Annotated in this window: 48 protein-coding genes; 34 read left to right on the top strand and 14 right to left on the bottom strand. The window is 58.7% G+C overall.

The genetic code is table 11. The features are described from left to right. Positions 1-132: 132 nt before the first annotated feature. Together mtr and ABRP98_RS07065 are read right to left on the bottom strand one after the other, a co-directional pair. Positions 133-1,533 carry a mycothione reductase gene (gene mtr, locus ABRP98_RS07070; protein WP_349858308.1) on the bottom strand — a complete coding sequence of 467 codons (1,401 nt, stop codon included), beginning with the start codon at positions 1,531-1,533 and terminating at the stop codon, positions 133-135. Between the two features lie 35 nt (positions 1,534-1,568). After that, complete coding sequence (locus tag ABRP98_RS07065) at positions 1,569-2,606, bottom strand: alpha/beta hydrolase (protein WP_349858307.1); 1,038 nt, start codon at positions 2,604-2,606, stop codon at positions 1,569-1,571. A gap of 285 nt (positions 2,607-2,891) precedes the next feature. Between ABRP98_RS07065 and mqo the strand changes: the two genes are divergently transcribed. Beyond that, positions 2,892-4,388 (top strand): malate dehydrogenase (quinone), encoded by a 1,497-nt coding sequence (mqo, locus tag ABRP98_RS07060; RefSeq protein WP_349858305.1) that lies wholly within the window; start codon positions 2,892-2,894, stop codon positions 4,386-4,388. Positions 4,389-4,498: 110 nt separating this feature from the next. On the opposite strand, the gene ABRP98_RS07055 is transcribed toward mqo, so the two are convergent. Both ABRP98_RS07055 and ABRP98_RS07050 read right to left on the bottom strand, forming a co-directional pair. Next, on the bottom strand, positions 4,499-5,854 hold the full coding sequence (locus ABRP98_RS07055) for a protein adenylyltransferase SelO (RefSeq protein ID WP_349858302.1): 1,356 nt from the start codon (positions 5,852-5,854) through the stop codon (positions 4,499-4,501). Position 5,855: 1 nt separating this feature from the next. Continuing rightward, complete coding sequence (locus tag ABRP98_RS07050; protein WP_284796021.1) at positions 5,856-6,680, bottom strand: PhzF family phenazine biosynthesis protein; 825 nt, start codon at positions 6,678-6,680, stop codon at positions 5,856-5,858. A 66-nt stretch (positions 6,681-6,746) separates the two neighbouring features. Here ABRP98_RS07050 and ABRP98_RS07045 point away from each other — a divergent pair, with 66 nt between their 5' ends. From ABRP98_RS07045 to ABRP98_RS07030, 4 genes are read left to right on the top strand one after another with little or no spacing between them, the layout of a single operon-like run. Continuing rightward, a complete protein-coding gene (locus ABRP98_RS07045; protein ID WP_349858300.1) occupies positions 6,747-7,928 on the top strand; it encodes a sensor histidine kinase in 1,182 nt (393 codons plus the stop codon). Further along, a complete protein-coding gene (locus tag ABRP98_RS07040; protein WP_349858298.1) occupies positions 7,921-8,682 on the top strand; it encodes a response regulator in 762 nt (253 codons plus the stop codon). The genes ABRP98_RS07045 and ABRP98_RS07040 overlap by 8 nt, the downstream gene beginning before the upstream one ends. A 59-nt stretch (positions 8,683-8,741) precedes the next feature. Next, on the top strand, positions 8,742-9,641 hold the full coding sequence (locus ABRP98_RS07035; protein WP_349858297.1) for an ABC transporter ATP-binding protein: 900 nt from the start codon (positions 8,742-8,744) through the stop codon (positions 9,639-9,641). Positions 9,642-9,669: 28 nt separating this feature from the next. Next, a complete protein-coding gene (locus ABRP98_RS07030) occupies positions 9,670-10,407 on the top strand; it encodes an ABC transporter permease (RefSeq protein ID WP_349858295.1) in 738 nt (245 codons plus the stop codon). A gap of 22 nt (positions 10,408-10,429) precedes the next feature. On the opposite strand, the gene yaaA is transcribed toward ABRP98_RS07030, so the two are convergent. Further along, a complete protein-coding gene (gene yaaA, locus ABRP98_RS07025; protein WP_349858293.1) occupies positions 10,430-11,152 on the bottom strand; it encodes a peroxide stress protein YaaA in 723 nt (240 codons plus the stop codon). A gap of 30 nt (positions 11,153-11,182) precedes the next feature. Between yaaA and ABRP98_RS07020 the strand changes: the two genes are divergently transcribed. Together ABRP98_RS07020 and ABRP98_RS07015 are read left to right on the top strand one after the other, a co-directional pair. Beyond that, positions 11,183-12,952: a proline--tRNA ligase gene (locus ABRP98_RS07020; RefSeq protein WP_284782252.1), complete on the top strand. Its 1,770-nt coding sequence runs from the start codon at positions 11,183-11,185 to the stop codon at positions 12,950-12,952. Between the two features lie 60 nt (positions 12,953-13,012). Then, positions 13,013-13,375: a DoxX family protein gene (locus tag ABRP98_RS07015; RefSeq protein WP_349858291.1), complete on the top strand. Its 363-nt coding sequence runs from the start codon at positions 13,013-13,015 to the stop codon at positions 13,373-13,375. 129 nt (positions 13,376-13,504) lie between these two features. Here the strand turns inward: ABRP98_RS07015 and ABRP98_RS07010 are convergent, their stop codons facing one another. Beyond that, entirely contained in the window at positions 13,505-13,834 is a 330-nt protein-coding gene (locus ABRP98_RS07010) for a transglycosylase family protein (protein WP_502878788.1), read from the bottom strand. A 181-nt stretch (positions 13,835-14,015) separates the two neighbouring features. Beyond that, on the bottom strand, positions 14,016-14,864 hold the full coding sequence (locus ABRP98_RS07005; protein WP_349858288.1) for a DUF4439 domain-containing protein: 849 nt from the start codon (positions 14,862-14,864) through the stop codon (positions 14,016-14,018). Between the two features lie 38 nt (positions 14,865-14,902). Here ABRP98_RS07005 and rimP point away from each other — a divergent pair, with 38 nt between their 5' ends. The 9 genes from rimP (at position 14,903) to ABRP98_RS06960 (ending at position 24,384) form a co-directional block, all read left to right on the top strand. Further along, a complete protein-coding gene (gene rimP / locus ABRP98_RS07000; RefSeq protein ID WP_349858286.1) occupies positions 14,903-15,442 on the top strand; it encodes a ribosome maturation factor RimP in 540 nt (179 codons plus the stop codon). Between the two features lie 23 nt (positions 15,443-15,465). Then, positions 15,466-16,482 (top strand): transcription termination factor NusA, encoded by a 1,017-nt coding sequence (nusA, locus tag ABRP98_RS06995; protein WP_349858285.1) that lies wholly within the window; start codon positions 15,466-15,468, stop codon positions 16,480-16,482. An 84-nt stretch (positions 16,483-16,566) separates the two neighbouring features. After that, positions 16,567-16,929, top strand: coding sequence for a YlxR family protein (locus tag ABRP98_RS06990; RefSeq protein ID WP_349858283.1), 363 nt, complete (start codon positions 16,567-16,569; stop codon positions 16,927-16,929). A 107-nt stretch (positions 16,930-17,036) separates the two neighbouring features. Continuing rightward, positions 17,037-19,868 carry a translation initiation factor IF-2 gene (gene infB / locus ABRP98_RS06985; RefSeq protein ID WP_349858281.1) on the top strand — a complete coding sequence of 944 codons (2,832 nt, stop codon included), beginning with the start codon at positions 17,037-17,039 and terminating at the stop codon, positions 19,866-19,868. A 221-nt stretch (positions 19,869-20,089) separates the two neighbouring features. Further along, positions 20,090-20,533 (top strand): 30S ribosome-binding factor RbfA, encoded by a 444-nt coding sequence (gene rbfA / locus ABRP98_RS06980; RefSeq protein WP_284784312.1) that lies wholly within the window; start codon positions 20,090-20,092, stop codon positions 20,531-20,533. Next, the gene (locus ABRP98_RS06975; RefSeq protein WP_349858278.1) at positions 20,534-21,502 is read left to right on the top strand and encodes a DHH family phosphoesterase; all 969 of its coding nucleotides are present in this window, start codon (positions 20,534-20,536) and stop codon (positions 21,500-21,502) included. Then, on the top strand, positions 21,492-22,802 hold the full coding sequence (locus ABRP98_RS06970) for an MATE family efflux transporter (protein WP_284851998.1): 1,311 nt from the start codon (positions 21,492-21,494) through the stop codon (positions 22,800-22,802). The genes ABRP98_RS06975 and ABRP98_RS06970 overlap by 11 nt, the downstream gene beginning before the upstream one ends. A 101-nt stretch (positions 22,803-22,903) precedes the next feature. Then, positions 22,904-23,710 carry a metallophosphoesterase family protein gene (locus ABRP98_RS06965; protein ID WP_284851999.1) on the top strand — a complete coding sequence of 269 codons (807 nt, stop codon included), beginning with the start codon at positions 22,904-22,906 and terminating at the stop codon, positions 23,708-23,710. Beyond that, positions 23,710-24,384, top strand: coding sequence for a 4'-phosphopantetheinyl transferase family protein (locus tag ABRP98_RS06960; protein WP_349858276.1), 675 nt, complete (start codon positions 23,710-23,712; stop codon positions 24,382-24,384). Before ABRP98_RS06965 ends, ABRP98_RS06960 begins: the two co-directional genes overlap by 1 nt. A 47-nt stretch (positions 24,385-24,431) precedes the next feature. Here the strand turns inward: ABRP98_RS06960 and truB are convergent, their stop codons facing one another. After that, the gene (gene truB, locus ABRP98_RS06955) at positions 24,432-25,325 is read right to left on the bottom strand and encodes a tRNA pseudouridine(55) synthase TruB (protein ID WP_349858274.1); all 894 of its coding nucleotides are present in this window, start codon (positions 25,323-25,325) and stop codon (positions 24,432-24,434) included. A gap of 23 nt (positions 25,326-25,348) precedes the next feature. Between truB and ABRP98_RS06950 the strand changes: the two genes are divergently transcribed. The 4 genes from ABRP98_RS06950 to ABRP98_RS06935 all read left to right on the top strand — a co-directional run bounded on the left by ABRP98_RS06950 (position 25,349) and on the right by ABRP98_RS06935 (position 30,192). After that, positions 25,349-26,371: a bifunctional riboflavin kinase/FAD synthetase gene (locus ABRP98_RS06950; RefSeq protein WP_349858271.1), complete on the top strand. Its 1,023-nt coding sequence runs from the start codon at positions 25,349-25,351 to the stop codon at positions 26,369-26,371. Next, a complete protein-coding gene (locus ABRP98_RS06945; protein WP_349858268.1) occupies positions 26,372-27,313 on the top strand; it encodes a nucleoside hydrolase in 942 nt (313 codons plus the stop codon). A 149-nt stretch (positions 27,314-27,462) separates the two neighbouring features. Next, positions 27,463-27,732, top strand: a complete 270-nt coding sequence (gene rpsO, locus ABRP98_RS06940) for a 30S ribosomal protein S15 (protein ID WP_005278802.1) — start codon at positions 27,463-27,465, stop codon at positions 27,730-27,732. A gap of 213 nt (positions 27,733-27,945) precedes the next feature. Continuing rightward, the gene (locus ABRP98_RS06935; RefSeq protein ID WP_349858266.1) at positions 27,946-30,192 is read left to right on the top strand and encodes a polyribonucleotide nucleotidyltransferase; all 2,247 of its coding nucleotides are present in this window, start codon (positions 27,946-27,948) and stop codon (positions 30,190-30,192) included. An 85-nt stretch (positions 30,193-30,277) separates the two neighbouring features. On the opposite strand, the gene ABRP98_RS06930 is transcribed toward ABRP98_RS06935, so the two are convergent. Next, a complete protein-coding gene (locus ABRP98_RS06930; RefSeq protein WP_349858263.1) occupies positions 30,278-31,009 on the bottom strand; it encodes an AMIN-like domain-containing (lipo)protein in 732 nt (243 codons plus the stop codon). 117 nt (positions 31,010-31,126) lie between these two features. Beyond that, complete coding sequence (locus ABRP98_RS06925; protein WP_005278808.1) at positions 31,127-31,516, bottom strand: VOC family protein; 390 nt, start codon at positions 31,514-31,516, stop codon at positions 31,127-31,129. Positions 31,517-31,641: 125 nt separating this feature from the next. On the opposite strand from ABRP98_RS06925, the gene dapB reads away from it, so the two are divergent. The 7 genes from dapB (at position 31,642) to ABRP98_RS06890 (ending at position 41,768) form a co-directional block, all read left to right on the top strand. Beyond that, positions 31,642-32,388 carry a 4-hydroxy-tetrahydrodipicolinate reductase gene (dapB, locus tag ABRP98_RS06920; protein ID WP_284782137.1) on the top strand — a complete coding sequence of 249 codons (747 nt, stop codon included), beginning with the start codon at positions 31,642-31,644 and terminating at the stop codon, positions 32,386-32,388. A 4-nt stretch (positions 32,389-32,392) separates the two neighbouring features. Further along, complete coding sequence (gene thyX, locus ABRP98_RS06915) at positions 32,393-33,139, top strand: FAD-dependent thymidylate synthase (RefSeq protein ID WP_349858260.1); 747 nt, start codon at positions 32,393-32,395, stop codon at positions 33,137-33,139. 54 nt (positions 33,140-33,193) lie between these two features. Further along, positions 33,194-34,102, top strand: a complete 909-nt coding sequence (gene dapA, locus ABRP98_RS06910; protein ID WP_349858257.1) for a 4-hydroxy-tetrahydrodipicolinate synthase — start codon at positions 33,194-33,196, stop codon at positions 34,100-34,102. Between the two features lie 2 nt (positions 34,103-34,104). Then, a complete protein-coding gene (locus ABRP98_RS06905) occupies positions 34,105-36,258 on the top strand; it encodes a ribonuclease J (RefSeq protein WP_349858255.1) in 2,154 nt (717 codons plus the stop codon). A gap of 65 nt (positions 36,259-36,323) precedes the next feature. After that, complete coding sequence (locus ABRP98_RS06900; RefSeq protein ID WP_349858313.1) at positions 36,324-36,962, top strand: TIGR03085 family metal-binding protein; 639 nt, start codon at positions 36,324-36,326, stop codon at positions 36,960-36,962. Between the two features lie 272 nt (positions 36,963-37,234). After that, the gene (locus tag ABRP98_RS06895) at positions 37,235-40,477 is read left to right on the top strand and encodes an FtsK/SpoIIIE family DNA translocase (RefSeq protein WP_502878789.1); all 3,243 of its coding nucleotides are present in this window, start codon (positions 37,235-37,237) and stop codon (positions 40,475-40,477) included. A 169-nt stretch (positions 40,478-40,646) separates the two neighbouring features. Continuing rightward, on the top strand, positions 40,647-41,768 hold the full coding sequence (locus ABRP98_RS06890) for a TerC/Alx family metal homeostasis membrane protein (RefSeq protein WP_349858252.1): 1,122 nt from the start codon (positions 40,647-40,649) through the stop codon (positions 41,766-41,768). Between the two features lie 4 nt (positions 41,769-41,772). Here ABRP98_RS06890 and ABRP98_RS06885 read toward each other — a convergent pair whose 3' ends face one another. Beyond that, positions 41,773-42,063: a YciI family protein gene (locus ABRP98_RS06885; RefSeq protein WP_284849967.1), complete on the bottom strand. Its 291-nt coding sequence runs from the start codon at positions 42,061-42,063 to the stop codon at positions 41,773-41,775. A 59-nt stretch (positions 42,064-42,122) separates the two neighbouring features. Here ABRP98_RS06885 and pgsA point away from each other — a divergent pair, with 59 nt between their 5' ends. From pgsA to ABRP98_RS06865, 4 genes are all read left to right on the top strand, one after another. Next, entirely contained in the window at positions 42,123-42,707 is a 585-nt protein-coding gene (gene pgsA / locus ABRP98_RS06880) for a CDP-diacylglycerol--glycerol-3-phosphate 3-phosphatidyltransferase (RefSeq protein ID WP_284769638.1), read from the top strand. A 5-nt stretch (positions 42,708-42,712) separates the two neighbouring features. Further along, positions 42,713-43,228 carry a CinA family protein gene (locus ABRP98_RS06875; RefSeq protein WP_349858249.1) on the top strand — a complete coding sequence of 172 codons (516 nt, stop codon included), beginning with the start codon at positions 42,713-42,715 and terminating at the stop codon, positions 43,226-43,228. An 8-nt stretch (positions 43,229-43,236) separates the two neighbouring features. Beyond that, positions 43,237-43,614, top strand: a complete 378-nt coding sequence (locus ABRP98_RS06870) for a helix-turn-helix domain-containing protein (protein WP_005278839.1) — start codon at positions 43,237-43,239, stop codon at positions 43,612-43,614. Positions 43,615-43,747: 133 nt separating this feature from the next. Then, positions 43,748-44,605 carry a PspA/IM30 family protein gene (locus ABRP98_RS06865; protein WP_284769640.1) on the top strand — a complete coding sequence of 286 codons (858 nt, stop codon included), beginning with the start codon at positions 43,748-43,750 and terminating at the stop codon, positions 44,603-44,605. Between the two features lie 124 nt (positions 44,606-44,729). On the opposite strand, the gene ABRP98_RS06860 is transcribed toward ABRP98_RS06865, so the two are convergent. Genes ABRP98_RS06860 through ABRP98_RS06850 form a run of 3 tightly spaced genes read right to left on the bottom strand, consistent with a single transcriptional unit; the run spans position 44,730 to position 46,623 of the window. Beyond that, positions 44,730-45,353, bottom strand: coding sequence for an energy-coupling factor transporter transmembrane component T family protein (locus tag ABRP98_RS06860; RefSeq protein WP_349858247.1), 624 nt, complete (start codon positions 45,351-45,353; stop codon positions 44,730-44,732). Positions 45,354-45,367: 14 nt separating this feature from the next. Continuing rightward, the gene (locus ABRP98_RS06855) at positions 45,368-46,060 is read right to left on the bottom strand and encodes an energy-coupling factor ABC transporter ATP-binding protein (protein ID WP_349858245.1); all 693 of its coding nucleotides are present in this window, start codon (positions 46,058-46,060) and stop codon (positions 45,368-45,370) included. Further along, positions 46,060-46,623, bottom strand: coding sequence for a biotin transporter BioY (locus tag ABRP98_RS06850; RefSeq protein WP_284782130.1), 564 nt, complete (start codon positions 46,621-46,623; stop codon positions 46,060-46,062). Before ABRP98_RS06850 ends, ABRP98_RS06855 begins: the two co-directional genes overlap by 1 nt. Positions 46,624-46,753: 130 nt before the next feature. Between ABRP98_RS06850 and ABRP98_RS06845 the strand changes: the two genes are divergently transcribed. The 3 genes from ABRP98_RS06845 to recX all read left to right on the top strand — a co-directional run bounded on the left by ABRP98_RS06845 (position 46,754) and on the right by recX (position 48,925). Then, entirely contained in the window at positions 46,754-46,969 is a 216-nt protein-coding gene (locus ABRP98_RS06845; protein WP_284769643.1) for a DUF3046 domain-containing protein, read from the top strand. A 180-nt stretch (positions 46,970-47,149) separates the two neighbouring features. After that, complete coding sequence (recA, locus tag ABRP98_RS06840; protein ID WP_005283473.1) at positions 47,150-48,286, top strand: recombinase RecA; 1,137 nt, start codon at positions 47,150-47,152, stop codon at positions 48,284-48,286. 39 nt (positions 48,287-48,325) lie between these two features. Beyond that, positions 48,326-48,925: a recombination regulator RecX gene (recX, locus tag ABRP98_RS06835; RefSeq protein ID WP_284853257.1), complete on the top strand. Its 600-nt coding sequence runs from the start codon at positions 48,326-48,328 to the stop codon at positions 48,923-48,925. Positions 48,926-49,019: the final 94 nt, after the last annotated feature.

Here is a 49,019-nt window from a genome sequence, read left to right as displayed (position 1 = left end):
TAAACCCCTACCCCCACCAACACAAAATGTCGTTTAACTCGACACGCCGAAAAACAACACGTTTTGTCGTTTAACCCGTGAATTACTGCGCGAGGGTCGGGGAGGCGGCTTTAGCTATGGGGCCTTTGGGGCCTAGTCCCACTCGAGACCCAAGATGGCGTTTTCTACGACCTCAGGAAGAGCTGGGTGGATCCAGTACTGCTTGCGGGCAAAGTCTCGCAGGTCGATCTCGTAGGTCATTACGGTAATCAGCTGCTGGATCAGGGTGGAGGACTGCGGGCCCATCAAGTGGGCACCGAGGAGCTGGCCCGTCTTGCGGTCCGCAATCAGCTTGCAAATACCCGTGGTATCTTCCATGGCCCAGCCGTAGGCCACGTCGCCGAAGTTCTGAATCTTCACGGTGACATCGAAGCCCTGCTCCCGAGCTTCTTCTTCCTTCAAGCCCACAGTAGCGATCTGTGGGTGGGTGAAGATGGCGGCAGGAACGTTGTCGTGCGGAAGCTCCTGCAGATCCTCTGGGTGGAGCAGGTTGTGCTGGATGGTGCGGGCTTCGGCATTGGCAACGTGCTTGAGCATGTAGGGCGAAGAGACATCGCCAAGCGCCCATACGCCCTCTGCATCCGTGAGGCCATGAGCATCGGTGGAAATGCGGCCATTGTCCAGTAGCTTGATGCCGGCGTTGTCCACATCCATGAGATCGCCGTTCGGCTTGCGGCCAGTGGCGACCAGGATCGCATCTGCCTCGAGGGTATCGCCATTATCGAGCTCGAGCTTCACACCCTTGTCGGTTTCTTCCAGCTTGGTGCCATTAGCAATCCGCACATCAAAACGCTCGCGGGCAAGCTCGTTGAAGCGCGAAGAGATATCGGAGTCGAGGTGGCGCAGCAGAGTCTCACTGCGGTTGACCACGGTGACCTTGGTGCCGAGGCCATCGAAGACGTGGGCAAACTCCATGGCGATATAGCCGCCGCCTACGATGATCAGGCTTTCTGGTTGGCGGTCCATCCGCATGATGTCTTCGTTGGTGTAGTACTTCACGCCGGAATTGGCGTAGACCTCAGGGATTACCGGGCGGGAGCCAGTAGCGACGACGATCTGGTCGGCGCTGATGACGTGATCGCCGGTCTGGATGGTCTTAGGGCCAACGAAGCGAGCGTGCTCATCGTAGACGGTGATATTTGGGGTCTTGTCACCGCGGCGGTAGTCCTCGCCGCTTTGGGCGATCTGGTCAATGCGGTTGTGGAAGACGCGCTCCACGATGGAGCTCCACTCCACGTTGTTGACCTGGGCATCAATACCGAGGCGCTCGCCTTCGCGGGCGGCGAGGGCGACATCGGCGGCGTAGACGTACATCTTGGTGGGGATGCAGCCGACGTTCAAGCAGGTGCCACCGAAACGGCCCTTTTCGATGATGGCAATCTTCTTATCGTGAAAGTCGCGGTTAGCAATGGAGTTGCCGGAACCGGTGCCGATGATGATGAGGTCGAAGTGTTCCTCTGCGGCAGGAGTATTTGCTGTATCAATTGTGGTCATATTTGTACCTTAATTCATGTGTCCAATTCGGGTATTTATGCTGGTGTAGGGGCTTCCACGATGGTGGGAAGCCACGCATCGCACGCTGCGAAGGCCTCTTCTAGGGGGTGGGGGAGGGATAAAAAGACATCGTGGCGCGCGCCTTCGATGGAATGCAGCGTGTAGTGCGCGTCGAGCTCTTTTGCCCACCGCCGGGTCTGGGCGACATCGATGATGCAATCCGCATGATTGACCGCATCGCAGTACGGAGTTCCCAATAGGGAGCGGGTAGATTGCAGCGTCAATACGGGGACTCCGGTGTTAATACGGCCGCTGTGAATGGCATCGAAACCGTGGAATACGGCGGCCAACCATCCGATATATTTTTTATGCCCAGCTAGGGGTTTCATGCTGAGGTCATAGTCCCACTCGCCGTAGTAATCACTGTGCACCGATTCGCCGTAGGCAGTGAGGCTGTCCCCAAACAAGGCGGTCTTGGGTGCAATTTTGGCGGTGGAATATATGACAGGCTTCAGCGCGGAGACTGCCCAACCGGGAACGCCCATCATGTCGAGCCAAGGGCTATTGAGAATCAGCCCCTTAAGGCGGGAGAACCGCTCCGGATCATGGCGGCGTAAAAAGTCCATCCATAGCGGCGCAATCAGGCCACCGGTGGAGTGGGCCATAATGATTACCTTGTCATTCGCAATGGCATCGAGGGCCGCGGAAAGATCCGCGTTATATAAGGACAAATCTGAAACGTAGTGCCAGGACTGGCCAGGCCTATGCGAGCGGCCGCATTTGCGCAGATCGACCGCATAGAAGTCATAGCCTTGCGCCGCAAAGTGTTCTGCAACGTGTGAGTGAAAGAAGTAGTCAGTCATCCCGTGCAGCCACACCAAGGCCGGGCGGGAAGGCGATGAAGAATCGGCAGAGCCCGCCGCCCCGGAGCCTTCGCTTGATCCTGGTGCGTAATGGACGAGGGTGGTGACAACGTCCCCCTCGCCATCGGGATCGGGGCCAAGGTCGAGGGTGGCTGATTGAAAATCGGGGCCGAGGATATCGGGCCCCCATGACGGAGTTGCTGTAGCCATGACACGAGTCTAGTCAACTCTAGGGGTTCGCTACGGTAGCTGCGTGACCTGCCATTACTTCCACTCAATGTGAAGTGTATTACACGGCGTCCTATAATGTGGCGGCCAGGGTGGGGGAGAAAAACCAATCGAGTGGAGAAAAGCGTAAGGTAAGGCGTTAATGCGTGACACATCGGCAGGTTGTCTGTGCAAAACAGTCGCGGTGTGGGGCGCAAAGCGCTTAAAATATATGGTGCAGAATGCGCCGATGTATATAAATTTTCAATCCGAAGAGGTTATAACACAGTGTCCTCAGCAAAGAAGACAGCACAAGTTGTAGATGAGGTTGATGTCGCACTGGTCGGTGCCGGCATCATGAGCGCCACCCTGGGCGCTATGCTCCGCGAGCTGGAGCCGAGCTGGACCCAGATGATCTTTGAGCGCCTTGATGGCCCCGCCCTGGAATCCTCCTCTCCGTGGAATAACGCCGGTACCGGTCACTCTGCTCTGTGCGAGCTCAACTACACGCCAGAGAAGAACGGCCGCATCGATATCTCTAAGGCCATTGCCACCAACGAGAAGTTCCAGAAGTCGCGCCAGTTCTGGTCCCACCAGCTCAACAACGGCATCCTGACTGAACCTAGCGAGTTCATCAACCCAGTCCCACACGTGTCCTTCGCTCAAGGTGAAATCCAGGCGGACTACCTGAAGCGCCGCTACGAGGTGCTGAGTGAAAAGCACATGTTCCCCGGCATGCAGTTCTCTGATGATGAATCCACCTTTGCGGAGAAGCTGCCGCTTATGGCGGACGGCCGCGACTTTTCCAATAAAGTCGCTATCTCTTGGACCGAAGTCGGAACCGATGTGAACTTCGGCGCCCTAGCCAAACAGTTTCTGACCGCTGCGCGCGCATCTGGAACGGAGATCCGTTACGGCCACGAGGTCTTCGATATCGACCGCGATGGAAATGACTGGAAGGTCTATTCCAAGAACAAGCACACCGGCGATATCACCGTGGTGAAGGCGAAGTTCGTCTTCGTCGGTGCCGGTGGCTACGCACTGGATCTGCTGCGCAAGGCAAAGGTGAAAGAAGTAGCAGGCTACGCCGGATTTCCCATTTCCGGCCTGTGGCTGCGCGCCAAGAACCCGGAGCTTATTGAGCAGCACCAGGCCAAGGTCTACGGTAAGGCAGCAGTCGGTGCTCCTCCGATGTCCGTGCCGCACCTGGATACCCGCGTTATCGACGGCGAGAAGGGCCTGCTGTTTGGCCCGTACGGCGGTTGGAGCCCGAAGTTCTTGAAGAAGGGATCCTACCTGGACCTTTTCAAGTCTATCCGCCCGGATAACATCACCTCCTACCTGGGTGTTGCGGTACAGGAATTCGGCCTGACCAAGTACCTCATTGATGAGGTGCGCAAGGACTTCTCTGACCGCGTCGAATCCCTGCGTGAATACGTCCCGAATGCGAAGGAAAGCGACTGGGAGACCGTGATTGCCGGTCAGCGCGTACAGGTCATTAAGCCTGCAGGCGCCCCGCGTTTCGGTTCCCTCGAGTTCGGAACCGCATTGGTCAATAACCAGGAAGGCAATATTGCCGGCCTGCTCGGCGCTTCCCCGGGTGCTTCCATTGCCCCAGCCGTCATGCTGGAGCTGCTCGAGCGTTGCTTTGGCGAGCGCATGATTGACTGGAGCGATAAGATTCGCGAGATGGTCCCGTCCTACGGCATGAAGCTGGCCAATGATGAGGACTTCTACAACGAGATGTGGGAATACACCCAGAAGACGCTGAAGCTGGAGCGCTAAACACCCACCCTTCGGCTTTGGGCTAATTCCTGGCCCCTGCCCTCCGTGCAAAACCTATTGCGCGGAGGGCTTTGTGATGCCCAACCCCTGAATTCGGAGTTGTTAGAAAATTAGGTACCGCAGTAGGTAAGAAAACCTGCAAGCCCATCCGGATCGGGTTGTTCGTAAGACGGATTCGGCTGCCACGGATGGGTCGCGGCGTGGAGCAGATCAGTAAAGGGCTGCATATCGCCTGCCTCAGCGGCGCGCAGTGCGGCTTCGACGGCCATATTGCGGGGAATGACCCGGGGCATTGCAGCATCCACGGCATCCGGGGAGGGGTGAGTGGCTAGGTAGCTATCCACGAAGTCCGATTCCTTAAATAGTTCTTGGGCAGGAAGGGTGCGGCCGCGGGCGGCATCGGCAAGCGCACGGTGCGCCAGCGTGATATCCGGCCGGTAAAGCTGCATGGCAGTAAAGTAGGCCGAGGCTACCTCGGTGGAGGTATCGAGGGCGCTTGCCAGATCGCTGCGGCGCTGGGAGGCGAATTTCTCCTGAAACCCATTGATGGTCTCTTGCGCGAATTCGACCCCGGCATTGATATCGGCATCGAATAGCGGCACCAGCGATTCCGCGAGCCGGGCGAGGTTCCAGCCCAAGATCGCTGGTTGATTGCCAAAGGCATAGCGTCCCTGCTGGTCAATGCTGGAAAATACCGTATCGGGCGAGTAGGACTCCATAAAGGCACACGGGCCGTAATCAATGGTTTCGCCGGAGATGGTGGTGTTATCCGTATTCATCACCCCGTGGATAAAGCCCAAGCGCATCCACGAAGACACGGTGGCAATCTGGCGGTCCATGACGCCTTGGAAAAACTCCCGGTAATCTGCCCCAGGGCAGTGGCGCGCTATGGCATAGTCCGCGAGGTCTTGGAGGCGGCCAGACTGCGCGGCATAGTGAAAAGTTCCGACCCGGATATGGCTTGCCGCCACGCGGACCAGGACGCCAGCCGGCTGCACGTGGCCGCGCTGGATGGGACGGCCGGTAGAAATCACAGCAAGCGAGCGGGTGGTGGGTACGCCGAGGGCGTGCATGGCCTCAGAAACCAAGTACTCGCGCAGCATGGACGAGAGGGTGCCGCGGCCATCGGCACCCAACCGCGAATAGGGGGTAAGCCCCGTGCCCTTGGCGTGGAGATCCCACAGTTTTCCGTCTTTGTCCACCTCGCCCAAGAGCATGGCCCGGCCATCGCCCATCTGTGGGTTGAAAGAGCCGAATTGGAAGCCGGAATAGGCCATGGCATGCCCACTGTCGCGGCCTAAAAGGAAATCCAGGCCGTCTGCAGAGCGCAGCCAGTCAGTATCCAGGCCCAGCTGCACTGCCAGCTCTTCATTGAGGACTACGAGCTTAGGATCCGGTTGTTCTTCGCCGTGGGTTGCCGCCACAAATTCCGGCAGGTGATCGGCATAGTCGTGGTGTAGGTGCATTTTAGACCTCCAATTGTCCTTGCACGCGGATGTGGACGCGGCCACCGACCCAAATATCGGTGCCGTCATCGTGGATAAAGACCTCGCCGTTTCTTCCCAGCTGGCTGCCCTGGCAGGCGGTGTAGCGGGCGGGAACCAGCCCGCGCGAGCGCATGAATTGCGCGGCCCCGCCGTTGAAAGAGCCGGTGACGGGATCCTCGAATTCTGCGGTAAACGCGCGCACTTCATAGGCAGCGGAGCCCGCGTCTGCGGCGCTATCACGCATTCCCACCACGCCCACCTTGGGACGAGTGGCAGCGGGCTGAACCGCGCGCACGGCCGCGGCATCGCGCAGCTGTATAAGCCGCCAGCCGGGCCCATTATCCACCCAGGCGGAATCAAGGACGTCTGCTTCCGAGATATTCAATCCCGCGCAGGCCTCTGCAAGTTCAGCATTGCTCAGGGGACCGCCAGCGCGCAGGGGTGGGGTGGCAAAAGAATAAACTGCCTCGCGCTCGCGCACGGAGACCAACCCTACCCCGCATTCCTGCACAATGGTGCCTTCCTTTTGAGGTTCATTGCCGAGCGCCCGCCAGACGGCGGCGCTACCCAAGGTGGGGTGGCCGGCGAAATCAAATTCCTCGTGCGGGGTAAAAATGCGCACGCGATAGTCCGCCGCGGGATCGGTGGGCTCAAGCAAAAACGTGGTTTCAGAAAAATTGGTCCAGTGCGCGATGGCCTGCATCTGTTGCGTCGAGAGCCCATCGGCATGGGCCACGACGGCGAGCGGGTTACCGGAAAACGCCGAGGTGGCAAAGACATCGACTTCAAAGAACTGGAGTTGCATGCCAGCCAGTCTAGTCAGCCCTGAGGATGAGGCCGGCGGGTTAGCTTCTGCGCTAGCCTTGCCCTTATGTCTAAGCTTTGGCCGGATCGTCTGCGCGACTGGATTGGCCCGCCGTGGCGAATCCTCATCCCTGTGTTCTTCGGCGTGCTTTTGCCCAACGCCGCGAACTTTTTGCACACCGATTCACCCTTCCAGGCCATCGTGGCGGTCTTGTACACCGTCGGCATTCCGCTTGCGCTGTGGCTGCATCCCAAGCTGCAAGAAAAGTCCATTTTCTTCATCGCCGGCACGATGACGTTGTGCATTTTTACGCCCTTGGCCTCCCTGGCGAACTTCCACGCCCCGATTTTCGCCTACACGGCTTTTCTCATTGGCACGCACTCGCGCAAGCGCTTGCGCTATATCTGGCTTGCATGGATTGCCCTGGGCTCCCTGGCGGGAACCACCGCAAGCCTGTTTGGTGAAAAGGTCTTCGCAGGCAGCGATATCGGCTTAGGCGATGCGACCATGAGCCCGCTGCTTGCCTATGCCGGCACGATCTTGCTCGGCTGGCCGGTCCTCGGCTTTTTCTACTTGCTCGGCACCAATAACCGGAAGCGCCGGGAGGGTCAACAGCTGCTCATTGAGCGCGCGGAGATGGCCGGCGCCGTGGAGCGCAACCGCATCGCCCGCGAGATGCACGATATCGTCGCCCACAACCTCGCCGGGGTCATTGCGCTTGCCGATGGCGCCCGGTTCGCCGCTGCAAAAGACCCCAAGGTAGCCACGGAGGCGCTCGATACCATCGCCTCCACCTCCCGCGAATCCTTAAGACAGATGCGTAGCCTGCTATCCGTCTTGCGCGAAGAAGACGCGCGCGGGGAAACCAAAGCCCCAGGCACCTCAGACATCGCAGGCCTATTTTCAGAGGCCCGGCGCGCTGGCTTCGATATCACCGTTTACGGCATGGAAAAGTTACCCGCCGATAGCGACGAGCTTTATCAATTCACCATATACCGCATCGTGCAGGAGATACTGACGAATATGCTCAAATACTCCAACCAGAACAGGGGAACTCTGCGCTTTCGCAGCGATAAGTCGGCGCTTGTTATCGAGGGGCACAACCCCATGGCGCAGCCGGACGAGGATCACAGTCCCGGCTATGGGCTCATCGGGATGAAAGAGCGTGTGAAGGCCTATGGTGGCAGTGTGTCCACCAAGGCCGAGGATGAAACGTTTGCAATCACTGTGGAGGTACCGCATGTCTAATCCGGAACAGGAACCTGAGCCCATTCGCATTGCGCTTGTCGATGACCAACCGCTCCTGCGCGCCGGGTTCGCCATGCTGATTGGCTCGCAGGAGGATATGAGCGTGGTCTGGCAGGCCTCCGACGGCGATGAGGTACTGGACCTGGCGCGGCAAGAGCCCGTCGATATCATCCTCATGGACGTGCAGATGGCGCGGGTCAATGGCATTGCGGCCACGGAGGAAGTGCTCCCTGAATTCCCAGATACCAAGGTCATCATGCTGACCACCTTTGATGATCACAACTTTGTCCACGGCGCAATCTCTGCCGGGGCATCCGGATTCTTGCTCAAAGACGTCGAACCCGAGGAGCTGCTCTCAGCCATTCGCACCGTGCACTCAGGCGAGGCCGTGCTCTCACCGCGCATTACAGCTCAGGTGCTCCAACAAGTCCGCAGCGAGGAGGGTGGGGACAGCAGGAAGGCGCACTCGGCTGCGCACACCGCTGCGGCTGCACAGCCAGGCACCACCACCGCGACGGCTCCGCCGTCCGCGGAACTTACCCCGCGCGAGATGGATATTTTAAGGCTTATGGCGCTGGGATATTCGAATACCGAAATCTCTGAAGAGGAATTTGTCTCCATGGCAACGGTCAAGACCCACGTGCGCCACGTGCTGACCAAGACTGGGTCCCGCGACCGCGTCCAGGCCGTGCTGTATGCCTATACCCATGGGGTGGTCACCGTGGAAGAGCTGCTCTCTCATCCCCAGGGATGAACCGCTAAATCCGCTTCGAGGATGGTTACATCGCGCCGGGAAAACGACACGATAAAACCATGCTCACAGTCACACAGCTTTCTAAGAAATTCGGTTCCTTTACAGCAGTAGACAACCTCTCCTTTGAGGTTCCCGATGGCCAAGTCACCGGGTTCTTGGGGCCCAATGGCTCCGGCAAATCCACCACGATGCGCATGTGCGTGGGGCTAGAAAATCCCACCTCCGGCACCGCCACATTCGATGGAACACCGTTCCGCGAACTACCCGATCCCGCCTCCACGGTGGGCACCTTGCTTGATGCCAATTGGTTCCATCCCGGCCGCAGCGCCCGCGCGCACCTACGTTATATGGCGGCGCTGCAGGGGGTATCGATGGATCACGTCGATGACACCCTGGAGCGTGTTGGGCTCGGAAAGGTGGCGAAAAAGCGCATCGGGGGTTATTCGCTTGGCATGAAGCAGCGCCTCGGCCTTGCCTGCGCCATGATGGGAGAACCTAAGCACTTGCTTCTCGATGAACCCGTCAACGGCCTCGACCCTGAGGGCGTGCACTGGATGCGCGACCGCATCCGTGAATTCGCCGCTGGGGGATGCTCCGTGCTGGTTTCTTCCCACCTGTTGTCAGAAATGCAGCTGACGGCGGACCGCCTAGTGGTCATCGGCAAGGGCAAGCTCGTTGGCGAAGGAACGGTAGAAGAATTCGTCAATGCCTCCGGTGCCGCCACCGTGGAGGTCGTGGTGGACCAACCAGAAGAACTGGCCCGCTTGCTGCACGGTTCGCAGGCACAAACCTCCTTCGATGGGGAAGTGCTGCGCATTACCGGCCTAGACCGCGATGAGGTCGGCCAATTGTGCTTTGACCACCGCATCCGCATCAGCAGCCTTGAGGTCAAGCACCCCTCCTTAGAAGACGCCTTCCTTGGCGCTACCGCAGATCACCTGGATTACCGCTCCGCATAACTCGCTTAAGAAAGGCAGATGACGAGCCATGAGTACCATCGTTTCCGAATCCCGCAAGATATTTTCCCTGCGCTCTACGTGGGTCTACCTCGCTATCATCACCGTTGGGCTAACAGCCGCCAACGTGCTGATGGGAGCTCTCCGCACTGACGACAGCGCCCTCCAATCCTCCGATCTAGCCATCGGCGCCATCTTCGCCGTGGTCATCATGATCTTTTCCTCGGCCACGCTAGTCGGCGGAGACCTACAAAAAGGCACCGTAGCCTGGAGCTACCTATCTACCAATCGGCGCCTGCAGGTGCTTTCGAGCCAAATCCTCGTCATCACCGTGGCCAACGTCGCCGCCGCGGGCCTGGCCGGCGTCCTCGGAATGTTGTTTAACGCTGCGCTCGGCAGCTCGTATGACTTCTCCAGCTTCGTGCACTACCCGGATAACGCCGTGTTTCTGTTTACCTTTATGGAATACATCGTCTATACCCTGCTGGCCACTAGCCTGGCTTATATCCTGCGCAGCGGCACCTTTGCGGCCATGCTGCTCATTATCGAATACTTCGTCATCGAAAGCGTGCTGACCTCGATGGACATGGGCTGGGCCAAAATCATCCTGCAGATTTTGCCCGATGCCAACCTGCGCACCTTCTTTCAAGGCCAAGACACCTTCGGGCTCATGGCCCCGCAATGGGCATCCGGAGTCATCGTCTTGGCCATGGTGGTAGCGGTCCTCGGCGGGGCCGCGGCCGTCCAGCGACGCCGCGCCGTGGTCTAGGCTCCCCGCGGGCACTCACACCTTATGGGGATACGACGAGGGTAAGCTCCCTTGAGCCGTGCGGTGGTTCTTCTACCGTCATGCCGGCAGCGCGCGCAATAGCGGCGACATCGGCGGCGCTGAAGGCATCGGCAGGCGAAAGCGCCAGCTCCCGGGCCAACAGGCCTTTATAGTGCTTATTAAAGTGGCTGACCACCTTGCGCGAGCCATCCGGCTGCACGCTTTCTACCCGCACCGTCACGGCCGAAGGCAGCCGGCCCAGTTGCTGGTAGGTGCCCGAGCGCAGATCCACCACCAGCTCGTCGATGTTTTCTAACGCCTGCGTTACCTGCTTGCCCCAATAAGACTTCATGGTGCGACCGCCCAGCTTGGAACCGCCCGATAAGCGGTAATGGGGGATAGGGTCGTCCGCGCGCAGGAGCCCGAAGAGGGCATCGCCAATAGCAAGGCGTTGCCATGAGGGAAGGGTGGATGCAGAAAGTGCATCAAAAAGCACGCCAGTATAGCGCTCGAGTGCCGGCATGGTGGGGGTGGTAAAAAGCTGATTGTTCGATTCAGCCTCACCGCGTAGCTTCTCCGAGAGCTTGAGCACAACCATCGCCTCATCAATAGGAAGAGACTGCAGCTCAGCGGCGATTTCGCGCCGGGTATCGCTTAGTTCGGGAAAAGATAGGTTGGCAAAATCAAGCGGCTTTCCCGTGCCGCCATGAGCCTTGGTTTCTGAAGGAGGGAGGACAATGAGCATATAGATAGGGTAGCGATGTATATTTTGACCATGATTACCCGCCTTTCTGAACTATTTCTCCGCACCCTTCGTGAGGACCCAGCCGATGCCGAGGTCCCCAGCCACAAGCTGCTGGTGCGTGCCGGTTATGTGCGCCGCGTCGCGCCGGGCATTTATACCTGGCTGCCGTTGGGGCTGCGCACCCTGCGCAAGATTGAAGACGTAGTACGCCAAGAAATGGACGCCATAGGCGGGCAAGAGATGCTGTTCCCGGCGCTGCTACCGCGCGAGCCCTATGAAAAGACCAACCGTTGGGTGGAATACGGTCCCAACCTATTCCGGCTGCAGGACCGCAAGAACGCGGACTTGCTGCTGGGCCCCACGCACGAGGAAATGTTTGCCAATGCCGTTAAGGACATGTATTCCTCGTACAAGGACTTCCCGGTCACCTTGTATCAAATTCAGACCAAGTACCGCGACGAGGAACGCCCCCGCGCCGGGGTGCTGCGCGGGCGCGAGTTCGTGATGAAGGATTCCTACTCCTTCGATATGAACGATGAGGGCCTCGATTCCTCCTACGCCCGCCACCGCAAGGCGTATCAAAATGTTTTTGACCGCTTGGAAATCGATTACGCCATTTGTAAGGCCACTTCTGGGGCGATGGGCGGATCCGCCTCCGAGGAGTTCTTGGCAGTTTCTGAGGTGGGCGAAGACCTTTTTGTTCGCTCTACCGAGGGCGATTATGCAGCCAATGTAGAGGCGGTCGTGACCCAAGCGCCCCCAGAAAAGGACATCGCGGGCCAGCCGGCGGCAAAGGAATACCGGACCCCGGATGCCGCCACCATTGAAGCGCTTGTGCACTGGGCGAAGACCGAGGACATTGCGGTCGACGGCCATGAGGTTCGGGCCACAGATATCCTCAAGTGCGTCATGGTGGAGGTAACCCACCCGGCGCTAGAGGATTCTGAAGAGAAGAAGGAACTGGCGGCCGTGCTGATTCCGGGCGACCGCGAACTAGATCCCAAGCGCCTTGAAGCGGCCTTGGAACCGGCCGAGTTCAGCCTGGCAAGCGATAAGATTTACGCGCAATACGATTTCTTGGAGCAGGGCTTTGTGGGCCCTCGCGTGCTGAATTCCAATGGCGTGAAGGTCTTTGCCGATCCCCGCGTGGTCAAGGGATCTTCCTGGATCACCGGCGCCGATGCACAAAGCTGCTACGTCGTGGGCTGCGTGGCAGGCCGCGATTTCCACGTCGATGAGTTTGTGGAAGCGGCCGAGGTTAAAGAGGGCGATCCCGCACCAGATAACCAGGGCACCTTGGCTTTGCAGCGCGGCATCGAGCTGGGCCACATCTTCCAGTTGGGCCGGAAGTACACCGAGGCTTTTGACGTGCAGATTCTTGATGAAAACGGGAAGCGCGCTATTCCCACGATGGGCTCTTATGGCATCGGCATCTCCCGCATGCTGGCCGTGCTGGCAGAGCAGCGCCACGATGATAAGGGCCTGAATTGGCCGGTTGCGGTGGCGCCGTACCAGGTGCACGTGGCGGTGGCGAATAAGGATGCAGCGGCCATGGAGGCCGGCGATAAGTTGGTAGAAGAGCTGTCCCAGGCGGGCCTTGAGGTGCTTTTTGATGACCGCCCGAAGGTCTCTCCAGGCGTGAAGTTCAAGGATGCAGAGCTGCTCGGCATGCCGTTTGTGGCCATCTTGGGACGCGCCTTCAAAGATGGCATCATCGAGCTGCGCATCCGCGGGCAGGAAACGCTGGAGGTCCCAGCGGAGAAAATAGTGGATAAACTCCTCGAGTTGGTGCGGGCTTAGCTCAAAGCACCGCGCCAAGGCCCAGCGCTCATAAGCAGCGGCAAGGTATCGTGGGGAAGCATGAGACTTAATAAGAAGGTGCTTCCCACGGCTCTTATCACCATGGGAGCGTTGCATTTCCTACGCGCGAAGAATTTCGAATCCATTGTGCCGCCGCAGCTGCCGGGCTCGCCACGGTTGTATAACTTTGCCTCCGGCGCCTGGGAAATAGCTACTGGCTGTTTGCTTACTGATCGCGCCACCCGCGAATCCGGTGGCGCCTCAGCCGCGGCGCTATTTCTTGCCGTGTGGCCGGCGAATATGTACCACGCCTGGATCGAGCGCGATGCGGGATGGCCGAAGAAGCTTTATCACATCATTCGGCTGCCGCTGCAGATTCCGTTGATTCGCTACGCATGGAAGGTTGCGCAGGGTAGGGCATAAAACCAAAAAGAACCGACTCCCCTGTTTTCCCGGGCAATAGGGCCCGAGAAGAATACCGGGGGGGAGTCGGTTGTCTGCGTGATGCCGCGCTGGCGGCGGCATCACGCTACCGCTGTGGGAGGAAGCCGATTAGCCAGCCACGGGGCCGCCGCAATTAGGCCATGCGCCAGCACCCTGGGTGGCAAGAACGTTTTCAGCGATTTCGATCTGCTGTTGCTTGGTGGCTTGATCAGCGGTAGGCGCGTACTGGGTGCCGCCGCTACCGGCCCAGGTTTGCTGCGAGAACTGCAGACCGCCGTGGTAGCCATTGCCCGTGTTGATGTGCCAGTCACCGCCGGACTCGCACGCGGCGACCTGGTCCCACGCGCTTTCGGGGGCGGCGTTGGCAGCTGGTGCGGCAATGCCGACGATGCCCAACGTAGCTGCGGCCATGGTGAGCAAGGTCTTCTTAGTACGCATTGAGAAAGCACTCCTTCTCATTGTGTTTTGGGGCTTGTGGTATCTCCACCAAGCACGTAATCCACCAAATTACGTAAGGGCCGAACGAATTATCAATGAATATCGGCCTATAACTCGCTGACTTTTCTCTGCCCGCCGGACAGTGAATGTTCAGGTAGACACGGTGGGTCAATACTCGAAGCTATGCGGCCTTGGCTTCGGCGGCGATGCCGATTAACCAGTTCAGCCACTCCTGGTTTGGGCTTTCTTGTTGTGCGGCAGCCACCGCAGCCGCGTGCCACTTGTCTGCGTCTAGTTCAACCAAGGTATCGAGGAAGGCTGCAGCGGAGTCCGCATCGCTGGGAAGCGTGGCTGCGCCGGAAGAATAGGCAGGCTCCGGCTGGGGAGCCCCGCCATTCTGGCTAAGCGCCTCTTGCAGTTGGTCGATGCGGCGGTGATGGAGGCTTAAGAGCTTATCGATGCGCCCCTCGGCAGCAGGATCGCTATAAGCCCGGGCGAAATCCAGGCCAAAGACCTGCTCGTATTCCCACTGCAACAAATCAGCCGCGCTCTCGCGGTGTGGCTGGGAGAGCGTGGGAATATCGGGGACATCGCCAGGCAGCCAGGCATTAAGCGTGATGGCCTGTTGCGTGACTATGGGCCGCGACTCAGAACTGACCTCATCGGCGGCTTCCGTTGTGGCAGAGGCGGCTTCTTCTAGCAGCTGGGAGGAATCTGTGGCAGGTGGTGCCTGCGTCGGGCGTTCCACCTCACAGCTGTGTGGGACGTTTCCTTGGTCATCGGTGCCGCAGAGGCGCGCAATCTCCTCATACAGCGCATCGGCCTGCGAGCTGCGCATATCCGCGGCCACATCATCAACCCCCTGGAGGGCGAGGCTATCGCTCGCGGCGGCCACGGCGAGGCGCTCGAGCGCGTCTTCTGGGCGCGGGCCAAAATAGTCGACGACGGAATCGACTGCGGAACAGCCCGCGAGGGCGGGCAGGGCGGCAGTCGAGGCTACACAGGTTAAAGCAATACGTCGGCGGTTCACCCAAAAGACTGTACCTCGAAGGACGTAGGCTAGTGGGCATGGCTTTCCCAGATGCACAACAATTAACTGATTTGCTCCAACCTCGCCTAGAAGCCCGCGGGCTGGACGTGGAGGATATTAAAACCACCAAGGCGGGAAAGAAATCACAGGTCATCATCCGCATCGATGGCGATAGGCGGCCCAGCTCTGACGTATTGGAGGAAGTCTCCGACGATATTTCGGCCTTCTTCGATGAAAAAGAGGCTGCGGGCGAGCTGAATTTTGGCGCCGGATATACCTTGGAGGTCTCTACCCCCGGTGTGGATTTGCCGCTGACCGCACCGCGCCACTGGCGCCGCAACAAGGGACGGAAGGTGACCTTTAATCGCGGCGACGACACGAGCCACACCGCGCGCATCGGCGCGCTCAACGCGGACGAAAATGCCGTTGTCCTTATCACCTCTGAGAAAAACGAGGTGCATACAGAAGTGGAGCGATTGGAAAACATTGCCCACGCAGTGGTAGAAATTGAGTTTGCACAGCCATCACAGCGTGAGTTGGACGCCGTGCACCAGCCATTTGCAGAAGCCGAGAGCTAACCGGCAATCGAGAGGATAGACAAGTGAATATTGATCTTGAGGCACTTCGTACCATCGAATCCGAACGGCAGGTCCCCGTCAATGACCTGTTGGAGTCGATCGCAAGTGCCTTGTTGTATTCCTACCTGGATTACCGCGAATCCACCGCGGAGGGCAAGGCCGAAGGCACCAAGTCCCGAGTAGACATCGATACCACCACCGGTGCCGTCAGTGTCATCGTTACCGAGCGCGACTCCGAAACCGGGGAGGTAACCAGCGAGTACGATGACACCCCGGATAACTTTGGCCGCGTGGGTGCACGCGCCGTGCGCGAAGCCATCTTGCGCAAGCTGCGCGAGGCCGAAGCCGAGCGCACTTTTGATTCCTATTCGGAGCTTAGCGGGCGCGTTGTCAGTGGCATCGTCCAGCGCGATGCGCGTGCCAATGCCCGCGGCATCGTTGTGGTCCAGCTCGGTTCCGAGTTGGAATCGCAGGACGGAATCTTGCTTCCCGCAGAACAAATCCCCGGAGAGAAGCTGCAGCACGGTGACCGCATCAAAGCGTATGTGGTGGGCGTAAACCGCAATGGCGCCAATGTGCAGATCAACTTGTCCAGGACCCACCCGGAGCTAGTGCGCGGGCTTTTCGAACTGGAAGTTCCGGAAGTTGCAGATGGCAGCGTGGAAATGATCGCCATTGCCCGCGAAGCTGGGCACCGCTCCAAGGTCGCTGTTATTGGCCACGCTAAAGGCCTCAACGCCAAGGGCGCGTGCATTGGCCCGCGCGGTCAGCGGGTGAATAACATCATGCGCCAGCTCGGTGGGGAAAAGATCGACATCATTGATTACAGCGAGGATCCCACCGTATATGTGGGCAATGCTTTGGCCCCCTCCAAGGTGATCAAGGTGACCGTGCTCGATAGCGAAGAGCAGGTGGCGCGAGTTATCGTCCCTGACTACCAGCTGTCCCTTGCCATTGGTAAGGAAGGCCAGAACGCGCGCCTAGCCGCCCGTTTGACCGGCTGGAAGATCGATATTCATTCAGACGCGGACGCGAATTAAGGAAATGCGGATAAATAGCGTAGGCTAGTAAACGGCCCAGATGCAGAAAGGGACATGCAGACGCAGCGAAAGTTAAGGAGTTCGATGTCGCAGACTCAACGGCTTCGTACTTGCATCGCTACGCGTCGCCGCATGCCCGATACGGAGCTGCTGCGGGTGGTCATTGATGCCAATGATCCTCAAGGCAGCCGCGCGGTGGTGGATCCATTCCGGCGGCTTCCCGGCCGCGGCGCATGGATTAGCCCCACGCTTTCTGCACTCGAGCTAGCTGAGCGCAAACATGCTTTCAAGCGCGCGCTCCGCACGTCCGCATCCGTGGACACAGGTCAGGTACGTAGGTACTTGGAAGCACAGTGCGAAAATGTACAGGGCGAAAAAGTACCGTGTGCGGAACAAGCTGCACAAGATTCGTACACACCAGAGTTAAAAAGGAAGACCGAACACTGATGAGCGCACAACGATGAAGCATCAGCGATGAAAGTCCAGAACGTTTAACTAGGAGTCAGGCCAGTTTTTCGCGGCCTTGGCTCCTAGGCGATACCAAGAGGAGACAAGTGCCCGGAAAGCTACGTGTTCACGAGTTGGCAAAACAGCTCGGAGTAACCAGCAAGGAACTGCTCGCCACCCTGAAAGAACAAGGCGAGTTCGTGAAAACCGCATCCTCGACCATCGAACCACCGGTGGTCAAGAAGATGCGTGCTCACTATGAAGCACAGTCCGGTGGCGATGCCACCGAAGCTAAGGCAGATAAGGCTGAGAAAGCTGCTAAGTCCGCTAAGCCCGGTCAAGGCAGCGCCAAGAAGCAGGCATCGCCTGCGCCAAAGCCAGGCGCTGGCGCACAGGGCGGAGCGAAATCCGCTGCCCCTAAGCCCGGCGCACCGAAGCCAGGCGCAGGGTCCGCTAAGGCTGCCCCCAAGCCTGGTAAGGCAGCACCAAAGCCGGGCGCTGCCGCTGGCAAGCCAGCACCGAAGCCCGGCCAAGGTGCACCGAAGCCAGGTCAAAACGCAGGCCAAGGCGATGCCAAGAAGTCGGGCGAGCGTCCGACCCCTGGCAACGCCATTCCGCGACCGATGCCTAAGCCCGGCGGATCCCGCCGCGTAGCCAATAACCCATTTTCCACGGGTGGCGGCGACAATCGACCAGGCCCACGCCCCGGTGGCTCCAAGGGGCAGCGCGGCGGCAACCGTCCCGGCGATAACCGCGGTGGAAAACGCGGCGGCCGCAACGAGGGCGGCACTAACCGTCAGGGCCAGGATCAGAACCAAGGCCAGGGTGGCGGCGGTGGACGTCGTCCGTCGCCAGCCATGATGCCTTCGCATCCGAACCCTGCCTCGATGCCCTCCAAGGCACCGAGCGGTGGTGGACGCGGCGGCCGCGGTCGAGGTGGTCACGGCGGACCTGGTGGTCCAGGTGGCCCAGGCGGCGGTCGTCCCGGCGGTTTCCGCGGTGGACGCGGTGGGCGTCGCGGCGGCACCGCTGGTGCATTCGGCCGTCCAGGTGGCGCACCACGCAAGGGCAAGAAGTCGAAGCGGCAAAAGCGCCATGAGTTTGAAGAGCAGCAGAAGCACGTCGTAGGCGGCGTCCGCTTGCCAGATGGCAAGGGACAGACCGTCCGCCTGCGCCGCGGCGCTTCGCTGTCTGACTTCGCGGAGAAGATCGGTGCCGATCCAGCAGCATTGGTACAGGCACTGTTCAACCTTGGTGAAATGGTCACCGCAACCGCATCCGTATCGGAAGATACGCTGCAGCTGCTCGGTGACGAGATCAACTACAAGGTAGAAGTCGTCTCCCCAGAAGACGAGGACCGCGAGCTGCTAGAGTCCTTCGACCTGCAATTCGGCGAGGACGAAGGTGGCGAAGAGGCCCTCGAACACCGCCCTCCAGTCGTCTCCGTCATGGGTCACGTTGACCACGGTAAGACCCGCCTGTTGGACACCATCCGTAAGACCAATGAGGCAGCCGGCGAGGCCGGCGGTATTACCCAGGGAATCGGTGCTTACCAGACCACGGTTGACGTGGATGGCGAGCGCACCATCACATTCCTGGATACCCCTGGTCACGAGGCCTTTACCGCCATGCGTGCCCGCGGTGCGAAGTCCACCGACTTGGCCATCTTGGTAGTCGCCGCCGATGACGGCGTCATGCCACAGACGGTTGAGGCCATCAACCACGCCAAGGCTGCCGATATCCCGGTTGTCGTGGCCGTGAACAAGGTGGATAAGCCGGAGGCCCAGCCGGAAAAGATCCGTGGCCAGCTCACGGAGTACGGCTTGGTGCCAGAAGAGTACGGCGGCGACACGATGTTCGTGGATATCTCTGCTAAGCAGGGCCAGAACATCGACCAGCTGCTGGAGTCCGTCATCTTGACTGCCGATGCCGCCCTCGAGCTCACGGCTAACCCAGAGATGGATGCCCAGGGTGTGGCCATCGAAGCTCACTTGGACCGCGGTCGCGGCCCGGTGGCTACGGTCATCGTCCAGCGCGGTACGCTGCACGTCGGCGATTCCATCGTGGTAGGCGATGCACACGGTCGCGTGCGCCGCATGCTCGATGAGTTTGGTGAGGACGTCAAGGAAGCCGGTCCTTCCCGCCCGGTACAGGTGCAAGGCCTGTCCGGCGTTCCAGGTGCTGGCGATAACCTGCTCGTGGTTGATGATGACCGCGTGGCCCGCCAGATTGCTAACCAGCGCGATGCTCGTAAGCGTTCTGCCTTGCAGGCAAAGCAGCGCAAGCGCGTGTCCCTGGAGGATCTGGACAAGGTATTGCAGGAGACTTCGACCCTCAACCTCATTCTCAAGGGCGACAACGCCGGCTCCGTCGAGGCGCTGGAAGATGCCCTGTTGGACATCAAGACCGAGGACGAAGTCGAGCTCAACATCATCGACCGCGGTGTTGGTGCCGTAACGGAGACCAATATTTCGTTGGCCGCCGCTTCCGATGCCGTCATCATTGCGTTCAATGTTCGCTCGGAGGGCAAGGCCACGGAGATCGCTACCCAAGAGGGCGTGGATATCCGCTACTACACGGTTATCTACAAGGCCATCGAGGAAGTCGAGGCCGCTCTCAAGGGCATGCTCAAGCCGATCTACGAGGAGCGCGACACCGGTGCGGCCGAAATCCGCGCCCTGTTCAAGTCCTCCTCGGTGGGTACCATCGCCGGTTGTATGGTCACCGAAGGCAAGGTTGTCCGCAACGGCAAGGTTCGCCTGCTCCGCGATAACAACGTGGTTACTGCCGATGCCAAGATCGAGTCCCTGCGTCACGAAAAGGACGACGCTACTGAGATCAAGGCCGGCTATGAGTGCGGTATGGTGCTGTCCTACCCGGATATCCAGGTAGGCGATATCATCCAGGCTTATGAAGAAGTCGAGGTACCGCGCGACTAGTCGCTGCTAGTTTCGGCCCGCTGTGCGTGCCCACCTCAAGGTTCTTTCTCTACGGAGGGAGATCGCGAGGTGCGGCAGGTAGAGCGGGCCGTTTCGCGTTTTCGCGTGTGAGGTTTTCAAGCGGTTTCCATTGGGTGCGGTCAGTAACTAAACTGGTGGTTTCTGATACCGCGACACGGTAATTTAGGAATAAATTTTTCCCCTTTAGCTTGGAGGTTCTCATGGTCGATCACGCACGTGCGGCGCGGCTAGCAAAACGTATTCAGGAAATCGTGGCTAGTGCGATTGAGCTGCAGATTAAGGATCGCCGCCTGGAGATGGTCACCGTGACCGATGCCCGCGTCACCGGTGATTTGCACGACGCTACCGTCTTTTACACGGTGCGTGGCCACGATATCGATGCGGAACCCGATTATGACCAGGCTGAGGAAGCCCTTAAGCGCGCGAAGGGACAATTGCGCAAGATCGTCGGCGATCAGTTGTCCGTCCGCTTTACCCCAACCCTTGCTTTTGAGCTCGATACCGTCCCGGAAGCCTCCGCGCACATGGAAGAGCTCTTGGCGCGCGCTCGGGCTCGCGATGAAGAGCTAGCAAAATTGAAGGAAAACGCTAAGCCCGCCGGCGAGGCCAATCCGTATAAGACCTCCGATGAAGACGAGGCTTAAGTGACCCGCAAGGAATATCAGGACGCAGTCGATGCCATTTCTGGCGCGCAAAGCATCTGTATTATCACTCATTTGCGCCCGGATGCCGATGCCATTGGTTCAGCCACGGCGTTGCTTTTAGCCGTGCAACAAAGTGGGAAAGAAGCCTGTGCGGTCATTGGCCAGGACAAGGACTTTGCGCCTAATCTTTGCTCCATTCCCGGCGCAGATCAGGTCAAGGTCATGCGGGAGCTCCCGCAGGGATATGACCTTTATGTCACCGTGGATTGTGGGTCGATCGATCGCACCGGACTGTTTTCCGCAGATATCGCCCAGCTGGCGACGGCAGGGCGCGTGCTGTGCATCGACCACCACTCGTCCAATCCCGGGTTTGGCTCAGTAAACTTGGTTGATTCAGAGTGCGAGTCCACCACGGTGGCCATATTGACCATCCTGGACATGCTGTCGGTGCAAATCGAAAGCAGCATCGCACACTGCCTGTATGCGGGTCTTTTGACCGATACGGGTAGCTTCCGTTGGGGCAGGCCTGGCATGCACGATGTGGCCACGCGCTTGATGCACTATGGCTTGGATACCAAGCAGATTGCCACGGACCTGCTCGATGCCACGACTCCCGATGATCTCCAGATGGTCGGCCGCGTGCTAGCAGGGCTGCGCATTGAACATGCTGGTGAAATGGGTGTGGGCATCCTCGTTGCAGGCTTGGCCGATATCGAAGGTCATTCGGATTCCGCAGTGGAGTCCCTAGTAGATTTCGTGCGCGCCCTTGAGGGCACGCAATTGGGTGTGGTCTTTAAGGAACAGTCGCCTGGGATATGGGCGGTATCGCTGCGTTCGACTACGATCAATTGCGCCGCCCTGGCAACCCAATTTGGCGGCGGCGGGCATATTCCCGCTGCCGGGTATATGACATCGGGAAGCGAAGAACGAATCGTCGCGGAGCTGGTGAGTGCCATCGATGAGCACTAGGCAGTCAACCCCCACGACAGTAAGCGCACGCGAGGTCTTCGGCCTCGCGTTTCCTGCGCTTGGAGTCCTGGCCGCGATGCCGCTCTACCTCTTGCTCGATACGGCAGTGGTGGGGCGCCTGGGTGCCCAGGAATTGGCTTCGCTCGCCGCGGCAACCACGATCCATACCGTGGTGACCACGCAGCTGACCTTCCTGTCCTATGGCACGACGGCTCGCTCGTCCCGCCTTTTTGGCGCTGGAAAGCGCGCCGAGGCAGTAGCAGAAGGTGTGCAAGCAACCTACGTGGCCCTGGGCGTGGGTGGGCTTTTAGCCCTCATCATGTGGATCTTCGGCGGTGTTTTTGCCCAGTGGCTTACCGGGGATCCTACGACTGCGGCCGGAACCGCACTGTGGCTGCGGATCGCTGCCCTGGCGATTCCCGTAACGCTGGTGGAAATGGCCGGAAATGGCTGGATGCGCGGTGTGCAAGATACCAAGAAGCCGCTCTATTTCACCCTTGCCGGAATGATTCCCGGAGCCATTGCCGTACCCGCATTCGTGTATTGGTGGGGCCTTGCCGGATCTGCCATCGCCACCGTGTTGGGAATGAGCATTATCGCGAGCCTCTTCGTGCGCGAGTTGTATAAACAGCACGAAGGCTCTTGGAAATTTCGGTGGCACATCGTGCGCGAACAGCTGATTTTGGGCCGCGACCTTATCTTGCGCTCCGCTAGCTTTCAGGTGGCTTTTCTAACCGCAACGGCCGTGGTATCCCGCGTGGGCACAGCCGCGTTGGGCGGCCACCAAATCATGATGCAACTGTGGAATTTCATGTCGCTGATTTTGGATTCCTTGGCCATTGCCGCTCAGGCCTTGACTGGAGCGGCCTTGGGTGCCGGTTCGGCGCGCCACGCGCGCAGCGTGGGAAGCAAGGTAGTTATGTATTCCACCATTTTCTCAGGCTTCCTCGCCTTGGTTTTCGCCGCCGGGGCCGGGATCATTCCGCGCGTCTTTACATCTTCGCAGGAGGTCATCGATGCCATGAGCCAACCGTGGTGGATCCTGGTCGGCATGGTCATCGCCGGTGGCGTGGTCTTTGCCCTGGACGGCGTTCTATTGGGGGCAGGGGATGCGGCATTCTTGCGCAGCCTAACTATTGCCTCGGTTCTTCTGGGATTTTTGCCCGGGGTGCTCCTCGCACATGCCATGGGCACGGGCCTTACCGGCGTGTGGTGCGGCTTGGCCGCATTCATTACTTTCCGCCTCATCGGCGTGGTCTACCGCTTCTATTCCATGAAATGGGCTGTAGTAGCAGAGTAGTACCTGCGCTACAGTGACTGTAACGAGTAGCAACAGCACTACAGATTTAACTACAGCGAGAGACTCCGTAACGATGATGAGCAAGGCGGGTGGGAGCGGTAATGCCAACGCTATGGGCAGTAGCAGACTTGCACGGCGCGATCCGTGAAAATTTTGCGCGCATTGCAGAACTTAACCCACCCGATCCGGCCGATTGGCTCATTGTGGCAGGCGATGTTGCAGAGCGCAGCGAGCTTATCCTGCGCATCTTGCGGGACTTGGCCGCGCGCTATGACACCGTCATTTGGGCACCAGGCAATCACGAGTTATTTTCTCGTTCCCAAGACCAGTACAAGGGGCGCGAAAAATACGATTACCTGGTGGCCGCCTGCCGGGAAATCGGCGTTATCACCCCAGAGGACCCCTATCCGGCTTTTAATGGGATAACGATTGTGCCGCTTTTTACCCTGTATGACTACAGTTTCCGCCCACCGGGTACCTCGGTGGAAGAAGCGGTGCAGCAGGCACACTCTAAAAAGCTTGTCATGACCGATGAGGTAGCAATCGCTCCCTTCGTAGACGTGCGCGCATGGTGTTGGGACCGCTTGGCGTATTCCATTAAGCGTTTATCCCGAGTACAGGGCCCAACTATCTTGGTTAACCACTGGCCACTGGTGCAAGAACCTACGATGGTTCTGCGCTTTCCAGAGATTGCCCTGTGGAGCGGCTCGCGGCATACGCGTTCGTGGCCGCGACGGTACAAGGCAGAAGCTGTCATTTACGGCCACTTGCACATGCCTTCAAAGATGAATGTGGATGGGGTAGACCATATCGAGGTCTCTTTAGGCTACCCGCGCGAATGGCGTAACCAGCCGCACCGTATCCCGTGGCCATACCCAGTTACTTCGACGTTTGGGGAGGTGAATTGATGTTATACCCCGACCTGTTCCCAGAAACTACCCGGTATTGCTATGTACGTACGGATGCCCGCGAGTCCGACCTACTCAACTATGATCAGCTCGACCCTAAGGAACAGTCCATAGTCTCGCAGGCGGTCGATATCCGGAAGTCCGAATTTGGCGATGCCCGGTGGTGTGCGCACCAGGCCCTGCGCGATCTGGGCTTTACAGGTACTAACCCGATTATGCGCGGAGAGCGGGGTATGCCGCTGTGGCCCGAAGGATTCATTGGATCCATGACGCATACGGAGGGCCTGCGCGCAGCGGTGGTGGCCTCCACCACGGATTTTCGCTCCATTGGCCTTGATGCGGAGCCGGCGCAGCGCCTGCCCGATCACGTCTTGACCATGATTGCTCGGGCCGGGGAAATGCCGCAGCTGCCCCGCCTAGAAAAGGCTGGGGTGCACTGCCCAGACCGCCTGCTGTTTTGCGCCAAGGAGGCCACCTATAAGGCGTGGTTTCCCATGACGCATCGGTGGCTGGATTTCGATCAGGCAGAGATCGATATCCGCGAGGATGGAACCTTTATCTCCTATATCCTGGCCCGCCCGACGCCCGTGCCGTTTATCACCGGGAAGTGGATTCTAGAGGGCGGTTATGTCGTGGTTTCTACGCTGGTTCCGGCCCTTGATTTTTCAGCCTGAACAGAAACCCGCTCAGATCTCCTCGAGCAATGCCCTCAGCCACCGACTTAGAGGGTGGACGGCCGCGCCACAAAGACCGTGGCCAACCTTTTTCCCTTCTCTTTAATGAGCGCGATGGCCTGGCCATTGGGGGCTACTGCGGCATGAACCCCGGATAACCCGCGCGGCTCTAACCATTTGCCCATCGCTAAAGCGGCGGCCTCGTCCTCGGTGACGGGCAGGACGGGGAAACTGCGCTTGAGCGCCTCATCGAGGCTCAAGGATAGGCTGGGGTTTTCGGCAAGATCGTCGAGCATGTGGGCATCGGCAAGCGCAAAGGGCCCCACCGTAGTGCGGCGCAGGGCGATTAAATGCCCGCCGACGCCCAGGGCCTCGCCCATATCGCGCGCCAAGGAGCGGATATAGGTGCCGGAGGAACACTCCACGGATACATCGAGGTCAATAAAATCGCCCTCGGCGCGCAGGTCATGAATATCAAAGCTGTGGACGGTGACCGGGCGGGCCGGGATATCTACCTCTTTGCCCTCCCGCACCAATTCATGCGCCCTTTTGCCCTTGATCTTGATGGCGGACACCGCGGCGGGCTTTTGCATAATCTCGCCGGTCAATGCGGCAACTTCGGCCTCGATGGCGGAACGGTGCAGTGCGGCCGCAGGCTTGCCCCAGCGAAATTCGCCCTCGGCATCATCGGTGGTGGTAGAAGCGCCGAGGCGGATGGTAGCTGAATAAGACTTGGTGGAGGCGACCATGTGCGCGAGGAATTTGGTGCCGCGTTCGATGCCGAGGACCAGCACCCCTGTCGCCATGGGATCCAGGGTGCCGGCATGGCCGACCTTTTTGGTGTGAAAATACCTGCGTAGGCGGCTAACAACATCGTGGGAGGTCATGCCGGCAGGCTTATCAACGATGACAAGTCCGGAATGTGCGAGCGCATCAGTCATAGGGTACAAGTCTATGCTCTACGATGGATTCCGTGGATATTTGTTACGGAATCGATGACATCCCCGCGGATGTGGGGCCGACCTCGGTAACCATTGGCGTCTTCGATGGCTTGCACCGCGGCCATCAACAGCTCGTTTCTGCCTGTGTGAAACACGCGCGGGCGAATAATCAGGTCCCCGTCATGGTGACCTTTGACCCGCACCCGGTCTCCGTTTTCTTGCCGGAGCGCGCGCCGCTGTCTGTGGTGAGTTTCGAGCGCAGGCTAGAGCTCGCGGAAGAAATGGGCATCGAGATGGTGCTTGTCATTGACTTCACCAAGGAACTAGAGGGCGTGGAGCCGCGCCCCTATGTGCGCGACCTCTTGGTGGGCAAACTCCATGCGCACCACGTGGTGGTGGGGGAGAACTTCACCTTTGGCGCTGGGGCCAGCGGCACCGCGGAAGCCATGCGGCAGCTGGGGGAGGAGTTTGGATTTAGCGTCGATATCATCCCGCTCCTGGATGAAGACGGCGTGCAGATTTGTTCCACCTATATTCGCCAAAGCTTGTCCCGGGGCGCAATAGAATCGGCGAATTGGGCGCTTGGCCGGCACTTTACGGTCACTGGTCCTGTGGTGCGCGGTGCGGGGCGCGGTGGCAAGGAACTGGGATTTCCCACGGCTAATCAATATTTCCCGGATACCGTAGCCATTCCCGCGGACGGGGTCTATGCCGGTTGGTTTATTGTGCATTCTGATTCGCCCCTCGATGGGGATATGCAGCCCGAAGTAGCCTATGCCGCTGCGATTTCTGTTGGCACGAATCCCACCTTTGGTGATGAAGAACGGTCCGTGGAGTCTTTTGTCTTGGACCGCGATGCCGATCTTTATGGCTATGAGGCAACCGTGAAATTCGTGGGCCACCTGCGGGATATGGTGAAGTTTCATTCCGTCGATGAGCTTTTGGAAGCCATGGCTCAGGACGTCGCAGCCGCCCGCAAGGTGCTGGCTGCCGATGCTCGTGCGCAGGGCTGCAATAGCGACGACTATTTCTTAAAGGAGAAGTAAATGAAGGCCATCCTCGATCTTGATACCGGCATTGATGATGCTTTGGCCTTGGCTTATGCCCTGGCCCACCCCGATCTTGAGCTCATTGGAGTGACCTGCACTTATGGCAACGTCACGGTGCCGCTGGCGGTGCGCAATACCCTGGCGCTGCTGGAATTGCTGGATAGGCCTGATATCCCGGTCTTTGCGGGGCCCAGCCCGGACGGTTTCCAGCCCAGCGAGATTTCCTCCTTCATCCACGGCCAGAATGGCGTGGGCGAGGTCGCGCTTAGCCCGTCCGGTAAGACCGAGGACACGCAGCCGGCCACGGATTTCCTCTTGCAGGCCGTGCGCGATTACGGTGATGACCTGGTCATTATTCCTACAGGTCCGTCGACGACCATCGCCCAGGCTATGCTTGCCGATGCCACCTTTGCCGCCAACGCCCACATCGTCATGATGGGCGGAGCGCTGACCGTTCCTGGCAACGTCTCCGCGTGGGCAGAGGCCAATATTTCCCAAGACCCGGATGCCACCGATTACCTCTTCCGCCACAGCCAAGATGTCACCATGGTCGGCCTAGATGTCACCTTGCGCACCCTGTTGACGGAAAAAGAAACCGCGCGCTGGCGGGAGACCGGAACGACCGCGGGCGAGGTTTTCGCCGATATGGTGGATTACTACATTCGCGCTTATGCCACCACGGCTCCCCACTTGGGAGGTTGCGGTCTGCACGATCCGCTGGCCGTGGCGGTAGCCGCAGATCCGTCGTTGGTAGAGGTCATCGAAACCAATATGAAAACGGATACGCAAGGCCCCACCCGCGGGCGCACCATTGCCGATGAAACCCGGCTGAGCCAGGAACCTACCGCGAAGGTGGCCGTGGGCGTGGACAACGAACGCTTCGTCCATGAATTCGTGGACTACCTCGAAGAACTTTTCCGGACGGTGGGCGCCAAGTAGTGCAGCGTTTTGATTTGCCGCGCTAATTGGCTGTAAGATGACGATTTGGCTTAGCGACTGTGGTTCACGACAGTTGCGGCACGCGGAGCTCGCCACGGCGGCGCTGCGCGTTGAAGAATAGTGTGGACTGAAATAAAGGAGAAATACTCATGGCATTGACCACTGAGAAGAAGGCCGAAATCCTCAAGGAGTACGGCCTGCACGAGACCGACACCGGTTCCCCCGAGGCACAGGTTGCCCTGCTGACCTCCCGCATCAATACTTTGACCGAGCACCTGAAGTTCCACAAGCACGATCACCACTCCCGTCGTGGTCTGCTGCTGATGGTTGGTCGTCGTCGTGGCCTGCTGAAGTACTTGGCAGAAAACAACGTGGATCGCTACCGTGATCTGATTTCCCGCCTGGGCCTGCGCCGCTAATTGCGACGCGGCTGCGGCCGAATTATTCCCCTTGCCTTGCGGCAAGGGGAATTAGTGGTTTTATTACCCACTTTATCCTTGTGAGGAGAGGGGCGTTTGTAATTGCCGTAGCTCAAAAGTACGGAATCTCTGTTAGAATTTTCACCGTTGTCAAAAACAATGTGGAAAAGGCGGCACCGACGATCGCCTAAAACATTCAAGGAGATTTACTAGATGAGCGTTCAGAACTCCGTAGAGTTCAATATCGATGAAGAATTCGGTATTACCGAAGCTATCGCTGTCCTCGACAATGGGGACTTTGGTACCCGCACCGTTCGTTTCGAAACCGGCCAGCTGGCCCGCCAAGCAGATGGTTCCGTAACCACGTACCTCGACGATGACACGATGCTGCTGGCCACCACGACTGCCTCGAACCAGCCGCGCGAGAACTTTGACTTCTTCCCACTTACCGTGGACGTGGAAGAGCGCATGTACGCAGCCGGCAAGATCCCCGGCTCCTTCTTCCGCCGCGAGGGGCGTCCCTCCACCGAGGCCATCTTGGCGTGCCGCCTCATCGACCGCCCGCTGCGCCCCACCTTTGTCAAGGGCCTGCGCAACGAAGTGCAGGTGGTCATCACCGTCCTGTCGCAGGACCCAGAAGAGTACTATGACGTCGTAGCCATTAACGGCGCGTCCGCAGCAACCCAGCTTTCCGGCCTGCCGGTCTCCGGCGCCGTCGGCGGCGTGCGCATGGCGCTCATCGCTGATGACAAGCACCCAGAAGGCCAGTGGGTGGCGTTCCCGAACCACGAGCAGCACGAGCGCGCGCTCTTTGAAATGGTGGTTGCAGGCCGCATCGTTACTAAGGGCCGTAAAGAAGACGTCGCCATCATGATGGTGGAAGCTGGCGCCGGCACCAACGTTGCTGAGCGCATTGCCGATGGCGCCCCGGCACCGCAAGAAGCCGCCGTCGCCGAGGGCCTCGAGGCAGCCAAGCCGTTCATTAAGACCCTGTGTGAGGCCCAGAACGGTCTGGCAGAGCGCACCGCCAAGGAGACCCAGGAGTTCCCGCTCTTCCCAGCGTATGAAGACGATGTCTTCGCCGCCGTGGAAAAGGCCGCTTCCAAGAAGCTGGAGAGTTTGCTGACGATCCCGGGCAAGCAGGAGCGCGACGAGGCTACGAATGAACACATGGAGCAGGTTGAACAAGACCTGCTGCCGCAGTTTGCTGACCTGGAAGAGGCAGTGGCCTCCAAGCAGATTCGCGCTGCTTATAACGAGGTCATGAAGAAGATCGTTCGCCGCAAGATCTTGACCGATGGCTTCCGCATCGATGGCCGCGGGCTGACCGATATCCGCGACCTGTCCGTTGAAGTTGACTTGGTACCACGCGCGCACGGTTCTTCCTTGTTCGAGCGCGGTGAGACGCAGATCCTCGGTGTCACCACCCTGGATATGTTGAAGATGGAGCAGCAGATCGACTCGCTTACTCCTATCGAGTCCAAGCGTTACATGCACCACTACAACTTCCCGCCATTTTCTACCGGTGAGACCGGCCGCGTGGGCTCGCCCAAGCGCCGCGAAATCGGCCACGGTGCGCTCGCCGAGCGCGCCCTGCTTCCGGTCATCCCGTCCCGCGAGGATTTCCCGTATGCCATCCGCCAGGTCTCTGAGGCACTCGGCTCCAATGGTTCCACCTCCATGGGCTCTGTCTGTGCGTCCACCCTGTCCCTCTACAACGCGGGTGTTCCGCTCAAGGCGCCGGTAGCCGGCATCGCCATGGGCCTGGTTTCCGGTGAGGTCAAGGGCAAGGAAAAGTTTGTCGCACTGACCGATATCCTCGGTGCCGAGGACGCCTTCGGTGACATGGACTTCAAGGTTGCGGGTACCTCCGAATTCATTACCGCGCTGCAGCTGGACACGAAGCTGGACGGCATTCCGTCTAAGGTCTTGGCTCAGGCGCTCGAGCAGGCCCGCGATGCCCGCGCAACCATTCTGGAAACCATGGCTGAGGTCATCGATTCCCCAGATGAGATGTCTGGCCTAGCCCCGAAGATCACCTCGGTGAAGATTCCGGTCAACAAGATCGGTGAGCTCATCGGCCCTAAGGGCAAGACCATCAACCAGATCACCGAAGATACCGGTGCTGATGTCTCGATTGAGGACGATGGCACGGTCTACATCTCTGCAGTTACCGGCGAGGCCGCAGACGCTGCGATTGAAAAGGTTAACTCCATTGCCAACCCGCAGTTGCCCAAGGTGGGCGAGCGCTTTCTCGGCACGGTAGTCAAGACCGTTCCATTCGGCGCCTTCGTTTCCTTGATCCCAGGCCGCGATGGATTGATCCACATCTCCAACCTGGGTGGGGACGAGCGCATCGAGAAGGTCGAAGATGTCGTAAACGTTGGCGATAAGGTACAGGTAGAAATCGCGGATATTGATAACCGCGGCAAGATCTCCTTGGTGCCAGTAGAGGACTAATCCCTCAGACGCTCTTTAGAGCAGTGGCCCTGTTTCCCGTACATGCTGGGAAACAGGGCCATTTCTATGCCTTCGCTATGATCACCTAATTTTGGAAATCAAGCACGAGGCGTTTGGGGTTCTGTAGGAAGGTCACGGAATACGGCGTTTGCTTCTTCAGGCCGATGATCAACTGCGTCTGCGCCTCGAAGGTGGTGGTGTAGTTGATCTCTTGCACAACGCCGGCACCTGGGGTGATGCCAGTATCCATGAACTTTTGCTCCAACTCTGGCGTCGATGGCCACGGGGTGCCCTCGATGCCAAGGTTGAGGAATGTAGCGCCTTTTACCTCGACAGGAAGTCCCGAGGCCTGGTGGGCGGGCTGATCCGTATAGGTGGTAAACCACCCGGCTTCGCCGTCTCCTTCAAGGTCGACCACGACGCGGGTGAAAGAATCGTGCGCGGCTACCCGGATCTCTGTGGGAACGAGGCCACCCAATCCAGGAGGAAGGTGGTGTTGATCCTCGAGGGAGGGCGTGCCCATGCCACCAAAAGCCGGCTTTGGATTATTGCCTTGCGCCTTTTGTTGATTGTGGCTTAACGGGGCGGTGTCTTCTACCGTCTTGGTTGGGTCATCGGCAGTGGTCGTGGTAGAAGGCTCTGACTTCTTTGCCGATGACGTCGTCGACTCTGCAGTGGAACTGGTTGATTCCTCCTGCGTGGCAAATGAGGCATCGGCGGCCTTGTCATCGCTGGGGCTAGCGCAAGCAGCCAATGAGAGCATGCAGCTTATACCGGCGCCAGCAGCGATAACGCGGGTGAGAGTAGATCGAGACATTGTGACCACTTCCTAGGTTGTCTACCTTGTTGTCTCTTTCAATTCTACCGGTACACAAGTGGCTCAACTGGGGAAGTGATGCAATTGTTGTACAAAGAAAACTAGCGAAGGTGTGGACTAACGCTTCAACTGGACGAGCTGGATGAGGTTGCCCACGGTATCGTCAAAGACCGCGATGATGGAGGGTCCAACGTCGGTGGGCTCCATGGTAAAGTCCACGCCCTTGTCCTTTAGTTCGGCGTATTCTTTCTCCACATCCTGCGACAAGAATTGGGTGACCGGGATATTATCCGCCTTCAGCGCCTCGGTGTACGTCTTGGCGGCTGGGTGACCCTTGGGCTCAAGCAGCAATTCAACGCTGCCATCACCGTCGGCGTTGGTGACCGTCAGCCACCGGAAATCGCCGTGTGTGACGTCATCTTTTACGCGGAAGCCAAGGACATCGACATAGAAATCGTGGGCACGAGCAACGTCATCTACTGGAACGGAAGCAATATAAATCTGCATGGCAGCCAGTCTAGCAGTGGTATTTCTGGTGTCCGGAGGGCTGCCCGCCGCGCATGAGCGAGCGCGATAGGATAGTTAAACAAGTAGAATTTTAACGCAAAGTTGTTAAGAAAGTGAGGCCCACAATGGCGATCAAAGTAGGAATCTTGGGAGCGCAAGGGCGCGTCGGCAAGGCGATTGTTGAAGGCGTGAATGCCGAAGATGATTTAGAGCTCGTAGCGGAAATTAGCCGCGGGGATGATCTGCAGCAATTAGTTGATAATCATGCAGAGGTCATCGTGGACTTCACCCAGCCTGATTCGGTGATGGGAAACTTGGAGTTTTGCATCGCGAACGGCATCCACTGCGTGGTGGGTACCACTGGCTTTGATAAAGAGCGCTTGGACCAGGTTGAGCAGTGGACCCGCCAAGAAGGTGCTGGCAACGTGCTGATCGCACCTAATTTCGCTATCTCTGCTGTCATGACAATGGTGCTTGCTAAGCAGGCAGCGAAGTTCTTTGAGACTGCTGAGGTCGTGGAATTTCACCACCCCACCAAGCTGGATGCGCCTTCCGGCACCGCTATCCACACCGCAGAAGCCATTGCCCAAGCGCGCCGCGACGCCGACCTGGGGGAGATGCCGGATGCAACCGAAAAGTCTCTCGATGGCGCGCGCGGCGCAAATGTAGACGGAATCCCGGTGCATGCCGTGCGTACCCGCGGCATGGTGGCCCACGAAGAGGTCATTTTCGGTGCGCAGGGACAGTCTCTGACCATCCGCCAGGATTCTTACGATCGTTCCTCCTTTACTCCCGGCGTACTGGTCGGCGTGCGGGAGATTGCGCAGCACCCAGGATTGGTCGTCGGGCTAGACAAGTACCTGGGGCTGTAGCGGTATGGCCACTGCGAGTGAGCTAAAAATCCAGCTCATTGCCGCTACCGAGTTTCATCCGCCGCAGGGAACGCAGTGGAGCGCTGATGACACGGCGACTGACGGCGAGGCCCTCGTCGAATTCGCCGGACGGGCGTGTTATGAGTCTTTTGACAAGCCCAACTCGCGCACCGCTACGAATTCCGCCTACCTGCACCACATCATGGAGGTAGGTCATACGGCGCTATTGGAACACGCCACGGCGACGATGTACATCACGGGGCTCTCGCGCTCTGCCAGCCATGAATTGGTTCGACACCGGCATTTTTCCTTCTCGCAGCTATCCCAGCGCTTTGTGCATCCAAAGGAGACGCAAGTAGCGCTGCCCAAGCTGGTGGAACAAGATGAACAATTGCGCCGGTTGGTAATGCAGGCGGTCGATGAAACCCGCTTTGTCTACGATGAGCTACTAGAAGCCTTGGAAGAAAAGCTTGATGAGCCGAATGCGCTGCTGCGGAAGAAGCAGGCGCGGCAGGCGGCGCGCGCGGTATTGCCCAATGCAACGGAAACTAGGCTCGTCGTGACCGGGAATTACCGCGCGTGGCGTCACTTCATTGGGGCCCGGGCGGCCGAGCACGCCGATACGGAATTGCGCCACGTGGCGGTGGAGTGTTTGAAGCATTTGCAGGGGCAAGCACCCGCGCTTTTCGATGACTTCCATATCACCACGTTGGCCGATGGAACGCAGATGGCCGCAAGCCCTTACGCTTAACACGCGGCACCCCGATGCGGCCAAAAGGTGCCCTAGCGGGTAACCTTGACGGCTATGAGCACAGGTATGACAGCAAAGACTGGCGTTGACACCTTCGGTCGCATTGGCGTCGCCATGGTCACTCCGTTTGATCGTGACGGTGCGCTGGATGTAGAAGCGGGTCGCCGCCTGGCAGCTCATCTCGTAGACAACGGCGTGGATTCACTCATCTTGGGTGGAACGACGGGCGAGTCTCCAACCACGTCCTTGGACGAAAAGTTGGAGCTGCTCAAGGCCGTAAAAGAGGAAGTAGGAGACCGCGTCCGGATCTGTGCGGGCGCCGGAACGAATAATACCGCCACCTCCATCGAGGTGGCCCAAGCTTCCGCCGCCGCCGGAGCCGATAGTTTGCTCGTGGTGACTCCGTATTATTCCAAGCCCTCCCAACAGGGCGTCTACGAGCATTTTGCCGCAGTTGCTGATTCAACGGATCTGCCGATTTGCGTCTATGACATCCCTGGCCGCTCGGGCATCCCAGTGGCGTCGGATACGCTCCGACGCCTTGCGGAATTGCCGACTATCCAAGCCGTGAAAGATGCCAAGGGCGATCTTTCTGCGGCCGCAGAACTCATCCAAGAAACCGATTTGGCGTGGTACTCCGGTGATGATCCGATTAACCTGCCGTGGCTGTCCCTCGGCGCTTCGGGTTTCATCTCCGTTATCGGTCACGCCGCACCGCGTGCCTTGGTAGAACTCTATGAAGCTTTCGATGCGGGCGATTTGGCCCGCGCGCAAGAAATAAATTACTCAACGCTTCTTCCACTGACCCGCGCTCAAGCGCGGTTGGGCGGAGCGACATTTGCAAAGGAAGCTCTGCGCCTGCAGGGCTTTGAAGTTGGCGAGCCCCGCCTTCCTATCACCGCCGCGAGCGAGGAGGAACGCGAGGTACTTCGCCGTGATTTGGAACAATCTGGAGTCCTTTAAGAATGACTGAACCCCGTAACCGTTCCCGCAAGGTCACCCGCAAGGCGGGTCCACCTTCGGAAACTGAGACCGCCTCCAACGAGGCGGCTTCGCCCGTATTTCAGGCCCCTGCCAATAACGCCGGCACTGCCGGAAACGAAGACCAGGCCAACTCTGGCCGGAACAACTCGTCCGATAACAAGAACGATGGCGATAACAACGGACGTCGCTCGCGTTCCCGCGGCGGCCGCGGCCGTGGCCGTGGCGGAAACGGCAATAATGGCCATGGCCAGGGAAATAACCACGGCGGCAATGGCCAAGGTGGCAATAACAAGAACAACAACGGTGGCAACGGAAAGAACGGCAATGGCAAAGGCCGTGGCCGCAACAACAACCGCGGCCGCCGCAATGTGCCGAAGTCGATGCAGGGCGCGGATCTGACCAAGCGCCTGCCGGAACCGCCGAAGCAGGCGAAAGATACCCTGCGCATCTACGCTTTGGGCGGAATTTCTGAAATCGGCCGCAATATGACTGTCTTTGAGTACGGCGATGAGCTGCTCATCATTGACTGCGGAGTGCTCTTCCCATCCTCCGGCGAGCCTGGCGTGGATCTCATCCTGCCGGACTTCGGGCCGATTGAAAAGAAGATCAACAAGGTAAAGGCCCTCGTGGTTACCCACGCCCACGAGGATCACATTGGTGCCATCCCGTGGCTGTTGAAGCTGCGCCCGGATATTCCCATCGTTGCCTCCCGTTTCACCATCGCGCTTATTGCGGCGAAGTGTAAGGAACACCGCCAGAAGCCGAAGTTCGTCGAGGTTAACGAGAAGTCCGACGTGACCTACGGCTGCTTCCGCGTTCGCTTCTGGGCGGTTAACCACTCCGTGCCTGATGCACTCGGCATCATGCTGGGCACCCCGGCCGGTAACATCATCCACACCGGTGATATCAAGCTGGACCAGACCCCGTTGGATAACCGTCCGACCGACCTTCCGGCGCTGTCTCGTTACGGCGACGAGGGCGTTGACCTCATGCTGTGCGATTCCACCAACGCCACGGTGCCGGGCGTATCTGCCTCCGAGGGCGATATCCCTGCCAACTTCAAGCGCTTGGTGGCTAACGCGAAGCAGCGTGTCATCTTGGCTTCCTTCGCCTCGAACGTCTACCGCGTGCAGGCCGCCATCGATGCTGCCGTGGCCAATGGCCGCAAGGTGGCCTTCAACGGCCGTTCGATGATGCGCAATATGGAAATTGCGGAAAAGATGGGCTTTCTGAAGGTGCCGCGCGGCACGATTATCCCCATCGATGAGGCCGCGAAGATGGCCCCGCACAAGACCATGCTCATCACCACCGGTACGCAGGGTGAGCCGATGGCTGCGCTCTCACGTATGGCCCGCCGCGAGCACCGCCAGATTACGGTGCGCGATGGCGATACCATCATCTTCTCGTCCTCGCTCATTCCGGGCAACGAAGAGGCCGTCTTCGGCGTTATCAATATGCTGTCCCAGATTGGTGCCAACGTCATCACCAACCAGGACGTCAAGGTGCACGCTTCCGGCCACGGCTACTCCGGTGAGCTGCTCTTCCTGTACAACGCGGCGCGCCCGCGCAATGCCATGCCGGTCCACGGCGAGTGGCGCCACCTGCGCGCCAATAAGGAATTGGCGATTTCTACCGGCGTTGCCCGCGACCGGACGGTCTTGGCGCAAAACGGCGTCGTGGTGGATCTGCGCAAGGGCCGCGCGGAGGTCGTCGGCCAGCTGCAGGTTGGCCACCTCTACGTCGATGGCGTGTCCATGGGCGATGTCGATGCCGATACCTTGGCAGATCGCACCAACCTAGGCGCCGGCGGCGTGGTATCCATTACCTGCGTGATCGATAACCGCACCTCTCGCTTGCTAGAGCACCCGACGGTCGCGACCACCGGCTTCTCCGACGATGACCGCGGCGTCGTGCCCGAGGTGGCAGAGATGGTGGAAAACACCATGAACGACCTCGCTGCAGAGGGTGAGAATGACACCTACCGGATGGTGCAAAAGCTGCGCCGCAAGGTTTCCAAGCTCATGGATTCCAAGTACAAGCGCGAGCCGGTCATTTTGCCCACCATCGTGCCGACGAATTCCGGGACGCTGCTTGCCGATGACGCCGATGTCGACGCCAGCCGCGAGTCCCTGTAGATTCTCCTACAAAAGGATTTAATCCCGGCATAATTTCTGTGCCCCAGCATTTCGATGTCCTCGGTATGCTGGGGCACATGTCGTTTTCATCTTCCGAACGCGCCAAGATGGTCGCGCTTTTTCATCAGTTAGGTCCAGATGCCCCCACGTTGTGTGAGGGCTGGACCACGCGCGACTTAGTTACTCACCTCTGGGTGCGCGAAAACCGTCCCGATGCTGCCGCGGGCATGTTCCTTTCGGTCTTTAAGTCTCACCTGGACAAGGAATCCGCCAAGGTCGCCCGCCGCGATTTCGATGAGCTTGTCGATGCCTGGGGGAGGGGACCGGCAAAGTTCAACCCCGCACGCTTACTTGATTCCCAGCAGAATTTGGCCGAGCATTTTATCCATCACGAGGATATTCGCCGCGCCAATGGCGAGACCGAACCGCGCGATTTTTCCGCTGCGGTACAGAAGAAGCTGCACCGCTTTTTGAAGATCTGGGCTAAATTTAGCCTGCGCAAGTCCACCCAACCGGTCATCCTGCAACCGGATGGGCTGCCGCGCATCGTCGTGGCGGATAAGCACGGGGTGGCCGATCGTGGTGATCGTGTGGTCCGCGTCAGCGGGGAGGTCGGGGAACTACTGCGGTGGGCGTACGGGCGCGACGTTGTCCAAGTCACCATCAATGGCGATGAGTCCGCCATTGAAATGTCAACCCTCTAGCCTAGAAATAGGCACTTTTCCTGGCCAGGCGGCAACATTTTGACGCAGACACTGCATAATTTCCAGTTTGCTGACCGTGCCACGCGTGTGGCGTATGTGATTTGTGGGGTTTTCCGGTTAAGGTAAATGACATGTCTGTCAAAAATGCCTCCTCGCGCGGATCGCGCCGCAACCAGACGCGAGCATCGAAAAGCGCGCCTGCCCGGAAAGCCAACCGGTCGCGCCCGTCTGGCCGCAGCCAGTCCAGCGCCGGTGTGCCAGAGACCCTGGAGATGACCTCGTCTGGGCGCGCGGCAGGAACGACGCAAGAGCGTACGGGGAGCGCATTTCGGGCCGTCGGCAAGGGGCTTGGCTCTGCATTTGGTGCCACCGCGCGCGGAATGGGCAATGTTGCCCGCGGCCTAGGCAATGGCCTTGCGGGCCTGAAGCCGAGCCAGGATGTAACTGCTGACGGCACGGAGGATTTCGAGAGAACAAGGGAGCCACAGGAAATTTCTGATAGCGCCGGGAAAAAGAAGAAAAGTAAGGTAACTCGCGCGCGCGATATCGCAGCCGAGGAGGAGGCACAGGCTGCCGAGGAGGCGGCGACTCCTTCTCAGGGCGGGTTGCGAGTCAATAATCCGGATGCGGTTGCCCTGGTGCTCATCGGCGTAGCCATCGTCCTCGCCGCCACCGTATGGTTTGGCGTCGCCGGCCAGGTGGGCGCCTGGGTGGGCAACCTGGTGCGCTACGTCATCGGCGCCGGCGCGTGGGTGCTTCCCATTGCGCTCGTCGCGCTGGCCATTTCGCTCATGATGGAAATGGATGGTCCATCCGGGCGCATTAATCCGCGCATTGCGGGCGGCACGACGATCATCGTGCTGGCGATGCTGAGCCTCATCCACATCTTTGCCGGTAATCCGCCGCTCGGATTTACCACCGATACCGCAGGCGGGGCCGGCGGTATCGTCGGCTTTGCAATCGGCGGGATTCTGGATGCCGCGTTTACCTCGTATGTTGCAGTACCCCTGCTCTTCCTCGTCATCATTTACGGCGCGCTGCTGGTTACGGGAATCACCATCCGCGAGGCCTACGAGCTCGTGGCGGATTCGCTGCGCTCGGCCTTGTCCCGCTTTGGCGGCAGCGAGGCGGACTACGACGAGGCCGACGATGACGATCTCTACGGCCACGTGTCTGGCGATATCGACGATATTGCACATGGCCGCGAGCGCTCCGAGCGTCCTGCGCCGAAGCGTCGCGGCACGTCCGCCCTGCGCAAGACCGGCAGCTCCTATCCGGTGCAGTCGCTTGACGATGCCCCCGCAGACGACCACACCGTCGCCTTCAACACCCCAGTCCGTGCGGGTTATGAGCCCGTAGACCGCAGCGACGAAGAACTGGGATACGGCACGGAGTCCAGCATGGGGGATACCGATGCCTTCCCGGCCGTAGACGACGCCGAATACACAGAGGACTCCGAATCCACCCAACCGGCGCTGCCAGAAAGTGAGCCCACCCGCGTTTTGGGTGCTGCCACTGGCGGGTCTTCTGCCGGCCGCAAGAAGGGCGATGCAGCTTCGCGCGCTGGTCGCGCCGCCCGTGCCGCTGGTGCTGCTGCTTCTGGGGTGGCCGGCGCTGCTGGTGCTGCTGGTGCCGCTGGCAAGGCCAACGGTGCTGCAGCCGGTGCCGCTGCTGCCGGTGCTGCTGGAGCCGCCGCGGGCGCGGCTGCCGCAGGTGCTGCCAAGGCCGGATCTGACGCCGTGTCTTCGGCGCACGAGGAGGCTCGGCGCCTGTTCCGTGAGCGCTCTGGTCGCGATGCCGCCACCGGCGCACAGGTAGAATCCGCTGCGGCGGAGCAGCCTGCCGCGCAACCCCAAGCGCCCGCCCCAGCGCAGTTTGGCAACGACAACTATGCGGTGCCCTCTACAGATCTCCTTACCCCTGGTACGCCTGCGAAGGAACGCACCGAGATCAATGACCGCATCATTGAGGCCATTACTGATGTCTTCGAAGAGTTCAACGTCAATGCTCAGGTAACGGGCTTTAGCCGTGGCCCCACGGTGACCCGCTATGAGATTGAACTTGGACCAGGCGTGAAGGTCTCAAAGATTACGAACCTGCAATCCAACCTGGCCTATGCCGTAGCGACCGATAACCTGCGTTTGCTTACGCCGATTCCAGGCAAGTCCGCGGTGGGCATTGAGGTGCCTAACCCGGACCGGGAAATGGTCCACCTGCGCGAGGTCTTGGATGCGCCTAGCATGACTTCGTCCCCGGATCCAATGTTGATTGGCCTGGGCAAGGACATCGAGGGTGAATACACGTCCTTTTCCGTGCAGAAGATGCCGCACTTGCTGGTTGCCGGTGCCACCGGTTCCGGTAAGTCTGCATTCGTGAACTCCATGCTGGTTTCGCTGCTGACCCGCGCCACCCCGGAGCAGGTGCGCCTGATCCTCGTCGATCCAAAGATGGTCGAGCTCACGCCGTATGAAGGCATCCCGCACTTGATTACGCCCATCATCACCCAGCCGAAGAAGGCCGCTGCGGCACTCCAGTGGCTAGTGGAAGAGATGGAGCAGCGCTACATGGATATGAAGGCCGCGCGCGTGCGCAAGATCGAGGACTATAACCGCAAGGTAGTCTCCGGCGAGTACCAGGCACCGGCCGGTTCCGAGCGCGAGGTTCGTCCTTATCCTTATATCGTCTGCGTCGTAGACGAGCTGGCGGATTTGATGATGACCGCCCCGAAGGAAATTGAGGACTCCATCGTTCGCATCACCCAGAAGGCCCGCGCTGCCGGCATCCACTTGGTGCTTGCTACCCAGCGCCCGTCCGTCGATGTGGTCACCGGCCTGATCAAGACCAACGTGCCTTCCCGCTTGGCCTTTGCTACCTCGTCCTTGACCGACTCTCGCGTCATCTTGGACCAAGGCGGTGCGGAAAAGCTCATCGGCATGGGCGATGGCCTATTCATCCCGCAGGGAAAGCGCCCAGTGCGCATGCAGGGCGCATTCGTTTCCGATGACGAGGTCATGGATGTCGTCGAAGCCGCCAAATCCCAGGCTGCCCCGAACTACACCGAGGGCGTGACCGAGGAAAAGCAGTCCGAGGCGAAGAAGGAAATCGACGATGACATCGGCAAGGACATGGATGACCTCCTCGAGGCCGTCGAACTTGTGGTGACCGCCCAGCTGGGTTCCACCTCAATGCTGCAGCGCAAGCTGCGCATCGGCTTTGCCAAGGCGGGCCGCCTGATGGATCTGATGGAATCGCGCGGTGTCGTGGGGCCATCGGAAGGCTCCAAGGCCCGCGAGGTGCTGGTCAAGCCCGAAGAGCTCGACACCATCCTGTGGATGATTAAGGGCGCCGATCCTGCCGATGCCCCCAAGGAAATCCAGGACGAGATGAACCAAGAAGAGGCAGACGATGATGCGGGCGATTCTGCAGAGTCTGCTACTTCCGATGCCCCCGATGCGCCCAATTCCGATACGCGGACGGTGCAAGCAACCTATAACCCATCGTCCGGAGCATTCTAAGTAGTGTAAGATAGTCACGGTCTTGGAGGGGAGTACCCCACATACGGCATAGATCGTCAACACGGTAGCCTGGCGCTCCCGGTCGTGTCGGCCCAGCAAGGAATAGTCGCTGGGCGGGGGAGACCTCCGGTCACTTTCTTAAAGTAAATTCGACCGGAGGGATCTCGCGATGAATATTCCATTGTGGGTGTGGCTGGTCACCGGTGCGGTGATTTTAGCCTTTTTTATATTCGACTTTTATTCTCACGTGCGCAGCCCACATGAGCCCACCTTGAAAGAGTCGGGCCTGTGGACCCTTTTCTATATTGCCGTCGCCGTAGTTTTTGGCGGCGTCGTCTGGGCCGTTTGGGGCCATGAGCACGGCATCCAGTTCTTTACCGGTTATGTCACCGAGCAAGCGCTCTCTGTGGATAACCTCTTCGTATTCGCGCTTATCATGGGGTCCTTTAAAATCCCGCGCAAATATCAACAAAAGGTGCTGCTCATCGGCATCATCATCGCCCTTTTCTTTCGCTTGGTATTCATCCTGCTGGGCGCGGCGGTTATCGCGGCGTGGTCCGATATCTTCTACCTCTTCGCCATCTTCTTGCTCTACACCGCCATCAAGTTGGTCATCGATGAGATTCGGAACGCGCCGGAGACCAACCCGAACGATATGGCCATCATCAAGCTCGTGCGCAAGGCGGTAGATGTTACCCCGCAGTACCACGGGGACAAGCTCACCCACCGTGCAGACGATGGCTCTAAGAAGGGCAAGTTTGCCTTCACGCCGCTTTTCGTCGCGCTGGTATCCATCGGGCTTATCGATGTCATGTTTGCCTTCGATTCCATCCCGGCAATCTACGGCATCACCTCGGAGGCGTTTTTGGTCTTCACCACCAACGCATTTGCGCTGATGGGCCTGCGCCAAATGTACTTTCTTATCGATGGCCTCTTGGACCGCCTCGTCTACCTGCCTTACGGCCTGGGCATCATCCTGGGCTTCATCGGCGTCAAGCTGCTTTTCCACGCATTGCATGAGAATAACCTGCCGTTTATCAATGGCGGCGACAATATCGAATCCGTGCCGGAAATTTCCACCATCGGCTCGCTAGTGGTCATCGTTGGAGTTCTGGTCATCACCGTTCTTGCATCGGTTATTAAGAACATGCGCGATAAGACCCAAGGCGTAGTGGCTGTCTCCCACAACCGCTACGACTGGGATGAGGAAGGAAATAAGATCGTGCGCAATACCCGCGGGGATTACTTGGGCAAGGCCGAGGAGCTGCCCAAAGAAGATCTACCCAACTAGGGGGCTAAAAGCGGGCTTTGACCGGGTTCCACTCGCGGAAGCTTCGGCCCTGGAGGCATCCTTCTTGATAGAAGGGGTCACCGTTCATCAGCTGGATGACATCGGCAACCTGGGTGTCATCAGCGTCAAAGCGCACAATGATGAGTGCGCCTCCCTGGGAATCCGTGAACGGTCCCGAGGCCACGATGGTGCCCTCATCAAATAACTTCCCAGTAAACTCGCGGTGGGCAGGGCGCACCTTCGCTATCTCTGGATTGGCTGGGTTGTATTCATAATTGACTGCAAAATATTTCATACCTCCCAGTATAAATTCTCGGGGGAGTGTGCCGCGAGACCAGAACCCAAGCGGGTAGTATGTATAGGGTGAATCAACCCGGAGCACAGTCAGCGCAGTCCTCGGATGTGAATCCGCAGGTCTCTAATTGGAATCTGCCAAATGTCCTTACCTGCCTGCGTATCGTTTTCATTCCGGTCTTTGCATGGCTGGTCATCGGTGGCCACCAGTGGTGGTCTTTCGGCGTCTTCGCCGCATTAATGCTCACGGATAAGCTCGATGGCGATATTGCCCGCGCCCGCGGGTTGATTACTGATTTTGGCAAGATTGCCGATCCCATTGCTGATAAAGCGCTCATGACCACAGCGCTGGTCTGCCTTAATATCGTCGATCAGCTTTCGGTCTGGATCACCGTCATTATCTTGATCCGAGAATTCGGCATCACCATCTGGCGCATGGCCCTGCTGCGCCGCGGAAAGGTCGTCCCGGCCTCTAAAGGCGGCAAGTTGAAGACCGTCCTGCAGTCCTTCGCCGTGGGTCTATACTTGTGGCCGCTTCCCTCGTGGATGGATATTCCTACCTCCTTCATCATGTGGATGGCCGTTGTGGTAACTGTCGTTACCGGCGTGCAGTATCTCATCGACGGCCAGAAGCAAAATAGCTAAACGCAATGACCTTCACAGAATCTGACCTCGTTGCCTTATTGACAGCGCGCCACGAGTCCGTGGCCTTTTGTGAATCACTGACCGCCGGCTTAGCCAGCGCTACCATCGCTTCGGTGCCTGGGGCGTCTGCCGTCTTGCGTGGCGGCCTTATCACCTATGCCACCGAGGTAAAATCTCACTTCTTGCATAAACCAGTCTCAGAGATCGAGCGCATGGGCGTCGTCTCTGGCGAAACCGCAGTCGATATGGCCCGCGCCGCCACCGCGGAAACTGGGGCCGATTGGGGGATAGGGCTTACCGGTGTTGCTGGGCCGGACAAACAAGAAGGAAAAGATCCCGGCACGGTATTTTTAGGAATCTATTCTGCCGACCGCATAGCGCAGTCTTATTGCCTGCGCGACTTGGGTACTGCACGCAACGAAATTAGAAAAGCCACGGTAGGAGCTGCGATCGCCCAACTTGGTGCGATCATCAAAAATTTTCCTATCAGTGGGGAACAAATTTCATCGAAGGAGCGTTAAAACTTACGATGAACATTTCTACAGCAGTCCTCGACCACTCGGCGCAGACTGCCGCGGAACCTGCGGCAGCGGCACCATCGGCGCCACAACCTGCCCGCGCCCCAGAACCACTTTTGCGTGAAGCATTGGGCTTGACCCTGCGTGCATTCCGCGCGGATAAGTCAGTTACCCTGCGCGAATTGGCTAGCGTTGCCCGCGTGTCACCGGGCTACTTGTCGGAGCTCGAGCGAGGCCGCAAGGAAGTTTCTTCTGAGCTATTGGCCTCCGTGTGCCATGCGCTCGACGCGTCTGTATCGGATGTCCTGATCGAGGCTGCCGGTTATATGGCGCTGCCCTCGATGGATGAAGAGCTCGCGCATACTGCGCCGGCTGCTTCTGAGCTTTAACGCGTGCGCGACTCTGAAGAGAGTAGCCGCGGTGGATACCTGCGATTAGTGGCGGCAGAGCCCTAGGCGTCGGGCTACTATAAACACGACAACGCGACGCATTCCCACATTCCTTAGAAAGGTCTAGAGCATAATGGCGAATCCATTTGTTAAGGGTTGGAAGTACCTCATGGCACTGTTCGATAATAAAATCGAGGAGAATGCCGATCCGAAAATTCAGATTGAGCAGGCCATCGAAGATGCCCAACGTCAGCATCAAGAGCTATCGCAGCAAGCCGCAGCGGTCATCGGCAATCAACGCCAGCTGGAGATGCAACTTAACCGACGTCTAGCCGAGGTCGAAAAGCTGCAGGGCAATACCCGCCAGGCGCTCGAGCTTGCCGATAAGGCACGCGCTAATGGCGATGAGAGCAAGGCCGTGGAGTACGAGAACGCCGCTGAGGCCTTTGCCGCTCAGTTGGTGACCGCAGAGGAGTCTGTCGAGGACACGAAGAAGCTCCATGACCAGGCATTGCAACAAGCTGAGCAGGCAAAGCGCGCTGTAGAACGCAATAATGCCGCCCTGCGTCAAAAGGTTGATGAGCGTTCGAAGCTGCTATCGCAGCTTGAGCAGGCAAAGATGCAGGAAAAGGTTTCTGAGTCTCTGAACTCCATGAACGAGCTCTCGGCCGGTGGCAACACGCCTTCGCTTGATGCTGTGCGCGATAAAATCGAGCGCCGTTACTCCAAGGCTTTGGGGCAGGCGGAATTGGCGGAAAATTCTGTCGAAAACCGTATGGCGGAGGTTCAGCAAGCAGGCATCCAGATGGCCGGGCACTCCCGTTTGGAGCAGATCCGTAGTGAGATGAACTCCACGAAGTCGGTGGAAGGCAACCGCACTCAGGCTATCGAGGGCAATAAGGCCTCTGGTTCCGCTGCGGATCAGGCCGCTCAGCCGACGTCTAATGATGACGCCGTCCAGGCCCGCCTGCGCGAGCTACGCGGAGAGTAACTCCCTCACCCCTCGCTCTTCATTACGCAAACTGCGCAAAAGCCTCCGATCTTTCCTTTCCCGCTCCGAGCGGTGGGGGAAGGCGGAGGCTTTTGGTGCTAGTCGGGCATGTGCCTTTGTTGCCTTAGTCTCCGACGCCGCGGGCCTGGAGGGCCTCGCCAATGGCCCGAGCGCGCCGAATAGAGCGGATGATGACGGGCGTAACAAACGCCGAGGGGGAAAACCCAGCCCCGCGCGCCTTCCGGGCATCGAGAACCTCATAGACCGTTTCGAACATGAGGGGGATGAGGCGGATTGTCAGTGACATCGCCAAGCTGATGTTTTCTACTGGGACGCCGAATCGTTTAAGCGGCTGGAGGGATTCCTCCAGGGACTCCATGAGCGCGTCGACCGTTGAGGTAAGCGTTAATAAGAAGGCCAGAATCATGGCGGCCAAGATGTTGAGGAACATCACGGCGGCGTAGCCAAAATCTTTCGCCCACCACTGGAACCCGGCAAGAGGAATGAGGATTATCAGGGGCGGCCAGAGTTGGCTCCACGCAATATGTGGGGGAATGCGGGCAACGATATACGTCAACGCTGCGGCAATTACCGCGCCGCCAGCCCACGGCAAAGAGTCGAAAAAGATGCTGGTAACCAGGATAAATACCAGCAGGATGAGTATTTTCCAGCTTGGCTTCATCCGGTGGATTACCGTCGTGCCCGGAACGTACACGGAAAGCGGAATATTGGTTTTGCGGCGAGTCATTAGGTGGTGACTTTCTAGAGTGGCCGTTGCGCCATGAGGTCTCGGTAAAAATCGATGACCTCTTGGGGAGCTCCATCGGCGGCAACCTTGTGGTCATCGATGCAGATGACGCGGTCAAAATCCGTGAGAAATTCCAGATCGTGAGTAACCACGATGAGCTGCTGGTCGAGCTGTGCGAACTCGCGCTTAATGCGGTCGCGATTGCGAAGGTCGAGCAGCGTCGTTGGCTCATCGGCGATGATGAGAACTGGGTCAATGACCAGTACGGCGGCTAAGGCGAGTAATTGTTTCTGTCCACCAGATAGCGTGTGCGGGGAACGTTCGGCGAAGTCTAGAAGCCCGAACCGCTCTAGGGCGGCATCGACTCGCGCAGTGCGCTCGGCCTTAGATAACTTGAAACGGCGCAGCGAAAAAGCGATGTCATCGCGCACGTTTGGCATGACGATCTGATTTTCGGCATCAGAAAAAACGAAACCCACCTTTTCGCGCACCTTTTTGCCCTGCTCGCTGGGATTTATGCCGTCGACGGTGACGGTACCCGCGGAGGGCTCACCCAGGCCATTGATTAGCCGGGTCAGCGTGGACTTTCCGCCGCCATTTTGACCGATGATGCCGATCCTCTGCTCGCTTAAAGTGAGGTTGATGTCATCGAGGACCACCGTCTCATCAAAGGCTACTGTCACCGAGGAAAAGTCGATGGTGGGCACTAGGAGGCCTTCTTACCCATCAGGTCGGGGAATGCGGAGTGAACACCGACGGCGATGATGATGGCCACGATGAGTTTTGCAGTGTCAACGAGGACGAACGGGCCTTGCGCCGCGATGGCCGGGCCGATGTCCAATCCGGAGCGAAGCATCAAGCCGATCGCGCCACAGGTGTACTGCACCAGGAGGCCTGCGATGGCCGCGATAGCGAGAACAATGGTCATGCCGCCCTTTCCGCGTGGGGCGCGGTAAGCAATGGCGCCTGCGACGATTGGGGAGAGCACGTATCCGACGATGTATCCCACGGTGGGGCCGGCGAGCGCGCGGAGCGTGGTGCCACCACCTGCCAAAACTGGCAATGCCAAACCAAGAAAGAGGAATAGGAGCCCAACGTAGCCGCCGCGTTTGCCGCCTAAGATGAGTCCGGCCAAAATGAGCGCGGCGTTTTGCAAGACGATGGGGACGCCGGCGGTGCCTACGGGGATAGAAACGAAGGCTAAAACGATAACGAGGGCGGTAAATACCGCAACATAGGCAATGGTGGTTGCCACGGAGTTCTTCTGCATGGGAAAAGATTAGCATCTTGGGTAAAGGCGCTGTAGACATGCGTATTTGAACGTTGTTCAAGTACAACATTTTTAGGGTCCTGGTAAAGGTTTTGGAAAAATTTCCATGGTGGTGGGTAGGATTGCGCGCATGCGATTGACGGAGTACCACCAATTGGTTGTGGATGAATTTGGCGAATCAAAAGGGGCGTGGATTAGCCATTCGCATGTTTTATCTGCGCTCAATGGAACGCCAGATGAACTTATCGAACGTGGCGTCGATCCCCGCCGTGTCTGGATAGGGCTGTGCGATGACTTCGATGTCCCCCAAGAGCGCCGTCTCGGCGTAGATTACCCAACTTTATAGGGTTTAGAGAAACCGAAAAGGCGTGTCCATTTTCGATATTCGAACAGATGTATGTACTCTAGTTGGGGTGTCGGTGTGGGCGACTACAGTGGGATTGCAATGAGGGCGGAACCATTTAGGGCTCTGCAGCAGTCTAATTAAGTGTTCACGCAGTGTCATACGAGATAAGGATTTATAACAATGGCAACGAAAAAGAAATCATCCTCAGCCGCAACCAAGGGAGATGACCGCCAGAAGGCGCTAGATGCAGCTATGGCCATGATCGAAAAGGATTATGGCAAAGGCGCCGTTATGCGCTTGGGCGATGATGACCGCCCGCCCATCAAGGCCATTTCTTCCGGCAACACGGCAATCGACGTGGCACTGGGTATCGGCGGCTTTCCCCGTGGCCGAATTGTGGAAATCTATGGCCCAGAGTCCTCTGGTAAGACGACGGTGGCACTGCACGCAATTGCCTCGGCACAAAAAGACGGCGGCATTGCAGCGTTTATCGATGCCGAGCACGCCCTCGACCCCCAATATGCACGCCTGCTTGGTGTCGACACCGATAACCTCCTCGTATCCCAGCCTGATACGGGTGAGCAGGCCCTAGAAATCGCAGATATGCTGGTGCGCTCCGGCGCCATCGACATTATCGTTGTGGACTCCGTGGCGGCGTTGACCCCAAAGGCGGAAATTGAAGGCGAGATGGGCGATAGCCACGTGGGCCTGCAAGCCCGCCTTATGTCCCAGGCCTTGCGCAAGATGACCGGTGCGCTATACAACTCTGGCACCACCGCAATCTTCATCAACCAGCTGCGCGAAAAGATTGGTGTGATGTTCGGTTCCCCGGAGACCACCACCGGTGGTAAGGCGCTGAAGTTCTATTCCTCCGTGCGCTGCGATATCCGCCGTATCCAGACCCTGAAGGATGGCCAAGACGCCATTGGCAACCGCACAAAGCTCAAGGTGGTAAAGAATAAGGTCTCCCCACCATTCAAGATCGCCGAGTTCGACATCATGTACGGCGAGGGTATCTCTCGGGAGTCTTCCATCATTGATCTCGGCGTTGAAAATGGCTTCATCCGCAAGTCCGGCTCCTGGTTTACTTACGAAGGCGATCAATTGGGCCAAGGTAAGGAGAAGGCCCGCTCCTTCCTTAAGGACAACCCAGACCTTGCCAATGAGATCGAAAAGAAGATCTTCCAGAAGCTCGGCATTGGGGAAGAGGCGGCAAATGGTGAAGAAGCTACCGCCATGGATGTCCCCGGCTCCGATGACCCATTGACGGATGAATCCGTAGATTTGGTCCCGAACGTCGACTTCGATGACGACTAATCCTGTCCACCTGCAATCCCATCGCTTTTAACCCGCGCTATGAATCAACCCGCCCCTGAAAAGTTAGAGCAACTCCGCCAGGCCCTTGAGGCCTATGAAAAAGGAGAAGCCGGGGGCGGGCTTTTTGATCGGGAGGCGGAGGAGGCAAAATCCAAGGTTCGCTCCCGCGCCTTGGGTTTGCTGGATCAACGTTCGCGATCCCGTCAGGAATTGTATGACCGTCTAGTTCAAGCCGAATTCGACCCCGAGGTGGTTGAAGATGTCCTCGATGACTTAGCGCATGCGGGCCTCATTAACGATGCCGCCTTTGCCGCCGAATGGGTGCGGCAGCGGCATAAGCGGAGGGGGAAATCGCGCAGCGTCCTCGACCGCGAGCTCCGGGAAAAGGGCGTAAGCCAAGCGGATAGAGACGAAGCCCTCGAGCAAATTGATGCCGCCGATGAAGAAGCTATGGCCCGAGCCTTGGCGGAAAAGAAGGCGCGCAGCCTGAAATCCGTTCCTGCGGATAGGAAGGAACGGGATAAGGCGCTGCGCAGAATCGTAGGCGTATTGGCGCGCCGTGGGTTCAACGAGGGAATGTCTTTGAATATTGCCATTAGCGCCCTCGAGGAACGGTGCGAGGAGCTGTCTTCTCCTTAAATCCGTACGCCTAGTGGTGTGATGTCTAGTGACTTTTTGGACTCGGAGTCCATTGACTTTTTGGACTCGGAGTCCAGTTAGTTTTTTGACGCGG

Origin of the sequence: Corynebacterium sp. KPL2838 (genome assembly GCF_040225455.1) — a bacterium.
GTDB lineage: Bacteria > Actinomycetota > Actinomycetes > Mycobacteriales > Mycobacteriaceae > Corynebacterium > Corynebacterium rhinophilum.
This window is presented reverse-complemented; position numbering and strand designations above follow the sequence as displayed.

What these genes read in the sequence shown, in the direction of transcription:
- ABRP98_RS06875 (WP_349858249.1), top strand. Translation starts at nt 42,713, where the DNA reads ATGACCTTCACAGAATCTGACCTCGTTGCCTTATTGACAGCGCGCCAC.
- pgsA (WP_284769638.1), top strand. Translation starts at nt 42,123, where the DNA reads ATGTATAGGGTGAATCAACCCGGAGCACAGTCAGCGCAGTCCTCGGAT.
- ABRP98_RS06965 (WP_284851999.1), top strand. Translation starts at nt 22,904, where the DNA reads ATGCCAACGCTATGGGCAGTAGCAGACTTGCACGGCGCGATCCGTGAA.
- ABRP98_RS07050 (WP_284796021.1), bottom strand. Translation starts at nt 6,680, where the DNA reads ATGCAACTCCAGTTCTTTGAAGTCGATGTCTTTGCCACCTCGGCGTTT.
- ABRP98_RS06935 (WP_349858266.1), top strand. Translation starts at nt 27,946, where the DNA reads ATGAGCGTTCAGAACTCCGTAGAGTTCAATATCGATGAAGAATTCGGT.
- ABRP98_RS06925 (WP_005278808.1), bottom strand. Translation starts at nt 31,516, where the DNA reads ATGCAGATTTATATTGCTTCCGTTCCAGTAGATGACGTTGCTCGTGCC.
- ABRP98_RS07010 (WP_502878788.1), bottom strand. Translation starts at nt 13,834, where the DNA reads ATGCGTACTAAGAAGACCTTGCTCACCATGGCCGCAGCTACGTTGGGC.
- ABRP98_RS06890 (WP_349858252.1), top strand. Translation starts at nt 40,647, where the DNA reads ATGAATATTCCATTGTGGGTGTGGCTGGTCACCGGTGCGGTGATTTTA.
- rimP (WP_349858286.1), top strand. Translation starts at nt 14,903, where the DNA reads ATGGCTTTCCCAGATGCACAACAATTAACTGATTTGCTCCAACCTCGC.
- rpsO (WP_005278802.1), top strand. Translation starts at nt 27,463, where the DNA reads ATGGCATTGACCACTGAGAAGAAGGCCGAAATCCTCAAGGAGTACGGC.
- mtr (WP_349858308.1), bottom strand. Translation starts at nt 1,533, where the DNA reads ATGACCACAATTGATACAGCAAATACTCCTGCCGCAGAGGAACACTTC.
- ABRP98_RS07015 (WP_349858291.1), top strand. Translation starts at nt 13,013, where the DNA reads ATGAGACTTAATAAGAAGGTGCTTCCCACGGCTCTTATCACCATGGGA.
- rbfA (WP_284784312.1), top strand. Translation starts at nt 20,090, where the DNA reads ATGGTCGATCACGCACGTGCGGCGCGGCTAGCAAAACGTATTCAGGAA.
- ABRP98_RS06990 (WP_349858283.1), top strand. Translation starts at nt 16,567, where the DNA reads ATGTCGCAGACTCAACGGCTTCGTACTTGCATCGCTACGCGTCGCCGC.
- ABRP98_RS07035 (WP_349858297.1), top strand. Translation starts at nt 8,742, where the DNA reads ATGCTCACAGTCACACAGCTTTCTAAGAAATTCGGTTCCTTTACAGCA.
- ABRP98_RS07030 (WP_349858295.1), top strand. Translation starts at nt 9,670, where the DNA reads ATGAGTACCATCGTTTCCGAATCCCGCAAGATATTTTCCCTGCGCTCT.
- ABRP98_RS06945 (WP_349858268.1), top strand. Translation starts at nt 26,372, where the DNA reads ATGAAGGCCATCCTCGATCTTGATACCGGCATTGATGATGCTTTGGCC.
- ABRP98_RS06970 (WP_284851998.1), top strand. Translation starts at nt 21,492, where the DNA reads ATGAGCACTAGGCAGTCAACCCCCACGACAGTAAGCGCACGCGAGGTC.
- dapB (WP_284782137.1), top strand. Translation starts at nt 31,642, where the DNA reads ATGGCGATCAAAGTAGGAATCTTGGGAGCGCAAGGGCGCGTCGGCAAG.
- ABRP98_RS06960 (WP_349858276.1), top strand. Translation starts at nt 23,710, where the DNA reads ATGTTATACCCCGACCTGTTCCCAGAAACTACCCGGTATTGCTATGTA.
- ABRP98_RS07020 (WP_284782252.1), top strand. Translation starts at nt 11,183, where the DNA reads ATGATTACCCGCCTTTCTGAACTATTTCTCCGCACCCTTCGTGAGGAC.
- ABRP98_RS06950 (WP_349858271.1), top strand. Translation starts at nt 25,349, where the DNA reads ATGGATTCCGTGGATATTTGTTACGGAATCGATGACATCCCCGCGGAT.
- recX (WP_284853257.1), top strand. Translation starts at nt 48,326, where the DNA reads ATGAATCAACCCGCCCCTGAAAAGTTAGAGCAACTCCGCCAGGCCCTT.
- ABRP98_RS06930 (WP_349858263.1), bottom strand. Translation starts at nt 31,009, where the DNA reads ATGTCTCGATCTACTCTCACCCGCGTTATCGCTGCTGGCGCCGGTATA.
- ABRP98_RS06895 (WP_502878789.1), top strand. Translation starts at nt 37,235, where the DNA reads ATGACCTCGTCTGGGCGCGCGGCAGGAACGACGCAAGAGCGTACGGGG.
- recA (WP_005283473.1), top strand. Translation starts at nt 47,150, where the DNA reads ATGGCAACGAAAAAGAAATCATCCTCAGCCGCAACCAAGGGAGATGAC.
- truB (WP_349858274.1), bottom strand. Translation starts at nt 25,325, where the DNA reads ATGACTGATGCGCTCGCACATTCCGGACTTGTCATCGTTGATAAGCCT.
- thyX (WP_349858260.1), top strand. Translation starts at nt 32,393, where the DNA reads ATGGCCACTGCGAGTGAGCTAAAAATCCAGCTCATTGCCGCTACCGAG.
- ABRP98_RS07055 (WP_349858302.1), bottom strand. Translation starts at nt 5,854, where the DNA reads ATGCACCTACACCACGACTATGCCGATCACCTGCCGGAATTTGTGGCG.
- ABRP98_RS07045 (WP_349858300.1), top strand. Translation starts at nt 6,747, where the DNA reads ATGTCTAAGCTTTGGCCGGATCGTCTGCGCGACTGGATTGGCCCGCCG.
- ABRP98_RS06850 (WP_284782130.1), bottom strand. Translation starts at nt 46,623, where the DNA reads ATGCAGAAGAACTCCGTGGCAACCACCATTGCCTATGTTGCGGTATTT.
- yaaA (WP_349858293.1), bottom strand. Translation starts at nt 11,152, where the DNA reads ATGCTCATTGTCCTCCCTCCTTCAGAAACCAAGGCTCATGGCGGCACG.
- ABRP98_RS06885 (WP_284849967.1), bottom strand. Translation starts at nt 42,063, where the DNA reads ATGAAATATTTTGCAGTCAATTATGAATACAACCCAGCCAATCCAGAG.
- ABRP98_RS06900 (WP_349858313.1), top strand. Translation starts at nt 36,324, where the DNA reads ATGCTGGGGCACATGTCGTTTTCATCTTCCGAACGCGCCAAGATGGTC.
- ABRP98_RS07040 (WP_349858298.1), top strand. Translation starts at nt 7,921, where the DNA reads ATGTCTAATCCGGAACAGGAACCTGAGCCCATTCGCATTGCGCTTGTC.
- ABRP98_RS06905 (WP_349858255.1), top strand. Translation starts at nt 34,105, where the DNA reads ATGACTGAACCCCGTAACCGTTCCCGCAAGGTCACCCGCAAGGCGGGT.
- ABRP98_RS07065 (WP_349858307.1), bottom strand. Translation starts at nt 2,606, where the DNA reads ATGGCTACAGCAACTCCGTCATGGGGGCCCGATATCCTCGGCCCCGAT.
- ABRP98_RS06865 (WP_284769640.1), top strand. Translation starts at nt 43,748, where the DNA reads ATGGCGAATCCATTTGTTAAGGGTTGGAAGTACCTCATGGCACTGTTC.
- ABRP98_RS06860 (WP_349858247.1), bottom strand. Translation starts at nt 45,353, where the DNA reads ATGACTCGCCGCAAAACCAATATTCCGCTTTCCGTGTACGTTCCGGGC.
- ABRP98_RS06870 (WP_005278839.1), top strand. Translation starts at nt 43,237, where the DNA reads ATGAACATTTCTACAGCAGTCCTCGACCACTCGGCGCAGACTGCCGCG.
- dapA (WP_349858257.1), top strand. Translation starts at nt 33,194, where the DNA reads ATGAGCACAGGTATGACAGCAAAGACTGGCGTTGACACCTTCGGTCGC.
- ABRP98_RS06845 (WP_284769643.1), top strand. Translation starts at nt 46,754, where the DNA reads ATGCGATTGACGGAGTACCACCAATTGGTTGTGGATGAATTTGGCGAA.